The organism is Bacillus sp. 220_BSPC (assembly GCF_001054655.1).
GTDB classification, from domain to species: domain Bacteria; phylum Bacillota; class Bacilli; order Bacillales; family DSM-1321; genus Peribacillus; species Peribacillus frigoritolerans.
Genome location: NZ_JVPL01000201.1, coordinates 1 through 57671, shown reverse-complemented (window position 1 = coordinate 57671; position 57671 = coordinate 1). Strand labels below are relative to the sequence as shown.

Annotated in this window: 49 protein-coding genes, 1 tRNA gene and 1 pseudogene (1 of these 51 running past the window's edge); 11 read left to right on the top strand and 40 right to left on the bottom strand. The window is 42.7% G+C overall.

Annotated elements, in window-relative coordinates:
* From ADA55_RS15890 to ADA55_RS15850, 9 genes and pseudogenes are all read right to left on the bottom strand, one after another.
* Positions 1-180: pseudogene (locus ADA55_RS15890) on the bottom strand (STAS domain-containing protein); it reaches 670 nt to the left of the window's first position.
* A gap of 22 nt (positions 181-202) precedes the next feature.
* A complete protein-coding gene (msrB, locus tag ADA55_RS15885) occupies positions 203-1162 on the bottom strand; it encodes a peptide-methionine (R)-S-oxide reductase MsrB (protein WP_048685675.1) in 960 nt (319 codons plus the stop codon).
* Positions 1163-1312: 150 nt separating this feature from the next.
* Positions 1313-2497 (bottom strand): NupC/NupG family nucleoside CNT transporter, encoded by a 1185-nt coding sequence (locus tag ADA55_RS15880; protein ID WP_048685673.1) that lies wholly within the window; start codon positions 2495-2497, stop codon positions 1313-1315.
* Positions 2498-2762: 265 nt separating this feature from the next.
* Complete coding sequence (locus tag ADA55_RS15875) at positions 2763-3215, bottom strand: hypothetical protein (protein WP_048685671.1); 453 nt, start codon at positions 3213-3215, stop codon at positions 2763-2765.
* A 115-nt stretch (positions 3216-3330) separates the two neighbouring features.
* Entirely contained in the window at positions 3331-4569 is a 1239-nt protein-coding gene (locus ADA55_RS15870; protein WP_048685669.1) for a sensor histidine kinase, read from the bottom strand.
* A 10-nt stretch (positions 4570-4579) separates the two neighbouring features.
* Positions 4580-5251, bottom strand: coding sequence for a response regulator transcription factor (locus tag ADA55_RS15865; protein ID WP_048685667.1), 672 nt, complete (start codon positions 5249-5251; stop codon positions 4580-4582).
* Positions 5252-5359: 108 nt separating this feature from the next.
* Complete coding sequence (locus tag ADA55_RS15860) at positions 5360-6550, bottom strand: ABC transporter permease (protein WP_309247784.1); 1191 nt, start codon at positions 6548-6550, stop codon at positions 5360-5362.
* Positions 6477-7217 (bottom strand): ABC transporter ATP-binding protein, encoded by a 741-nt coding sequence (locus ADA55_RS15855; protein ID WP_048685665.1) that lies wholly within the window; start codon positions 7215-7217, stop codon positions 6477-6479. Before ADA55_RS15855 ends, ADA55_RS15860 begins: the two co-directional genes overlap by 74 nt.
* Position 7218: 1 nt before the next feature.
* Positions 7219-8187, bottom strand: coding sequence for an efflux RND transporter periplasmic adaptor subunit (locus tag ADA55_RS15850; protein ID WP_048685662.1), 969 nt, complete (start codon positions 8185-8187; stop codon positions 7219-7221).
* 243 nt (positions 8188-8430) lie between these two features.
* Between ADA55_RS15850 and ADA55_RS15845 the strand changes: the two genes are divergently transcribed.
* Positions 8431-8751 carry a DUF485 domain-containing protein gene (locus ADA55_RS15845; protein WP_373689814.1) on the top strand — a complete coding sequence of 107 codons (321 nt, stop codon included), beginning with the start codon at positions 8431-8433 and terminating at the stop codon, positions 8749-8751.
* Positions 8752-8765: 14 nt separating this feature from the next.
* Positions 8766-10304, top strand: coding sequence for a solute symporter family protein (locus ADA55_RS15840; protein WP_048685660.1), 1539 nt, complete (start codon positions 8766-8768; stop codon positions 10302-10304).
* Positions 10305-10409: 105 nt separating this feature from the next.
* On the opposite strand, the gene ADA55_RS15835 is transcribed toward ADA55_RS15840, so the two are convergent.
* From ADA55_RS15835 to ADA55_RS15825, 3 genes are all read right to left on the bottom strand, one after another.
* The gene (locus ADA55_RS15835) at positions 10410-10859 is read right to left on the bottom strand and encodes a threonine/serine exporter family protein (RefSeq protein WP_176702809.1); all 450 of its coding nucleotides are present in this window, start codon (positions 10857-10859) and stop codon (positions 10410-10412) included.
* Positions 10860-10875: 16 nt separating this feature from the next.
* Positions 10876-11631 (bottom strand): threonine/serine exporter family protein, encoded by a 756-nt coding sequence (locus ADA55_RS15830; protein WP_048685686.1) that lies wholly within the window; start codon positions 11629-11631, stop codon positions 10876-10878.
* Positions 11632-11916: 285 nt separating this feature from the next.
* Complete coding sequence (locus ADA55_RS15825) at positions 11917-12723, bottom strand: alpha/beta fold hydrolase (RefSeq protein WP_048685656.1); 807 nt, start codon at positions 12721-12723, stop codon at positions 11917-11919.
* A gap of 166 nt (positions 12724-12889) precedes the next feature.
* Between ADA55_RS15825 and ADA55_RS15820 the strand changes: the two genes are divergently transcribed.
* Together ADA55_RS15820 and ADA55_RS15815 are read left to right on the top strand one after the other, a co-directional pair.
* Positions 12890-14158, top strand: coding sequence for a dicarboxylate/amino acid:cation symporter (locus ADA55_RS15820; RefSeq protein WP_048685655.1), 1269 nt, complete (start codon positions 12890-12892; stop codon positions 14156-14158).
* Positions 14159-14293: 135 nt separating this feature from the next.
* Positions 14294-14965 (top strand): lysoplasmalogenase, encoded by a 672-nt coding sequence (locus ADA55_RS15815; RefSeq protein ID WP_048685653.1) that lies wholly within the window; start codon positions 14294-14296, stop codon positions 14963-14965.
* 84 nt (positions 14966-15049) lie between these two features.
* Here the strand turns inward: ADA55_RS15815 and ADA55_RS15810 are convergent, their stop codons facing one another.
* From ADA55_RS15810 to ADA55_RS15800, 3 genes are all read right to left on the bottom strand, one after another.
* The gene (locus ADA55_RS15810; protein ID WP_048685651.1) at positions 15050-16249 is read right to left on the bottom strand and encodes a class I SAM-dependent rRNA methyltransferase; all 1200 of its coding nucleotides are present in this window, start codon (positions 16247-16249) and stop codon (positions 15050-15052) included.
* A 110-nt stretch (positions 16250-16359) separates the two neighbouring features.
* Entirely contained in the window at positions 16360-17352 is a 993-nt protein-coding gene (locus tag ADA55_RS15805) for a PTS transporter subunit IIC (RefSeq protein ID WP_048685684.1), read from the bottom strand.
* A gap of 402 nt (positions 17353-17754) precedes the next feature.
* The gene (locus ADA55_RS15800) at positions 17755-18660 is read right to left on the bottom strand and encodes a LysR family transcriptional regulator (RefSeq protein WP_048685649.1); all 906 of its coding nucleotides are present in this window, start codon (positions 18658-18660) and stop codon (positions 17755-17757) included.
* A gap of 155 nt (positions 18661-18815) precedes the next feature.
* On the opposite strand from ADA55_RS15800, the gene gdhA reads away from it, so the two are divergent.
* Positions 18816-20198, top strand: a complete 1383-nt coding sequence (gene gdhA / locus ADA55_RS15795; protein ID WP_048685647.1) for an NADP-specific glutamate dehydrogenase — start codon at positions 18816-18818, stop codon at positions 20196-20198.
* 185 nt (positions 20199-20383) lie between these two features.
* On the opposite strand, the gene rbsB is transcribed toward gdhA, so the two are convergent.
* The 12 genes from rbsB to ADA55_RS15735 form a co-directional block, all read right to left on the bottom strand.
* Positions 20384-21304, bottom strand: a complete 921-nt coding sequence (rbsB, locus tag ADA55_RS15790; RefSeq protein ID WP_048685645.1) for a ribose ABC transporter substrate-binding protein RbsB — start codon at positions 21302-21304, stop codon at positions 20384-20386.
* A gap of 15 nt (positions 21305-21319) precedes the next feature.
* Positions 21320-22264 carry an ABC transporter permease gene (locus ADA55_RS15785; protein WP_034316083.1) on the bottom strand — a complete coding sequence of 315 codons (945 nt, stop codon included), beginning with the start codon at positions 22262-22264 and terminating at the stop codon, positions 21320-21322.
* 1 nt (position 22265) lies between these two features.
* A complete protein-coding gene (locus ADA55_RS15780; protein ID WP_048685643.1) occupies positions 22266-23747 on the bottom strand; it encodes a sugar ABC transporter ATP-binding protein in 1482 nt (493 codons plus the stop codon).
* Positions 23748-23765: 18 nt separating this feature from the next.
* Positions 23766-24158, bottom strand: coding sequence for a D-ribose pyranase (rbsD, locus tag ADA55_RS15775; protein WP_034316088.1), 393 nt, complete (start codon positions 24156-24158; stop codon positions 23766-23768).
* A complete protein-coding gene (gene rbsK / locus ADA55_RS15770) occupies positions 24155-25039 on the bottom strand; it encodes a ribokinase (protein WP_048685641.1) in 885 nt (294 codons plus the stop codon). The genes rbsD and rbsK overlap by 4 nt, the downstream gene beginning before the upstream one ends.
* Entirely contained in the window at positions 25036-26022 is a 987-nt protein-coding gene (locus ADA55_RS15765) for a LacI family DNA-binding transcriptional regulator (protein WP_048685640.1), read from the bottom strand. The genes rbsK and ADA55_RS15765 overlap by 4 nt, the downstream gene beginning before the upstream one ends.
* 335 nt (positions 26023-26357) lie before the next feature.
* Positions 26358-28169 (bottom strand): IucA/IucC family protein, encoded by a 1812-nt coding sequence (locus ADA55_RS15760; RefSeq protein WP_048685638.1) that lies wholly within the window; start codon positions 28167-28169, stop codon positions 26358-26360.
* A 21-nt stretch (positions 28170-28190) separates the two neighbouring features.
* Positions 28191-29519 carry a lysine N(6)-hydroxylase/L-ornithine N(5)-oxygenase family protein gene (locus tag ADA55_RS15755; protein ID WP_048685636.1) on the bottom strand — a complete coding sequence of 443 codons (1329 nt, stop codon included), beginning with the start codon at positions 29517-29519 and terminating at the stop codon, positions 28191-28193.
* Positions 29494-30078 carry a GNAT family N-acetyltransferase gene (locus ADA55_RS15750; protein WP_048685635.1) on the bottom strand — a complete coding sequence of 195 codons (585 nt, stop codon included), beginning with the start codon at positions 30076-30078 and terminating at the stop codon, positions 29494-29496. Before ADA55_RS15750 ends, ADA55_RS15755 begins: the two co-directional genes overlap by 26 nt.
* Positions 30068-31870 (bottom strand): IucA/IucC family protein, encoded by a 1803-nt coding sequence (locus ADA55_RS15745; RefSeq protein WP_048685633.1) that lies wholly within the window; start codon positions 31868-31870, stop codon positions 30068-30070. The genes ADA55_RS15750 and ADA55_RS15745 overlap by 11 nt, the downstream gene beginning before the upstream one ends.
* 2 nt (positions 31871-31872) lie before the next feature.
* On the bottom strand, positions 31873-33381 hold the full coding sequence (locus ADA55_RS15740; RefSeq protein ID WP_048685632.1) for a pyridoxal phosphate-dependent decarboxylase family protein: 1509 nt from the start codon (positions 33379-33381) through the stop codon (positions 31873-31875).
* Between the two features lie 7 nt (positions 33382-33388).
* Positions 33389-34741: an aspartate aminotransferase family protein gene (locus ADA55_RS15735; protein ID WP_048685631.1), complete on the bottom strand. Its 1353-nt coding sequence runs from the start codon at positions 34739-34741 to the stop codon at positions 33389-33391.
* A 256-nt stretch (positions 34742-34997) separates the two neighbouring features.
* On the opposite strand from ADA55_RS15735, the gene ADA55_RS15730 reads away from it, so the two are divergent.
* From ADA55_RS15730 to pepT, 5 genes are all read left to right on the top strand, one after another.
* Positions 34998-35681 carry a polyphosphate polymerase domain-containing protein gene (locus tag ADA55_RS15730; RefSeq protein WP_048685629.1) on the top strand — a complete coding sequence of 228 codons (684 nt, stop codon included), beginning with the start codon at positions 34998-35000 and terminating at the stop codon, positions 35679-35681.
* A 35-nt stretch (positions 35682-35716) separates the two neighbouring features.
* Positions 35717-36412 (top strand): DUF4956 domain-containing protein, encoded by a 696-nt coding sequence (locus ADA55_RS15725; RefSeq protein ID WP_048685627.1) that lies wholly within the window; start codon positions 35717-35719, stop codon positions 36410-36412.
* A 68-nt stretch (positions 36413-36480) separates the two neighbouring features.
* Positions 36481-38208 carry a CotH kinase family protein gene (locus tag ADA55_RS15720; RefSeq protein WP_048685625.1) on the top strand — a complete coding sequence of 576 codons (1728 nt, stop codon included), beginning with the start codon at positions 36481-36483 and terminating at the stop codon, positions 38206-38208.
* 292 nt (positions 38209-38500) lie between these two features.
* Positions 38501-39964 carry an alpha-amylase gene (locus tag ADA55_RS15715; RefSeq protein ID WP_048685623.1) on the top strand — a complete coding sequence of 488 codons (1464 nt, stop codon included), beginning with the start codon at positions 38501-38503 and terminating at the stop codon, positions 39962-39964.
* Between the two features lie 142 nt (positions 39965-40106).
* Positions 40107-41342 (top strand): peptidase T, encoded by a 1236-nt coding sequence (gene pepT, locus ADA55_RS15710; protein ID WP_048685622.1) that lies wholly within the window; start codon positions 40107-40109, stop codon positions 41340-41342.
* A gap of 63 nt (positions 41343-41405) precedes the next feature.
* On the opposite strand, the gene ADA55_RS15705 is transcribed toward pepT, so the two are convergent.
* Both ADA55_RS15705 and ADA55_RS15700 read right to left on the bottom strand, forming a co-directional pair.
* On the bottom strand, positions 41406-43475 hold the full coding sequence (locus ADA55_RS15705; RefSeq protein WP_048685619.1) for a catalase: 2070 nt from the start codon (positions 43473-43475) through the stop codon (positions 41406-41408).
* Positions 43476-43980: 505 nt separating this feature from the next.
* Positions 43981-45429, bottom strand: a complete 1449-nt coding sequence (locus ADA55_RS15700) for a DEAD/DEAH box helicase (protein WP_048685618.1) — start codon at positions 45427-45429, stop codon at positions 43981-43983.
* A gap of 294 nt (positions 45430-45723) precedes the next feature.
* Here ADA55_RS15700 and ADA55_RS15695 point away from each other — a divergent pair, with 294 nt between their 5' ends.
* Positions 45724-46056 carry a heme oxygenase gene (locus ADA55_RS15695; RefSeq protein WP_048685616.1) on the top strand — a complete coding sequence of 111 codons (333 nt, stop codon included), beginning with the start codon at positions 45724-45726 and terminating at the stop codon, positions 46054-46056.
* A 62-nt stretch (positions 46057-46118) separates the two neighbouring features.
* Here ADA55_RS15695 and rlmN read toward each other — a convergent pair whose 3' ends face one another.
* The 11 genes from rlmN to ADA55_RS15645 form a co-directional block, all read right to left on the bottom strand.
* Entirely contained in the window at positions 46119-47186 is a 1068-nt protein-coding gene (rlmN, locus tag ADA55_RS15690) for a 23S rRNA (adenine(2503)-C(2))-methyltransferase RlmN (RefSeq protein WP_048685615.1), read from the bottom strand.
* Positions 47187-47266: 80 nt separating this feature from the next.
* Complete coding sequence (rlmH, locus tag ADA55_RS15685) at positions 47267-47746, bottom strand: 23S rRNA (pseudouridine(1915)-N(3))-methyltransferase RlmH (protein ID WP_034316119.1); 480 nt, start codon at positions 47744-47746, stop codon at positions 47267-47269.
* Positions 47747-48117: 371 nt separating this feature from the next.
* Positions 48118-48279 (bottom strand): CxxH/CxxC protein, encoded by a 162-nt coding sequence (locus ADA55_RS27990; protein ID WP_065310847.1) that lies wholly within the window; start codon positions 48277-48279, stop codon positions 48118-48120.
* Positions 48280-48455: 176 nt separating this feature from the next.
* The gene (locus tag ADA55_RS15680) at positions 48456-49676 is read right to left on the bottom strand and encodes a S1C family serine protease (RefSeq protein ID WP_048685614.1); all 1221 of its coding nucleotides are present in this window, start codon (positions 49674-49676) and stop codon (positions 48456-48458) included.
* Between the two features lie 277 nt (positions 49677-49953).
* Complete coding sequence (locus ADA55_RS15675) at positions 49954-50748, bottom strand: MBL fold metallo-hydrolase (RefSeq protein ID WP_034316123.1); 795 nt, start codon at positions 50746-50748, stop codon at positions 49954-49956.
* Between the two features lie 6 nt (positions 50749-50754).
* Positions 50755-51549 (bottom strand): two-component system regulatory protein YycI, encoded by a 795-nt coding sequence (locus ADA55_RS15670; protein WP_048685613.1) that lies wholly within the window; start codon positions 51547-51549, stop codon positions 50755-50757.
* Entirely contained in the window at positions 51536-52873 is a 1338-nt protein-coding gene (locus tag ADA55_RS15665; RefSeq protein ID WP_048685612.1) for a YycH family regulatory protein, read from the bottom strand. Before ADA55_RS15665 ends, ADA55_RS15670 begins: the two co-directional genes overlap by 14 nt.
* A complete protein-coding gene (walK, locus tag ADA55_RS15660) occupies positions 52870-54702 on the bottom strand; it encodes a cell wall metabolism sensor histidine kinase WalK (RefSeq protein ID WP_048685611.1) in 1833 nt (610 codons plus the stop codon). The genes ADA55_RS15665 and walK overlap by 4 nt, the downstream gene beginning before the upstream one ends.
* Before the next feature lie 5 nt (positions 54703-54707).
* Positions 54708-55415: a response regulator YycF gene (gene yycF / locus ADA55_RS15655; protein ID WP_034316131.1), complete on the bottom strand. Its 708-nt coding sequence runs from the start codon at positions 55413-55415 to the stop codon at positions 54708-54710.
* 281 nt (positions 55416-55696) lie between these two features.
* Positions 55697-57115, bottom strand: coding sequence for a peptidoglycan DD-metalloendopeptidase family protein (locus ADA55_RS15650; RefSeq protein ID WP_048685610.1), 1419 nt, complete (start codon positions 57113-57115; stop codon positions 55697-55699).
* 408 nt (positions 57116-57523) lie between these two features.
* A tRNA-Phe gene (locus ADA55_RS15645) sits at positions 57524-57596 on the bottom strand.
* Between the last annotated feature and the right edge of the window lie 75 nt (positions 57597-57671).

Below are 57671 nucleotides of genomic sequence, written 5' to 3'. Positions count from 1 at the left end.
AGAGCACTTGTCACTGATAGTCAAAGTATTCTGTTCCCTAAGCAGCTTTTCGATTTCCTCATTAGAATCTATTGAATAGATGGACCCAGACTGCTTTTCCCTTAAAGCCAGCCAATTTTCCGTAATCTTCGGCGAGTTATCAAGAATATATCGATATAAATTTTCATCTATTTTATCCATTTGTGTTCCCCTATCTCCCTAGTTATTTCATTTTGAATAGTATTAATAAATCTCCATATCCCGCTTTCTCCATTTCATTTCTGGGGATGAATCGAAGGGCCGCAGAGTTTATGCAATATCTCGTGCCTTTAGGACTTGGGCCATCGGGAAAAACATGTCCAAGGTGTGAATCGGCATCCCTGCTGCGCACCTCGGTCCGGGTCATTCGGTGGCTGAGGTCCATTTTTTCATTGACGCTTGCCGACATGATGGGCTTCGTGAAGCTTGGCCACCCACAACCGCTATTATATTTATCCCGCGAACTGAATAGGGGCTCCCCGGAAACGACATCCACATAAATGCCTTCTTCAAAGTGATCCCAATAGGCATTATCGAAAGGCGGCTCCGTGCCATTTTCCTGGGTGACATGAAACTGGCTCTCCGTTAAGGTCTTTCTAAGGTGTGCATGATCCTTAGGCCAATTTTCTTTAATGAAAGCATCCCGGCCTGAGCCTTTACGGTACAATGCATAGCGAAATTGATTTTTCCGATAGAATTCTTGATGATACTCCTCAGCGGCGTAAAATTGCCCCGAGGGTAGAATACCCGTAACAATAGGTTTCTTAAACCGCCCGCTCATCATTAAATCTTCCTTCGATTGTTCTGCTTCCCGTTTCTGACGTTCATTAAGATAGAAAATGGCTGCCTTATATTGCTTTCCCCTATCCGAGAACTGTCCATCGTCATCCGTAGGATCGATTTGCTGCCAGAATATCTCTAATAACGTTTTATAGGAAATGATTGATGGGTCGAATACCACTTGAACCGCTTCGACATGATCAGTCGCACCGGTAATCACTTGTTTATAACTTGGAGCGGCAAATTCACCGCCTGTATAACCTGATGTCACTGAAATGATACCATCCATTTCATCAAAGGGAGCAACCATGCACCAAAAGCAGCCTCCTGCAAAGATAGCTGTTTCTTTTCCATCCATCGTCATCCTAAAACTCCCCTTTCACGCCTGTCATTTTATGTATTATATACCAGCAAGCCAAGCACCTTCAAATTCAAAAATTCTACCTTTGCGTAACAAACATAAAAGAGGCACTTAGGAGTAAACCCAAGTGCCCTTTTATGTTAAATCCGTTATTTAAAGTATCACACTTACAATGATCGCTGATAGGATGCTGACAAGAGTCGCACCATATAGCAGCTTCAAACCAAAACGGGCTACAACATTCCCCTGTTTTTCATGAAGTCCTTTGACTGCACCGGCAATGATACCAATTGATGAGAAATTGGCGAAGGAAACCAAGAAAACCGAAACGATCCCTATCGTCCTTTCGCTCAAGGCAGCTGATGCTTCCCCTAAGCTCAGCATGGCAACGAATTCATTGGTTACCAGTTTCGTCGCCATGATTCCGCCAGCAGTCACGGTTTCTGAAATCGGTATACCCATGATAAACGCAAACGGTGCAAAGATATACCCCATGATGTCTTGGAAGCTGATACCGAAAATCATGTCGAATATACTGTTGATCCCGGCGATTAAAGCAACGAAACCAATTAACATCGCCGCTACAGTGATGGCAACCTTGAACCCATCCATTATATATTCCCCAAGCATTTCGAAGAAAGACTGCTTCTCTGCCCCTTCTTCAACAGGGAGAATATCCTCTGCATCCGTTACTGTATAAGGGTTGATAATGGATGCGATGATAAATCCACCAAACATGTTAATAACAATGGCCGTCACAACGTACTTTGGTTCAATCATTGTCATATAAGCACCGACAATCGACATCGATACAGTTGACATGGCTGATGCACAAAGCGTATACATCCGAGATGGCGGAATGGCACCGAGTTGTTTTTTCAAGGTTATGAAAACCTCGGATTGGCCTACTATTGCTGATGCAACCGCATTGTAAGATTCCAATTTACCCATCCCATTCACCTTACTTAGAACGAATCCAATCCACTTCATGATGAACGGAAGGATCTTGAAGTGCTGTAAAATCCCGATTAATGCGGAGATGAATACGATAGGAAGAAGGACATTTAAAAAGAAGGGCGATGCTCCTTCGTTTACAATCCCGCCAAATACAAAGGTGATCCCTTCATTTGCCCATTCCAAAAGTTTTCCGAAACCATCGGCAATTGAATTGATGATCACTAAGCCAAACTTCGTGTTTAATAATAAATAAGTTAAAACAAGCTGAATGACCACCATGAGGATGATCGGTTTAATTTTAACTTTCTTCCGGTCACTGCTGACTAAGATAGCTAGTCCAAAAACGATAAGCAGTCCTAAAATTGCAATCAGAAATTTCATATATTCTGCCTCCACTAAGGGTGAATTTAAGGTTCGTGCATTAATAGTAGGATACCCTCAAATAATTTATGCAAACGTTTTCTCTTTCATCCAAAATACATGTACGTACCTCTCCAGAAGTCTATATTAAACTAATATTTTTTTTAGTGCAATTATTATTTCCCTTTTTAAAATAACAATTAGTGACAATAATGGGTTCCGTGAATAAAAAAAGAAGGCTCCCCTTCGAAAGGAACCTTCTCTTGCCTCAAATAATATCCACTATTCAGGCAGCTGTTTTTCTTGTAATCACCGTTGTCGCTAATCCTGCCCCTCCAATTACAAAGATGATGATGGATGCGGCCAAGCCACCTGCCCCTTGATAAAAGTCGATGAATTTCCCAGCAAAAGAGTCTCTGCCTTGGAAACCGCCGCCGCTTGGCATTTCTCCTGGAGTCCCGGAACCATTAGGCCCCCCTTGTGGAGTGCCCTGCGCATCATTAGTTGCCGTTTCCGTCGATGAATCATCTGTCGCCGTACTGCTATTAGCCGATTTTTCCGTATCATCCGAATCTGTTGTATTGCTGCGGTCGGCAGGCTGACCCATCACCGCCTGTCGATTCATTGGCTCATTGCCGCTGCCATCCACATACATCATGATCCCGATGACTGCTTGGACCATTAAGAGGACCGAAACCAATATTCCAACCAAAAAGTGTAACCTACCAAGTCTTTTCATCAATGATTCTCCTCCGAAAATAAATGTATTTATAAGATGATTATCTAAAAAGACCCTTAATTTTTCCTTAAGCAGCAAGGAAGAAAGTAAGGGTCTTTTTCATATTGGCTGGCAGCTAGTTTTTCCTTTGATTTCTCGGAAAAGTGATTTCAAAACGGGTCCGTTCATTCTGCTCACTTGTAACCTTGATGTTCCCTTGATGTGTGTTTACAATCCATTTGGCTATGGATAGTCCTAAGCCAGAGCCTTCATTTGCCGAACGGGATTGCTCCACTTGGTAAAAACGGTTAAAAATCAAGGGGAGTTCTTCCTGTGGAATGCCTATTCCATTATCTTCTACAGTAAGTATGATGGATGAAGCATTCTTGATGCAGGATAGGGAAATTTCCCCGCCTTCCTCGGTGAATTTCATGGCATTATCCACCAAGATCACCAATAGCTGATGAATTCTCTCTTTATCCCCATGAAACACTACCTGTCCGGGAGCATGGCTAATGATTGATTTCTCTTGAAAAGATGCTATATCCGTATACTGTTCCACGATATCCATAAGTAGGTCATCAAGGAAAAAGTTCGATTTCTTAACCTCCATTTGATTCGAATCGGTTCTGGTCAAGGTTAAAAGTCCGTTAACAAGCTTATTCAATCGGCGGACTTCTTTCGAAATGATGGATATATCAACGGCTTTTTCCTCGATTGTCGCGTTAGGTGATTGAAACAGCAAATCAGCCCGCGATTGAATAACAGCAAGCGGCGTTCGAATTTCATGCGAAGCATCCGAGACAAACTGCTGCTGCTGATCCCAGGATTTCTTGACCGGGATCAAGGCCCGTCCTGCCAGAAGATAGCCAGCGCCCACCGCCACGAGACTTCCAATTCCTCCACCAACAAACAATATGAGCAGCAAGCGATCGAGCATTTCCTTTTCTGTATCCACATTCCTGATGAATTGTACGGCCATCTGTCCATACCCCGTATCGACCTGGGTGGAAAGGGCCCGATACGTGTATCCATTCACTGATATTTCTTCAATGTCATCAAAAGTTTTAGGGAAAAATTTTTGTTCATTGACCTTAAAAAAATTATCTACACTCAGTCTTGGCTCAATGATCGTATCATCCGGTCCCCAAACGATGACGCTTGGCCCCGGTCCTAAGAGAAACTCACCTTGCGGACGTCCGCCTGGCATGCCGCCATTATTGAAATCCCGGTAATCCTTTATAAGTGAATCATTGACATCCTTATAGATCTGGTCTTCCGTATAGAAATAAATCGTTCTGCTTAATATGGCTATTAAGACAATAAAGACGATAGAATTCAATATTGTTAGTTGAAGCCTTGTTTTTTGGAACATAATGATCCCCTTATGGTTGTTTTAGCATATAACCAATACCCCGAACGGTTTGAATATCTTTATGATAATTGAAAGGTTCCAATTTTTTTCTAAGGTGATGGATGAACACTTCCACAATGGCAATCGTCGTATCTGAATCAAACCCCCAAATGCGGTCGAAAATCTGCTCACGGGTCAATATTTTCCCATTATTTTGAATCAGGTATTCCAGTAATTCAAACTGTTTCAAGGTCATTTTAATGACCTTTCCATCAACCAAAATATCCTTTTCTTTTTCCAACAGTTCAATATTACGGTATTTCACATGCTGTTCTAGCGAAATAATGCCACTCCTTCGAAGCAGGGCACGAATCCTGGCCTTAAGTTCCGGTGCCTGAAACGGCTTGACCAAATAATCATCGCCACCCATTTCCAACCCTTTGACACGATCCTCAAGTGCATCTTTTGCCGTCAAAAACAAGACACTTGTATCTATTTTTGCTTCCCTGATTTTCCGTACGATTTCAAATCCATCGATTCCCGGAAGCATTACATCCAAAATGATGATATCGTAAATACTTTGTTGAGCCATGAATAGCCCATCTTCCCCATTATCCGCTGTATCGACTTCATATTCATCCGTCAAAATCTGTCGGATCGACTCTAATAATGAAACATTATCTTCTACCACCAAAACCTTCATTCAGGGTACCTCCCAACCGCCTCAATTGTGATATATGTTGATTTTATCCTTTTTCATATGCAAAAGAAAGCGGGCTTTTAATGCCTGCTTTCTTTCAAAATGGTATGTTCATTCGTGACGCAGTGCCTGGATTGGATTTAATTTGGATGCCTTATTGGCAGGAAATACACCAAACATTATCCCGATTAAAATGGAGAATAAAAAGGCAAACAATGTCACCGTCCATGAATAACTAATCGTTAAACTTGAAAAAGCTGAAATCAATTTTGCGATTCCCAAGCCAATTCCAACTCCCAACAGTCCCCCAAAGCAGCTCAGGACCATCGCTTCAATTAAAAACTGAAGAAGAATCGATTTCCGATTTGCCCCAATTGCTTTTCTAATCCCGATTTCCTTTGTCCTCTCCGAGACGGAAACCAACATGATATTCATGATCCCGATTCCGCCTACCAGTAACGAAATACTGGCAATACCGCCAAGCATGAGTGTGAACGTGTCCGATACAGAGCTCATTGTATCCATCAGATCTTCTTGATTGGAAACCGAGTAGTTATCACTCTGTTCTGGGAATGATGTGGTCATCGCACCTTGTACCTGGTACATTGCCCTATCCATGATATTCTCGTTCTCCGCTTTTAAATAGACGGTTCCGATTGTCGTGCTGCCTGTAGCCCTTTCGACAGTGGTGATAGGTGCAATGATGACATCATCCCCGCTCGATCCCATTGAGGTGCCTACCGATTTCAGGACACCGATCACGCGATAGGAAACACCGCCGATAAGCACGTTCTGGTCCACGGCTTTTTGATTTTCAAAAAGCGTGGTGGCTGTATCCGACCCCAGGACAACGACCTTGGAGCGTAATTCCGTTTCCATATCCGTCAAAAACCGGCCTTGACTGAGCTCTAGATCCCTAACTGATAAGTAGGATGAAGTTGCACCGGTCATTGAAACCTGCACCGTAGCTTCTCCGTTCTTGGCATAAACGCGTCCAGTGACCACAGGCGCCACTTCCGATATCCCGCTCAGCTCTTTAAACTGTTCAATTGTATCATCCGTCAGCTCCACGGAGTCGGTATCCGTGACACTTACCGTTATCAGGTTCGTTCCCAGGCTATTGATCTCATCCTGAACGGACTGTGAGGAACCCTTCCCAATCGAAACCAGGACGATTACGGAGGCAACTCCAATTATGATCCCAAGCATGGTTAAAAATGCTCTGACTTTATTGGTTTTGATACTGCGTATAGCCATCTTCATTGATTCGCTCAGGTTCAATCCAATCACCTCCGTTTTCAAATAGCTGACCATCCTGTATCCGGACGACACGAGTCGCTTCCTTAGCCACTTCCAAGTCATGGGTTATAAGAATGATTGTTTGTCCCTTTCCGTTCAATTCTTTCAGCATCTGCAGCACTTCTTTACTCGTTTTACTATCAAGCGCCCCCGTCGGCTCATCCGCCAATAAAACGGGAGGATTACCGGCAAGTGCCCTTGCAATCGCAACTCTTTGCTGCTGTCCACCCGACAGTTGGGTAGGCAGATGATTCTTCCGGTCACCAAGGCCCACCATATCAAGGCACGCATTGGCCACTTCTCTTCTTTCCCTCACGCCTGCCCCTCTATAAACCAGGGGAAGTTCGACATTCTCCAATGCTGTCAGTTTTGCCAACAGGTTGAAATTTTGAAAGATGAATCCTATTTTAATATTACGGATGGCAGCTAACTCATTATCCTTCATCTTCTCCACTTCTTTACCATCAAGAAGATATTCACCTATGTCAGGCTTGTCAAGGCAGCCAATCATATTCATGAACGTCGATTTCCCTGACCCAGAAGGACCGATAATCGAAATGAAATCGCCTTTATCGATTGTAAGACAGACATCCTGAAGTGCCTTGACCGTTTCACCGCCTAATTCATAAGACTTGGACATGTTCTTAATTTTTATGATGGGTTTCGCCATTTTACTGACCTCCCTTTCCACTCGGCATTCCGCCACCGTTTGGCATCCCGCCGCTTGGCATTCCGCTGCCGCTCTGCATTCTTACCTCGCCTCCTTGGCCTCCCCTCATTCCTTCGACGCCGCTGCCAGTGGAGCTTTCATTGATGGTGATAGGCAAGGAAACAAACTGTCCCTCTTCAAGTCCTGAAGTTATTTCAATATACCTATCGTTGCTGATTCCAGTCTCAACCACTTTCTTTGTACTGGCAGCTCCTTCAGTTGTATCGGATTGTTGTATATTCACATATTTCTCTTCCCCGTCGATTTGGACTGCTTCAATCGGAACATATAAAGCATCCTTTACACTAGTCGTCAAAATGCTCACCTCAGTCGACATCCCAATTTTTATATCGCCGGGTTTGTCAATTTTGATAGTGACATCGAATGAAGAAACTCCATTCTCATATGTACCTTCCTTTGCTACACTGGTCACTTCCCCCGTAAACGTTTCATCTTCAAAAGCACTGGCTTTAATTTCAACCGTTTGTCCTTTTTTAACACTTGGAACATCCAATTCATCAACACTGATCGTGGTTTTCAATTTTTTATAATCCGTAACATGTGCCAACACTTCACTGCTTGATACACGATCACCTTCTTCAACATCCATTGTTGTAACGGTACCATCGAATGGGGCCGTTATCGGGTCACTTCCATCCGTGAAGGTAATAAGTTCATCACCTTTCTCAACCAATTCATTCTTCTCTACCAGAACTTCGTCCACTTCACCCGTTATGGAAGATGTAATGTCCTCACTATTGATTGCGGCGACCGATCCGGAACCGCTTATTTGAACTTCAAGATCTCCCTTTTCTACTGTAGCCGTCACCGATTTCGCAATGGCAGGCTCAGCATTGTCCTTCATGAAAAACCAAACGCTCCCCCCAATCGCCAGCACTAAAACGGTACCTATCGTTATCAACTTTTTCATCACTTTTCTCCTTTCAGGTTTCCTTCGTTGAAACCAGTATCGTGAAAGAAGCTTAACTTTTCCTTAATGGTTTTGCTTGTGCGTAAAAAGAAAAAACTATGTCGAACGAAAAAAACTTTAATTCCAGCATTTGAATTTACAATATATTCTGAAAAATATATACTGATACTGTTATCGGAAAATGGTAACGAAAACAAAATCAATAATGATGAAGGGGGAACCAACTTGGCATCAAACGATTCAATCGCTAAGGAAACCGAGGTAAGCGCTTCCACGGACTACACCAAGATCGTCCAATCACAATCTTTTCAAGAACTCTTAAGGAAAAAACGCAACTTCATCGTCCCGCTATCTATCTTTTTCATGGTCTTTTATTTCACCCTACCCATACTAACTTCCTATTCTAAAGTTCTTAACTCCTATGCTTTCGGGGCAATCAGCTGGGCCTGGATTTTTGCCTTCGCCCAATTTATCATGACCTGGACATTATGCATCCTCTATTCCAGAAAAGCGGCGACATTTGACAAATTAGTAGAAAAAATCGTTAAAGAAGCGAAAGGATAAAAGGTGAATTCACAATGAATATTCTTGCTTTTATATTATTTCTTATCATTGTCGGACTAACATTGGTCATTACCTATTTTGCTTCACGGCGCACCAAAACGACCGCGGACTTTTATACGGCTGACAGCAGCCTCACTGGCTGGCAGAATGGCTGGGCCATTGCGGGAGATTATATGTCCGCCGCCTCATTTTTGGGAATAGCCGGCATGGTCGCACTCTCTGGATTTGACGGTTTTTTCTATAGCATAGGTTTTCTGGTTGCGTATCTGGTCGTTCTTTATATTGTGGCCGAACCGCTTCGTAACCTTGGCAAGTATACATTGGCGGATATGATCGCTGCCCGTTTCAATGAAAAGAAAGTACGCGGGGTTGCTGCCCTTAACACCATTTCGATTTCAACCTTTTATATGATCGCCCAATTAGTCGGTGCAGGTGCCCTTATAAAGCTCTTACTTGGAATTGATTATCTTTACTCCGTCATCATTGTAGGTGTTTTAATGACCGTATACGTCGTTTTCGGCGGTATGACGGCCACCAGTTGGGTCCAAATCGTTAAAGCCGTTTTATTGATGGCAGGAACATTCATCATCTCCATCATCGTGTTGGCGAAATTTGACTTTAGCGTGATCGAGATGTTCAGGCAGATGAAAACAGCCACTCCTTTGGGCGGGGATTTCCTTAACCCCGGTAACAAATTTAAGGATCCTTTGGATACTTTATCCCTTAATTTAGCGCTTGTACTCGGTACGGCTGGACTACCTCACATTCTTATCCGTTTCTTTACGGTGAAAGACGCCATCACAGCCCGAAAGTCAGTAGTATATGCCACTTGGATCATTGGCATCTTTTATATAATGACCATTTTCCTCGGCTTTGGAGCGGCAGCCTTTGTCGGTTACGACAAAATAATAGCCGCGAATGCGGCCGGAAATATGGCTGCTCCGCTGCTTGCCGAAGCCATTGGGGGCGACTTCCTGTTCGCCTTTGTCTCTGCAGTTGCTTTCGCTACCATTTTAGCGGTTGTCGCAGGTCTCGTTCTATCGGCAGCATCTGCTTTTGCCCATGACTTCTATGGCCACATCATCCGGAAAGGTCAAGCCACCGACAAAGAACAAGTCGTTGCTGCCCGTTGGGCATCCATCGGAGTATCCATCCTTTCCATCATCCTGGCCTTATTTGCCCAAAACATGAATGTCGCCTTCCTTGTTTCACTTGCCTTTGCCGTCGCTGCCAGTGCCAATCTGCCCATCATTGTCTTCACGGTATTCTGGAAGCGTTTTAACACGGCTGGGGCTGTAACGGGCATGTTAGTTGGACTGGTCAGTTCTTTATTGCTTGTATTCCTAAGTCCCAATGTCTGGTCACCAGTGGAGGGAGCGGCAATATTCGTTGGGGAACCATTATTCCCACTTGCCAACCCAGGCATCATCTCCATCCCGATTGGTTTTATCGCAGCCATCGCCGGAACACTTCTGTCAAGCAAAAAAGCTGATGCCAAAAAATTCGACGAAATTTTGGTTACTGCCAACACTGGGATGAAAGATCCTATATAAACTAGATTCATTATTATTTTAAAATATTAAAAAGAGAAAGGAGAGCAGGCTTCGGCCTGCTCTCCTTTCTCTTTTTTCAGAACATATTCATCAGGAAGATTCCCGCTAACTTCTCAATCTTACCTTCCTTCTATTGTACTTAGTTACTAACTGGTTCATGACTTCGGCAAAGATCAGCCCCATCGCAATGGCACCAGCCAGCATGAAAACCTTGGCTGCCAGCTGAACGGCGACATAAAAATCATTTCCGACAAAATGCTTCATCGCATCATACGACAAACCTCCAGGCACGAGGGGGATGATTCCCGATACATTGAAAATCGTGATCGGCCTTTTATACCTTTTAGCAAAATACTGGCTGATGACCGCAACGATAAATGCAGACGCTAATGTTGCAATGATGCTGTTTATCTCATTTTCAACCAGAGCAAAGTATAAGATCCACCCCAACATCCCTACGAAACCACATTGAAACAATGAATTTTTTGGTACATTGAAGATGACTCCAAAGGCGGCTGAGGCAATGAAACTTGTAATAAGCTGTGCAACCATCATTCTTCCTCCCCTAAAATCATAAGAAAACAAACGCGGCCGATATTCCTGCCCCAATGGCTAAAGCAGTCAAACCTGCATCCGCACCCTTGGATAGACCCGAAACCAAATGCCCTGCAATTAAATCCCTGGCTGCATTCGTAATTAACAGCCCTGGCACAAGCGGCATCACCGCTCCAATGATTATCGTATCCAAATGACTTCCAACACCAATCTGGACAAAGAGCAAAGCTACTAATCCTACGACTAAAGAGGCGATGAACTCAGCAAAAAAACGGACTTCCAGTAACCAGTGCAAATAAAGCAGGCATGAGAACCCCATTGCTCCAGCTATACAGGACCAGATGAAATCACTCCACTGTCCTTGGAACATGATTAAAAAGCAGCCGCTCGCTATAAATGCAGCAAAGACCTGCACCCACATTGGATACCCCATCCCGGCCTTTTCGATTTGTTTTAACCGTAAATATGCTTCCTCCGGTGTCATTTCCTTGCTGGAAATGCTTCGGGATATACTATTAACCAGCGTCACCTTATGTAAATCTGTAGATCGTTGGGAAACCCGGATCAATTTTGACGCTGGGTGCATGCCATCCAGCGAAAAAATAATTCCAGTAGGGGTCGAAAAACTGTGTGATTCACCGCACCCAAACGCTGCAGCGATCCTAACCATCGTATCTTCCACCCTTGATGTTTCCGCTCCGTTCTGAAGCATGATTTTTCCCGCAAGTAAACATACATCTATAATTTCATTGTATGGTAAACGATCATCCATTTTATCCTCACCATCACTTCCTGCATGAGTTTCTCTCAATAACAGATAAACGATCACACCAATTTAAATCCACCTCATAATAGCCCAATTCCTGTGAAAAGGATATAAAAATATTACCCATTTAATTTAACAATTCCATTAACCCTGCACCAATGACGTCCTTAGTACCAGTATTCCCCTTATTTCTTGCCGAAACCGTTTAATTAACAGAAAAATTTGATTTATAACCATGAATAAAAGGAATGCGGGCACGAACCCTGCATCCCTTTTCCCTATCCTGTACGACTATACACCCTTTTGAATGAAGCCATTCACGGTTTCATTAAACAACTCGCTTTCTTCCATGAACGGACAATGGCAACTATCTTCAAAGATTACTAGTTTGGAATTCGGAATGTTTTCATGCAAATGTTCCCCAGCTGCTACAGGAATGACTTTTTCATGTCTTCCAAAACAGAGAAGTGTGGGTACATTGATTGCCGGCAAGAAGGAACGATAGTCCACAATCGATTGGTCAAATAGAATGCTGCCAGCAATGGATTCCGGCATTTTGGTCACTTCCCCAAGCATCCAGCCTGCATCCTCTGCAGATAATTCATTGTTGAACATGGAAGTAAGGAATTTTTGCAAAAATGGGGTACGATTCGTTTGAATTTCTGTCATGAAGGCAATCAACGTTTCCATATCAAATGCACCGATATGAAAATCGGGCCACTTAAAATCAGAGGCCAATTCATCCACGATCACAGTTGAATGAATATTTCCCTCACCGAATTGCTTAAGATAATCCCAAACGACAAATGCCCCCATCGACCAGCCTACAAGTATGACATCCTTTAATCCCAGTTCACCTATGAACGCATGAAGATCTTTTGCATAAACGGATACCGTATTTCCATAATGTACATGATTTGACTGGCCATGACTTCTTAAATCAAGCAATATCGTTCTATATTTTTCTGAAAAGTACGGCAGCTGCCTTTTAAAGAACCGGCTGCTCATCCACACACCATGGATAAAGATAATCGGTCTCCCCTGGCCCTTTTCCTCATAAAACAACCGAACGCCTTCTTCCACCTCAACAAATGCCATTCTATCCCTCCTTCTCGATATTTTCACCATCCATTCCCCATTATTATTTATTGCATTTATTCCTTTAACATTCCTTCCTATAAAAAAATATTGTCAAACCCGATTTTAGAGTTGATAATGAAGTATATTTTTATTGATATCTTCATCCTGAAAGGACTGAATTTAAATGAAGAGCTTTATCAAAAACTATCGATCCTCTTTAATACTGCTCACTGCCATCATTATCGGTGGGATAGCGGGCGTGGTTTTCGGGGAGAAAACCTCGATCATACAGCCGCTAGGGGACTTATTCTTAAATCTGATGTTCACGATCATCGTGCCATTGGTATTTTTCAGCATTGCTTCAGCGATTGCCAATATGAGCGGAATGAAGCGTCTCGGAAAAATTATGGGAAGTATCGTTCTCGTTTTCCTGACAACGGCTGCTTTAGCTGCCGTCATTGGATTTATTGGGACAACCATCGTCAATCCGTTGGAGGGTACAGATACGACAGCCATTAAAGAACTGATGGAAAACAGTTCCCCTGAAGAGACCATCGAAGAAGTTTCCTTCTTCAGTCAACTGGTCAGCACTGTAACCGTTTCCGACTTTCCAGAACTGTTTTCCAGAAGCAATATGCTTCAGCTTATCGTTTTCTCCGTATTAATTGGACTTTCCACTGCACTGGTCGGTGAGAAAGCAAGACCGATTACTGAGTTTTTGACAGCAGGTACAGCTGTCATGATGAAGGTCGTCAAAATCGTCATGTACTATGCGCCAATTGGACTTGGTGCTTATTTTGCGGCGATTATCGGGCAGCTTGGGCCGCAGATTTTAGAAGGATATGCTCGCACTTTCATTCTTTATCTAGTCTTGGCCTTGATTTATTATTTCGGCTTCTTCACTTTGTATGCCTTTATCGCCGGCGGGAAAGATGGAGTTAAACTATTTTGGAAAAATGCCCTGACACCATCCATTACAGCCATCGCAACTTGTTCAAGTGCAGCATCCATTCCAGTCAACCTGGAATCAGTCAAGAAAATGGGCGTGCCTAAGGATATAGCGGAGACTGTCATCCCACTCGGAGCCAACACTCATAAAGATGGTTCGGTATTCGGCGGTGTATTGAAAATCGTTTTCCTATTCAGCTTATTTGGAAAGGATATGACAAGCATTTCAAGCATTTTAAGTATACTAGCTGTTGCCTTTTTGGTAGGAGCTGTTATGGGTGCCATTCCTGGGGGCGGCATGATTGGGGAAATGTTGATTCTTAGCGTATTCGGCTTCCCTGTGGAAGTCCTGCCTATCATTGCCGTTATCTCCACGATCATCGATGCTCCCGCTACATTGCTTAACTCAACAGGAAACACGGTTTGTGCCATGCTTGTCACAAGGCTTGTTGAGGGAAAAAACTGGTTAAAACAAGCTTTCGTTAAAGAAAAATCAGCCGTATGATTCTTATGACTGACTGGCTCCTGGTTAAAACAGGGGTCAGTTTTTTCATTTTCACGACTTTCTTTCAAACAGTTCTTTCATTGACAAGGGGTCCCATCCCCTTGCATAGAATTAAAGATTGAAGGAGGGAATGGAATGTTAATGAAATGCTTACCTGGGGCAATCCTTATCACGGGACTATCCTATATTTTTCTTATACCGGAGGAGCCTTTGATCATCAAAATACTGTTCAAGGTACTCCCCATGTTATTGATTTTGCTCTACGCCCGCACTAATGTGGGAAGACGGGGTCGTTACCAATCCTTAATCCTTCTTGGTTTATTCTTTTGCATGCTTGGAGATGGTTTGTTGATTTGGTTCGTCATCGGGCTTTCCGCCTTCTTGATCGGCCACCTTTTCTATATTTCGGCATTCTTTGGACAATGGAACTTTTCATGGCTCCGATTTGCGACGATTGTTCCGATTAGCATTTACTCCACTTGGATTAGCCGTGAAATTGTACATTCATTAATCGAAAAAGGTGAACATAACCTAATCATCCCTGTGATCTGCTATGTAACGGTCATCTCCCTTATGGGCTGGGCAGCATTTATGACCGGAAATGCCGCCGCAATCATCGGCGGGGTCCTCTTCATGATTTCAGACTCCATTTTATCTTGGAACAAATTTATCGATGATGTTGCCTTTTCAGGTCCACTGATCATGCTTACCTACTATACAGCCCAGTTTTGCATCGCTAACAGCATTCTCAGGAAACCTACCTTTCATGTATCGAAAGGTTTGAAAAGTGAACGGCCTATCCAGTGAATCTAATGTCCAATCGTTCCACATGAAACTTTTTCATTATAAAAAAGGCATTCACAGTTCTGCTTGAACTGTGGACGCCTTTTCTTATCCTTTAATTTTCTTAATGAAGACTACTTTTAAATAATTCCCTTCCTTATACTCAGGAATTGTTTTAAAATCAGCCGGCAATGAGAATTGTTCCATGATCTCGTACTTTCCATTCATTTCCTTGAAAGCAACATCAATGAAGTTCTTGAATTTTTTCATGTCGAACGTACTGCAATTAGTTGAGGCGATAATGACCCCATTGTCTTCCGTAATGGAAATGGTATCCTTCAGTAGATTCGTATAGTCTTTTCCGGCACTGAAAGTAAACTTCTTCGATTTGGCAAAGCTAGGCGGATCAAGGATGACCATTTCAAATTTCAAGGCTTTCTTCACCGCATATTTAAAATACTTGAAAACATCCATCACCACGATATTGTGAGCTTCAGGATCTATGCCATTCACACTGAACTGCTCGATCGTCTTTGGTAAACTTCTATTCGCCAGGTCGACACTCGTTGTTTTAACAGCACCGCCTAAAGCGGCAAACACGGAGAATGCCCCCGTATAGGAGAACATATTCAACACCGTTTTCCCTTTTGCGTATTCATCGCGGATTTTCCTTCTGACATCGCGTTGATCAAGGAAGACACCGACCATTGCCCCATCATTCAGATAAACAGCAAAATGGACTCCATTTTCCTTTACAAGAAGCGGAAATTCCGGCTGTTCGCCCATGACAAAATCGTCTTCTTCCACGTACTGCCCCTTTGTATCAAAGCGTTTCTTCTGATAAATCGATTTGACCTCGACCGTTTCCTGCAATGCCTTAAGGATGTAGTCCTTAAAGAAATATATTCCTTTGCTATACCAGCTAATGACATAGTGACCATCATAATGATCAATGATTAAACCGCCAATTCCATCACCTTCCCCATTAAACAAGCGGAAAGCTGTAGTCTCCCCATCTTCAAAAAAAGACTTTCGGAATTCATATGCAGCCTGGATTTTTCCGTTAAAGAAGGATTGATCGATCTTTTCATTCTCTCTCCGGGTCAATATCCAGCCATAGCCCTTATTCTGTATGCCATAATATCCTTTTGCCAGAAAGCGGTTGTTCTCATCCACCAAGCGCACCAAGGATCCCTCTTCCTGAAGGTCATTAAGATTGGCTATCGACTCTTTAACAATCAAGGGAAAACCCTTGCTGATTTTACTCACGAACTTAGCTTTCACTTTTATATCGATTTCTTTTCCCATCTATATCATCCTATCTTTGCAAATGCTTTCCTCCCCATTTTACCCTAATCCCCTTATAAATAAAAACCAGCCCGGTTCCTTAACCTGGCTGGTTTCCAAGAAAACTTTGATTATGAAACTTCTAAATGAAGATCGCCTGGCTTAACTTTACCCATCATCTTCAATACGCGATGTAAGGCAAGCGTGATCACAGCTGGCAATACCATCCCCACTGCCACATAAACCAAGAACGTGTATAGCCCCTGACCGGTTATGATCGCAATCGGGGCAATCATTGAACTTAACCCCATGCCTCCAAGCTCATACGGCACTTGAAAATCGAATGCCAAGGTAGCGATAGGCGCACAGATGATTGCCGCCACAAAAGGCGGAACTACATATAATGGTTTTTTGATCAGGTTAGGAAATTGAACTTTTGGCGTAACGACCATCTGTGCCAGAAACCCGCCCATATCATTATCTTTATAAGACATGACAGTGAACCCGACAAACTGAACCGTACATCCGATTAGGGCCGCAGCACTGGAAACGGGATCTAATTGCAGGGCGATCGCCAATGCGGCGGAAGACGCCGGTGTCATCAATAAAATGCTCCATACCAAGGCTATGACCATGGAACCGATTAATGGGGAACCCTCGACCGCAGCGGTAGTTTGACTGCTTATCCATGTTAGGAGCGGAGTGGTGACAAGAGCTAGGCCATATCCCGAAACTCCACCGACAAGAACGGCACCCATTGGGATGGCCATGATGTCCAACTTCGTTTTGCCGATTATGCGCTTACCTATATATGTTGCAATCACCGCTGCCAAGACAGCACTTAGCGGCTGGCCCGTAACAATCGTGAAGGCACCCTCAGCCGTTTTGTGAATGGCAGCACCTCCAACAGCACTTGAAGCCATGGCGCTAAAGATAATTAATGAATTTCCTCCTAGCTGATAGGCGATTCCTGCTCCTAAAGCTGGTGCCAGCAAGACCTTCGCGGCCCCGCCTATTGCCAGAAAGACCTCCCAACCTAAATATCCCCCTATGGATTCAAACAATAACCCGATCCCTAATGTAACCAAAACAGCGTTGGCTATCCCTGTTGATGCCTTGTACATTCGATCGCTGATGTATTCTTTCCTGCTCACTTTATCTCCACTCCTCGTTAATTATCTGAATATTCAATTTAGGAAAATCAAAAAAAAAATAAAGGTCTTCATTTAAAAAGCCTATTAAGTATATCGTACCACTACCTGAATGTCTGTTAATGTCTGTTCGTATAATAACATGAATTTTCTGATAATGTAAGTGATATTTTTATTCTAAAAAAATAAAAGCGCTTTCAAAAATAAAGGTTTAACACATTACTGTTCAATAAAAATCAATAACTCATTATCTCAAAATAAGTTATCCCCTTTTAAGGATGCCTACATGGAATACTTAGGTACATTTGCGACAAAAAAAAGAACCCGATTAAGGATTCTCTCATTGTATTTATGCCTTTTCTAATAGATATCATCCTATTTTTGAAATCCTTCCAATTTGGCAAAAGTGTCCTTCAAGTATTGGTAAAACAATTTCTCCGTTGGCATCAGTTCCCTATCAGTCGGAACGATGACCCCTACAGCCCTGGTTACAGATGGATTCTCCAGCGGCAGTTTAACCGTAAAACGCGGCAAGCTATCAATCAAGGAAATCTCAGGTATCAAAGTTATACCCAGACCTGCCGCCACCAGGCCTTTTATGGCATCAGTATCTTTCCCTTCAAATGCCACCTCCGGTTCAAAACCATGCAATTTGCAAGCTTTCATAACGAGATCCCTTAAAACATAACCCTTTGGAGATAAGATGAACGGATTTCCTTGAAGCTCATTCAAGGATAGTGATTTCTTCAGGGCCAAAGGATGGCTTTCTGGCAGAAGGGCAACTAAGTTCTCAATAAACAGCGTTTCCCCTTTGATTTTCTTTTCATTCACCGGCAGGGGGCCAATCAAGGCCATGTTAATGTTTCCTTTAATCACAGAATCTATCAGGTAGCGATAGGAACCTTGTTTCAATGTAAATTTCGCCTGGGGGTAACTTTCCCTGAAGTCGGAAATGACCCTTGGCAATACATAAGAAGCCAAACTGCTGGGAAAGCCAATGCGGATTGTCCCTTTTTCCGGATCCAGACTTTCGGCCATCTCACGCTTGGCACGATTGATTATATCCATAGCTTGTTCCATATGAGATAAAAATGTATGGCCTATAGGCGTCAATCTAATCTTTCGGCCTTCCCTGATAAATAAGGGCACACCCAGCTCTTCTTCTAAATTGTATATTTGGCGACTGACAGCAGACTGGGCAACATGCAAATCCACTGCTGCTTCCGTCATATGTTCACGCTTTGCCACTTCAATGAAATATTCAATTTGCCTTAATTCCAATCTAAGCTCCCTCTTTCATATCAAAACAGCATGTTATTTATCTAATATTCAGATTGTTCGTTTCATTTTTAAATTATATCATGAAAGTATCATATAAAAACCGATAGACTTACCCTATTTAATATTTTATGACTTTAACTAAAGGAGAGAAAACAATGACCACTTCACAGGAAGTCGAACATGAGGAATTGCAGGTTGCCAGAGAGTTCGTAAGTCAAGTATACGCACAGGTAAAGGAACGTAATCCTCACGAAAGTGAATTCCATCAAGCCGTAAAGGAGATATTCCTTTCGTTGGTCCCGGTTTTTGCAAAACATCCAGAATATATGAAAAGCGGGATATTGGAGAGGCTGGTAGAACCCGAAAGAATGATCACCTTCCGTGTCTCTTGGGTTGATGACCTGGGAAATGTTCAAGTCAACCGTGGTTTTCGTGTGCAATTCAACAGTGCAATCGGACCATTCAAAGGCGGTCTCCGTTTCCACCCCACTGTCAATTCCAGCATCATAAAGTTTCTTGGTTTCGAGCAAATCTTTAAAAACTCGCTTACTGGCCAGCCGATCGGTGGGGGTAAAGGCGGGTCGGACTTCGATCCAAAAGGAAAATCGGATGCGGAAATCATGCGTTTTTGCCAAAGCTTCATGTCGGAACTATCTCGTTATATCGGCCCTGATACAGACGTACCGGCTGGTGATATCGGAGTCGGTGCAAGGGAGATCGGTTACTTGTTCGGTCAGTATAAAAAGATGCAAGGCAGCTACCATGCCGGTGTTTTAACCGGTAAAGGCATAAGTTACGGCGGAAGTTTGGCCCGTACAGAGGCGACTGGATATGGAACGGTTTACTTTGTCGAAGAAATGCTAAAAGACAAAGGGTTACAATTCCATGGCAGCACTGTCGTTATCTCAGGGTCTGGCAATGTATCCATTTATGCCATTGAAAAAGCTACACAGCTAGGCGCTAAAGTTGTTGCATGCAGCGACTCCAATGGCTACATATATGATGAAAATGGCCTGAATCTTAATACAGTTAGACGTCTAAAAGAAGTGGAACGAAAACGTTTAAGCGAGTATGTCGATGCGCACCCGGAGGCTATATACCATGAAGGAAGCTACGGCATCTGGTCTGTACCATGCGACATCGCCCTGCCTTGTGCCACACAAAATGAAATCGATGAAGAAGCAGCAAAATTACTGGTCAAAAATAATGTGAAGGCAGTCGGTGAGGGCGCTAATATGCCTTCAACCCTTGAGGCCATTGATGTATTCCTTAATAACGGCATCCTTTTTGGACCAGCAAAAGCAGTCAATGCAGGCGGCGTAGCCGTGTCTGCACTCGAAATGGCCCAAAACAGTGCCAGGATGCCTTGGACTTTCGAAGAAGTCGATGCCAAGCTGCATGAGATCATGAAAAATATCTATAAAAACAGCATAGAGGCCGCCGAAGCATATGGTGCGCCTGGCAATTTAGTTGTCGGGGCCAATATTGCCGGATTCCTTAAAGTGGCGGATGCGATGCTGACTCAAGGTGTACTCTAGCAATCAATAGATGTAATGGGCGGTTCCGACACGGGGCCGCCTAAAAAAATGAACTCACTTTTCTATCTCCCTCTTATTGATATCATTTCAAGCTGAATATCCACACTAAAATCACATCAATGAGATCAAAACACTACAAAAAGAGTGCCGGAAGATTTCCGGCACTCTTTTTGTTTGGGAGACAATCACTCTTTGGTGACCAATTTCAATGGAACGGATATTGTGTCATCCACTTTGTCGCCTTTTAAGATCTTTTCAGCCGCATTAACCGCTTCTTCACCGATAAGTGCCGGTTGTTGGGCGATTGTTGCTTTTAGTTCACCGTTTTCAACTGCTTTCAAAGCATCATCATTTCCGTCAAAGCCAACGACGATGATGTCTTTGCCTGCCGCCTTGATTGCTTCAATGGCTCCTAGTGCCATTTCATCATTATGGGCGAATACCGCTTGGATGTCTTTATTGCCTTGCAGGATATTTTCCATTACGTTAAGCCCTTTTGTCCGGTCGAATTCCGCCGTTTGACTTGTCAGGACCTCTAACTGCTTGTCCGCAATATTATGGAAACCTTTCCCGCGTTCACGAGTTGCTGATGCTCCGGATACCCCTTCAAGTTCCACTACTTTCGCTTTTTCGCCAAGCTCTTTAACTAGATATTCTGCAGCCATTTCCCCGCCAGCCACATTATCGGAAGCGATGAACGTTTCAATGTCGCCTTCGTCTGAAGAGCGGTCAATCGTGATAACGGGAATGCCCGCATCATTTGCATCTTTAACGGCTGAAGATATTGCCGCAGAGTCAGTTGGATTCACAAGAAGGACATCAACCTTTTGAAGGATTAAATCTTCAATTCCGCTGATTTGCTTTGCCGTATCATCCTGGGCGTCAACAACTGTGACTTTCATGCCCTTTTCTTTTGCTTCTTTTTCAATACCATCTTTTAAGGAAACGAAGAATGGGTTGTTTAAAGTAGAGATGCTGACCCCGACTTTCACGTCTTTCATCGAGTCTTTCTTTTCCTTTTTATCATCTGTTAGACCAGAATCCATTGAACAGGCAGCCAAGACCATTAAAGAAAGAACCATGATGATCGTTACTATTTTTTTCATTGATTACACCTCTTCTTATGATTTTTTACGGTCAAGTAAGACCGCGATTAATATAACTGCACCTTTTACCACTTGCTGGTAGAAGGAGGATACACCAAGTAAGTTCATGCCGTTATTCAAGGTACCGATGATCAGGACACCCACCAGCGTACCGAACAACCGCCCTTTACCGCCTGAAAGGCTCGTTCCGCCCAGCACCACGGCTGCGATGGCATCCATTTCATAGGATTGTCCTGCCGTCGGCTGTGCCGAATTCAGACGCGATGTTAAAATGGCACCGGCGATTGCCGCCATCGTACCAGCCAGACCATATATGGCCACCTTGACCCGGTCAACTTTAATCCCCGAAATCCGGGAAGCCCTTTCATTTCCGCCGATGGCATATGTTTTACGGCCAAAGGATGTTTTATGAAGCAGGAACCATAGGATCATGAAAGCGATGATCATCACAACGGCCGGTACCGGCACGCCCAGGAAGTAACCTCTCCCAAGCATCTGAAACATAACGGAATCGCCAATTCCAGTAATCGGCTTTCCATCCGTGTACACAAGCGTTAATCCCCGGAAAATCGTCATGGTGGCCAGTGTCACGATGAAAGGGGCCATCTTACCCTTTGAAACGAGAATCCCATTGATTACACCCATTATTGCACCTAGTAGAATGCCCACCAATATGGCCAAGATCGGATCTAATCCCGAGACCATCATACCAGCCATGAGTGCGCTGGATAGAGCTAAAATGGAACCGACGGACAAGTCGATGCCGCCTGTCAATATGATAAAGGTCATTCCAAATGCAATAAGTGCATTGATGGAGGTTTGACGCAATAAATTCAAAATATTATTCGGTTCCATGAATGATGGATTTAAAACGGTTATTACGATAAATAAAAGTACCAGGGCGAGTAACGGACCAAATTTTTGCCAAATCCCGCTTTTCCCTGTAGCCTCAAGTTTCATCCTAGTTCCCTCCTGTCGCCAATGCCATTATTTTTTCTTGCGTCGCTTCCTGCTTTAACAATTCCCCAGCAATCCCACCTTCGTGAACCACAAGGATTCTATCGCTCATTCCAATGATTTCCGGAAGTTCCGAGGAAACCATGATGATGGCGATGCCTCGTTCCGTCAATTCATTCATCAATTCGTAAATTTCACGTTTTGCACCAACATCTATGCCCCGGGTCGGTTCATCCATAATTAAAACTTTAGGGGAAGTGCCGATCCATTTGGCGATTACCACCTTCTGTTGATTTCCTCCGGATAGGTTGCCGATGATCGTTTCAGTAGAAGATGTCTTCACGTGAAGGCGCTTAATCATCATTTCGGCAAAGTTCATCTCATCTTCCGTTTTCACGATACCGCTAGGAGCAAAACTCTTGAGATTCGGCAAGCCGATATTTTCCCTTACAGAAAAGTCGAGGATCAATCCCTCTTCTTTACGATTTTCCGTAATGAAAGCCAGGCCGTGTCGAACTGCATCCGTTGGTTTTCGTATGGAAACTTTCTTGCCTTCAATGGTGATTTCACCGCTGTCTATTTGGTCGACACCAAAAAGGGCGCGCATTATTTCCGTTCTGCCTGCTCCCATTAATCCGGCTACACCGACAATCTCACCTTGCCGAACCGCGAAATGGATATCTTCAAAAAGCCCCTTTCTGGTTAAACCTTTCACATCAAGGACTATGTCGCCAGGATTCGCTTCACGATGAGGAAAACGGTCCTCCAGCTCCCGCCCGACCATTTTCTGAACGACTTCATCGAAATTTGTATCTGCAATTCTTTTCGTATCGACTGTCTTTCCGTCACGCATTACGGTGATCCTGTCACAAATGGCGAATATTTCTTCCATTCGGTGAGAAATATAAACAAGCGATACACCCTTTTTGGTAAGCCCCCTCATCACTTCAAAGAGCTTCTCTATTTCCCTATCAGTCAAAGCGGCCGTTGGCTCGTCCATGATGATGACTTCGGCATCCGTCATGAGCGCCTTGGCAATTTCAATCATTTGCTGTTCACCGACAGAACAGAATCCGGCTTCCTTATCAAAAGGAAGGGAAATATTAAGTGTTTTAAAAATCTCTTTTGCACGCGCTTTCATTTGTTTCGTCTTCAGGACACCGAAGGCATTCACCATTTCCCTGCCGATAAATAGATTCTCCAGCACGGTCATTTCGGGCCAAATATTCAATTCCTGACGGATAAAGGCCATTCCCGCCTCTTCGGCTTCCTTTGAATCCTTGAAGGAGGTTTCTTTACCGTTAATCTCGATCGTTCCTTGATCTTGTTTATGCAGCCCGGTCAAAATGTTCATCAAGGTTGATTTCCCCGCTCCATTTTCCCCCATTAGTGCATGCACTTCCCCAGCCTCTAAAGAAAAATGAACACCTTCCAATACCTTGTTTTGACCAAATGCTTTATAAATATTGTGCATTTCGATTTGCATGCTCATCATCTCATTTCTTTAAAAGAATACTCCAGACTGCAATATGCAATTTGAATATGGCGTCGTCTCCCCGGTCCGGATAATGGCTTTCGCGTTACTTGTCAGCCTTTTAAAATCCTCATGGGAAACATATTCAATCGCTGCTCCGAATTGCTGCTCCATGTATTGATGTTGTTCCGGGTTTTTAACCTTCACTTCTGTGGCAGCGATAACTTTTTCAACAACCATATCTTCGTGAACCGCCCGGACGACATCTTGAAATGATGGCGTCCCAGGGGTCAATGCCAAATCTATCTTGCAAACTCCGGGCGGCACCGGCAGCCCGGCATCACCTACGACAATATAATCGGTATGACCAAGGTCAACCAGGACCTTGGCTATTGAACTATTGATGATTCCTTGACGTTTCATGCTTCAAAGCCCCTCTCGACCTCTACCCTTTGCGGCATGCCGCCTTGAGCGCCTAATTTCGTCACGGAAATGGAAGCTGCCCGGTTCGCGAACAACAAACTTTCGCCAAAACTTTTTCCTTCTGCAACAGCCACCGCAAAGGCAGCATTGAATGTATCCCCTGCACCTGTTGTATCCACCGCTTCCACTTCAAAGCTTGGAACAATCTTTTCTTCATGTCCATCAAAGTAACGGACGCCATTTTTTCCTTCGGTAATGAATAATTTATTTGGATACTCAGTCAAGACTTCCGTTCTTTCTCTCCCATCGAATAGTATCTCAAATTCATGTTCATTCGGAGTAAGGAAGGATGCCTGTTGAATGACAGCCTCGCTTAGCTTGCGGGCGGGAGCTGGATTCAATAGTAATCTCTTTTGAAGCATGTTGCACAAGTCAGCCAGATACTCCACAGTTTCCTCAGGTATTTCCTGCTGAACCATCACGATATCCGATTCCTCTATCACCTTTTTCGCCTTTTCTACATATTCAGGAGTAATGAAATCATTTGCACCTTTTACGACTATAATGCTGTTATCACCTTCCGAAAGGGTAATGTGTGCTGTCCCGGAAGCAGAACCTGTAACCGGTTCCACATACTGCGTGTTTACATGATTCTTTTTCAGATTTTCTAAGATGATCTCTCCATAGACATCATCTCCCACACATCCAACCATTGACACTTCTGCACCAAGACGTGCCGCTGCAACAGCCTGATTGGCTCCCTTTCCTCCAGGAACCGTGATAAAGGACTCTCCTAAAACCGTTTCCCCCGCCATTGGCCGTTTAGCTGATGTCACCACTAAGTCCATTGACGAGCTTCCCACTACTGCAATTCTAATCATGTCTTCTCCGCCTTCCTTCTCGTTGTTTGTCTCTCCACAAAAGAAACAGGGAGCTTTTTATGTGTTACTTCCATTTTTTCTTGATTGATCCTTTTAATTAGCATTTCCGCCGCATGTGCCCCCATCTCATAGGCTGGCTGCCGAATGGTCGATAACGGTGGGTGCAATAACGCTGTGAAGGAGATATCATCATAGCCGATCAATTGTATGTCTTCCGGTATCCGTATTCCCCGTTTTAAAATCTCTTGAAGTGCGGCGGCTGCAACAATATCATTACAAGCAATGATTCCATCCGTTTCCGGATATTGCTCGAAAAGCTGCTTGACGCATGTTTGGCCGCCCTGAAGAGTCAGGGATGAATCCATGACTTGCACGTTCACTTTTGCTTGTTTCAATTCTTCCAATGCTGCCATATACCGTTCATATACAGGCTTTATTTCCACTGGCCCCCTAATGAGGACGATATTCGTACTGCCTCTATCCAGCAATACGCGTGCTGCCAGCTTACCGCCTGTCCTTTGATCGGAATAAACAGCTGGTAATTTCTCTGCTGTACGGTCGAGAAGGACAACTGGAATATCCAGATTATCGAAATTCTCATTGGCTTCTTCACTAGTTGAAGCAATCATGCCCACTACATTGTTTTGCAGGAAAGTGTCAATATATTCTATTTCTTTATCTCGCTTTTCATCACTATTTCCAAAAATCAACCGATAACCAAACTGCTGCAGATAATCCTCGACACCTCTTGCCATTTCTGGGAAGAAGGGATTCGTAATGTCCGGCAAAATCAAACCAACCAATTTGGATTTACGATTGTAGAGGGATCTTGCCACTTCATTCGGTTTATAATTCAATTTTTCAACAGCTGCCATGACCACCTTTTTTGTGTCCTCATGTGCATAACCACTGCCATTCATAACTCTGGAAACCGTTGCCACAGAAACTCCAGCTTCCTTTGCCACATCCCGAATAGTTGCCAAAATATCACCCTCTACGCTTTTGTGTAACCGTTTACACATAGCTTATCACCAATTTAAATGAACGGCAAGCCCTATCTCAAAGATAATTTTTAGTGAATTTGACCCAAAGAGGATAACACAATCCGTCTTTTATGCGTACATTTCGTCTCTTTGATTTTCCCTTTTATAGGTTTAACACCCACATTACCTCAAGATTTAATCTATTTAAATCATAAAAGACTGTAGACAACATCAGTTCTACCTTACCGTTAAAACTAAGTTGATTGGAGCGGAAATCAACGGTCAAATTGTAAAACCATAAGAAAACTGGCTCAAAAGTCTGAGCCAGTTTAACTTTATAGCGTTTTTGCAGATAACTTTTCATAAAGGTCATTATTCACATGCCCAAACTCAGATGCATGCGGACGGTCTTCACCATCGCTATACCCATATTGAAGCATCCGATTTCTATTCAGGCAGAGCTTTGTTAATTTTGGCGCAAAGAAATTGAACGTATCGAAACGATCCTGTAACATAGGGAATTTTTTCTGATGTGTAAGGATTGTTCGAGCGACGCCTTCCCAAAAAGCATTCTCATCCAAAAGGGACCTCTTCATCAGAAGTGTTGACAAGTATCGGAAATGACAGATGAATAGTCCCGTGAAAATGAATTGAACCAGCCCCTCCGGAGTCTCACTTCTTAGTACTTTCCTTAAATCATCAGGCAGGCTGCTTAATTCAGGAAGCGGCTGATCACTTACGTTTACATCATCTACAAAATCCTTGATGGCCAAACGGTGAGGTTTGTAATCTTTCAAAACTAAAATGGTATTTTGACCATGCGGCGAGAAGACCAATCCATATTGATAGATGAAATGCAGTAATGGTGATAGGATGACGTCAAATAATTGAGCTGTCCAGGCTTCTGCAGTCAATCCCGATTTTTCAATAAGACTTTCCACATATGGTTTACCTTTGCTGTCGGCATGTAAAAGGGACGCAAGCGTAATGGGCTTTTCTCCTTCTTCCATATAACTGTAAATGCTTTCTCTCCAAATCCCCCCCAGCATCTCCAAATATTGATACGGTACATTCTCTAGCTTGGAATAATACGGGTGATCAACATTTAAACTGGCCACTTCACCAGGAAGCACTACTTTGCATTGTTCTTTCAAGAATGAATCATTTTCATAAATATTCTTTATATACGTTGTGATTTTTGGGGCAATGACCGTGCGTTCAGCTGGCAATCCACGGTATACTAGCGTATTTAAAATGCTCATCGGCAGCTTGACGTGGTGTTTATCCTTATTCGATACATTAACAAATGTCCGGATGGATTGTTGCGGCAAATATTTATCAGGACCATTTCCCAAAGCTACGATCAGCCCTTTAGCCAAGTCATCGGTAAAGTTCTGGATGATTACATTCTTCCACTGCCATTCATGAACTGGGAGGTAGTAATAGTTTTCTGCGTTCAGCCCTTTTTCTGTCAATGTCTTTGCAAATGATTTTTGGGTTTCCCCATCCAGTTCATTCTCCATCAATTGCTTATAGGATAACGTTTCGACTGAATTGAACTCACCCCTGGTTTTATGGACGGCAATCCAGGATAACTGAACTTCCTTCTGGTTTTCTGGGGCGAACTTCAAATAATCATCATAACCGAAACCGATTCTTCCCTTGTTATAAGCAATCCAAGGGTGACCGCTCATTTCGCCTTCAAGTAATGCATAATCCAGTTCGACTAAATCATCCGCATCTTGTTCAGGTTTTGATAGCAGTTGGAGATCCGCAAGCAGCGTATGATGGAATTCTTTGATTAAATGTCCTGTTGTTTCTGCAGTCATCCCAATTAATGGCTGGATGTCCAAAATGAATTGAATAGCATCTTTAGCCTGTGTAAAACCTTCCGTTTCACATACCTGGATCGACTCGGCCTGTACTTCATAGCTGTCAAAAAGACGGGGCGACGCTAAAAATCGATAAGATTTCCCCTCATTTATCTTTAACTCATATAGATTTCCTGCTGCGTTTTCGTTCAGGACAGCTGGATGGATCATATCTTCATACATATACTCAGAAATCATCTTGGCCAGCAGGTTTTGGTTTACTATCGACCAATTTTTTTCTGAAACTGCCTGTTCCACTTCATTTATGAACTGCATATAATTCTCCCTTCCCTTTTCTTAGTAAGCCATGACGGGTGTTTTTACACGGAATGACTGAAATGCACCCTTTGGCTTCGATGGATAAACTTCTTTACCTGCCAATTGATTGATGATAATCGAGTTTCGGAATGCCCCCAGGCCTAGATCCGGAGCACCCACACCATGTGTATGTATCTCGCCATTTTGAATAAATAGGTGATTCGGTGTAGAGATGGCCGTCCCTACCTTATAGTCTTTCGTTATTGCAAGACGCCCCAAGTCATCGCGGACTAAATGGTCTTCCATCGTTTCAAGGAATGCCGGAAGGGTTGATTTATATCCCGTCCCAAACACAATCGCCTCTGTGTCCACATCAAATTCGCTATCTTCAACCCACTGTCGGCATTTCAATTGCCAGCCATTTTCGGCGGGTGTAACTGCCGCAACTTCCGTCATGGCCCGAAGTTCAATGGCAAGTTCGGCATTTCCAATCGATTTCTCATACATCTTGTCAAAAATTGCTGCAATGGTGGTAGCGCTAATCCCTTTATACAATAAATCCTGTTTCGGCAGGATTTCATCCTTCTTTTCCTGCGGCAGCCGATAAAAGAAATCAAGGTAATCTGGAGTGAAGTATTCCAACCCGAGTTTTGAATATTCCATAGGGAAAAATCCCTTGGATCTTGTATACCAGTTTAGCTGGTAGCCATATTCCTCCTGCTCATTAAGCAAATCCAGAAAGACCTCGGCTGCACTCTGTCCAGATCCGACTACCGTTACGGATTTTTTCTTTAAGACGTTTTCTTTATTCCGTAAATAATCGGCCGAATGCAGGATGCTCTCTCCCATATAGGGCTGAAAGGCCGATGGAACAGTCGGGGAACTGCCAATTCCCATGACTACATGGCGGCTATAATAGACTTCGATCTTTTGTGTTTGTACATCCCTTACACTGATTTGATAGCAGGGTTCACCTTGATCTCCTATATATTCAACCGCCTCCACCGCTTTGCCGAAACGGCAGCTATCAAGTTGATGGGCAGCCCAGCGGCAATAGTCGTTATATTCTTTTCGTGGAATCAGGAATTTTTCCAGGAAGTAGAAATGATAAAGCCGATCATGCTGCTGTAAATAATTCAGGTAGCTATATGGGCTTGTCACATCTGCCATGCTAACCAGATCGGCAAAGAACGGCACTTGCAGCGTTGTCCCTTCCAGCAGCATCCCTTCATGCCAATTAAATTCCCCCTTTTTCTCAAAAAAGACGGCATTCAACTCCGGGGTTTTCTCCAAAAGGGCCGCAAGTCCAAGGTTAAATGGACCAATCCCTATCCCTACCAGGTCATAGATAGATTGTTGCTTCTCCATAGTTCCACTTCCTCTCGAAATTCCCCCGTGTGCATGACATAAGCAATGCTGTTTTGTCAGGGAGTTCTATCTCTTTAATTGGGGTAAACCCGCATTTTTCGAATAAATGAATCATCTTTGCATTCCTGATATCCGGTTCAGCCATCACTTTGTTTGTGGTTGAAGTCAGTAGTTGGAATTTCACCATTGCCCGTAAAAACGGCAAAGCCAGTCCTTTTCCCAGGTAATCCGGATCACCAATGAGTAAGTGAATGCCTTGATCTCCCTCTTCGGATTCATAATAATCTTCGATGATATCGCCTTTTACCCAATACGATTCCCAATAGCTCATGGGAATGGAGTCCAGACAGCCTAAATAGAGTGTTTGGTGTGTATCAGCCAATGCCTTTTTTAAATGAACAGCGAATTTTTCTTTTGTGAAATTCAAATTCCAGTAGGGTATCACATGATCTTCATGCATCCATTCATGCAGTGTATCCAAATCCCTCTCAAATTCAACTTTGACAAATGAAAGCTGTTTATTGCAGTCCTTGAGCATTTCTTCATAACTATTTTTCATGGACGGCCATAACCCCCTGCGCGAACGGATTATCAATCGTTGTATAAACGGATTGTGTCTCAAGTGAACCGACAAGCTCATCCATATCATGGAATCGTGTCAGTAAATTAGCCTTACAAGATAATTCCCCGGCATGAAGCAACTTTGAGACAACTCGATTCACCCCTTCATCTTCGCTATCCCTGCTGCATGTTTCCAGTTGTTCCTGAACGAGCTGTAAAAGTTTGTTCTCTGATACTAATCCTTCTGTTCCAAAATTATTGATTAAGCCTAATAAGTGATTAAAAAAGAAATAGTATTGCAGTCTTTCTTCAGCGACTTCATCAGAACAAATCGTGAAGCTTTTTTCACTTAGTTCCGGCATGATTTTCTGCAGCCTGTCCACTTTGGACTCACAATAGTAATACCCTTGATTATCACGATAATAAAAAGCGGCTGGATACCCATCTTGAAGTTGAATGATGGAATTTTGTTGATGGGCTTCCAAAACGATTCCATACTCTTCAAATAGCCAAAGCATCGGTTTCAATGTCATGGACAGATAGGTTTTGAACCAATCCTTACTTACTTCTTCGGTACTGCGTTCTTCTTCAGCTGATAATTTGCGGATGATCGCTCCAAGCCTTGATGGTGCACCATAAGCATTATCCTGACATAAGCCGGCAATCAGGCTTGCTTGTTTATCTTTTTCATAAAAAGGATTTTCCCGGATATCAACATCGAATCCCGATTCTTGCTCGGTCGTTTTGATCGTTAAGTAAGCAGGATCCTTGATGATACGGAAGGAGGGGTGCCGTTCTTTTAGATCGTCTCCCACTTTAGAATCCATTAATTTTGCAATTTCGACACCGCGATCTAATTCTTTTTGCAGATTAGCACGTAAGGAATTCGTGATTTTAACCGGAACGGAAAATTTGTACATATATCTTGATGTGGGACTATATACCGTTCTAAATGAAGAAGTGGCCGTGAATTTTTTCCCGAGCGGCCCTGCATAAACTAGTGTCCCTTGCTCGATTAGCTTTTTGAACTCTTCTTTTTCGATAAGGGCTTTTGCCTGGAGCGGGTGTGCCGGGATGATGGTATATCGGCTTTCCTCTTGGCAATACGTTCGACGGAATTCACTGGATATCTCCAAGTCACCGGCTAATTCCTGTTTGATGATCTCACTTGCCGATCGGTCTTCACTGGAATCCTGGATGACAATCGAAGGATCTGCCAGGAAGTAGTGGAGCTGAAACTGGCCTTTTAATTCGGGTGAATAGATCCATTCATCTTTTTCCGAAATGCCTTGCTTGCTTTTCGGTGTCGGATGGAACAGGTGCCCGAATAAAAGCGACTGTTCTGCTTCGATATAGGTGAAATCGGGACTTTGAAGGGCATCAGCGTCTTCGGTCCTGGCTTCGACATACCGTTGAATATTTTGGCTGCTTAGGATGACACGCAGCATCAATTCATCTTCACTATCCGTCCGGCCCTGCTCATTCAATAATTCTTTAGAAACAATCGAGACCATTGTCACGTAATCTAATTCATGCACTTGTTTGGATCCCGTTTGATAGTAAACCGGGAAGTGGAAAATATGACGCCCCGTTTCCGACCAATATTTAAGCGGAACAAGCAATGCAATGTCTTGGGATGTGAGCTTACTGACCATTAATGAATCCGGAATGGACCCCTCCAAATTCGGCCAGTTTTTCGTTTCTTCTAACCTGCAATTTCCGGTTTCCCGGAAATAGCAATTCAGAAAGCTTTGCATCGTCGCCCTTTCAGCTATTTGCTTACCATTCATCTTCATTCCTCCATCATCTTGAACATTTCACCTAATACTCGTATTTCGTCTAAAATGTCCTCTATGTGTTCAAGCCTTGTCATTGGGTTCAATAGTGTCATTTTTAAATATACCTGTCCTTCAAAACGTGTTTTTGCTAAAAATGCCCGTCCGCTTTTCAGTAATTCCTGCTGAATCTGTTTATTTAATAGATTGACTAACTGATCGCTTTCTCCTTCGGGATTATAACGGAATACAACCGCATTCAATTCAGGGGCTTTATTCAATACTGTGAATCCTTCCTCTTTATCGATCTTCACAGCCACCTCACGTGCAAGGTGACAAGTATAATCGATCATTTCGGCAAAGGTATCCAGTCCAACGACCTTCAATGACATCCAGAGCTTCAGTGCGTCGAACCTTCTCGTCGTTTGAACCGATTTATTGACTAAGTGAACCATGCCCTCCGCTTCATCTTCCTGTGGATTCAAGTAATCTGCGTGATGCTGGATATATTGAAATGAGTTGCTGTCAGAGACAAGAAAAGCACCACAGCTGATGGGTTGATAGAATAATTTGTGAAAATCAACCGTAATCGAGTCGGCCCGTTCAATACCGCTGATTAAGTCTTTGTAATCCTTACTTAAAATCATCGCGCCTCCATATGCAGCGTCCACATGCAGCCATATCCCATTCTTCCTTGCAGCTTCGGACAACTCATGTAATGGATCGATTGAACCAAAATCCGTTGTTCCGCAAGTTGCAACGATGGCAAATGGCAGTAATCCCTGTTTCTCCAAAAGCAGCAATTGATGATTTAATTCGTCTATGGACAAACGGTGATTTGCATCCGTTTTGATCGTGATTACAGCCTGTTCTCCAAGCCCCAGCTGTGCCGCTGACTTCCGAACCGTAAAGTGGGCAGCCTCTGAGCATAAGATCCGCAATTTACTCGCCTCGACCGGCAAGCCATGCTGTTGAACGTCAACACCCCAGAATTTCTTACAATATGCGTCCCTAGCCAATAGCAGGCCCATATAATTAGATTGGGTTCCACCGCTTGTGAAAATCCCATCCGCTTGTTCCGGTAACCCTACCTGGCTGCAAAGCCAATCTATTAAACGCTCTTCAACGAAGGTTGCCGACGAGCTTTGGTCCCATGAATCCATGGATTGATTCAACGTACCGATAACCATTTCGGCAGCAACGGCAGGTATTAATGTCGGGCAATGCAAATGTCCGATACAAGCAGGGCTGTGTACATTGATGCTGTCGTTAATAACAAACTCTGCCAGCTCATCCGCCACTGCTTCCAGTGTCTCCCCTTTTAGGGAAGCGGGGGACCGCCCGCTTAATCTTGCTTCGATTTCATACGGTTTTTTCCCAGAGTATGGTGAATGATTCCCTTTTAAAAAGTTGGTCAGCTTTTTTTCAATGATTTTCAATGACTGGCTGTAGTTATTGAAGCCTTCTTCGTTATTCAAGAACATCCGGGAATAAGCAAAGTCCGTTTTATTTATCGTTTCGATCATTGATCATTCACCCTCTTGCAACAGCTGCACGAACAGCTTGTTCAAAAATTGCAGTGGCCTCGCGAAGCTGGGATTCCGTTACGATCAATGGAGGCAAGAACCTCACTACACTTCCATGTCTGCCGCCAACTTCCAGAATCAACCCTCTTTGAAAACATTCCTGTTGAATGGCACTGGCAAGTTGCGAATCAGCAGGATGGCTTCCATTCGCATTTTGCGGTTCTTCATGATTGATCATTTCTACTCCGACCATTAATCCCCGGCCCCTGACATCGCCGATCTGCTTAATATCTTTTTGCAAATCTTTAAGAATATCCTTTAAGAGTTCTCCCATTTTAGCGGCATGCTCCACAAGATTCGTCTCTTTCATGAATTTTAAAGTCGCTGTTCCTGCTGCCATCGCCATTTGATTTCCGCGGAACGTACCGATATGTGCACCTGGTGACCATAGGTCCAGCTCTTTGTTATAAATCACCACCGATAATGGAAGACTTCCGCCTATTGCTTTGGATAGGACAAGAACGTCCGGGACGATTCCTGCATGTTCAAAGGCAAACATCTTCCCTGTACGGCCGATACCTGATTGAACTTCGTCGATAATAAGTGGAATGCCCTTCTCTTTCGTTATTCTTCTGATTTCCTTAAGCCATGGAATTGGAGCTGGTATGGAACCTCCCTCGCCTTGTACTGCCTCCAAAATCATCCCTGCAGGTGCCAATAATCCTGATTCGGGATCATTCAATAGATTTTCGATATACTGGCTGCTGATTTTATGGCTTTCTTCTCCCCCTACTCCGAAGGGACAGCGATATTGATAGGGATACGGAAGGAATTGCACATCTGGCATTAACCCTTGGATTTTTTCCTTTGGTTTTGTATTGCCGCTGATTGACATCGTTGCATGCGTTGCCCCATGGTAAGCTCCCTGGAAAGATAAAATGCTTCTGTTGCCTGTCGCTGTCTTAACCAGTTTAAGTGCTGCCTCGATGGCATCTCCGCCAGTAGGGCCGCAGAATTGAATTTTTGCATTTTTTCTGAATTCCTCTGGCAGGCATTCAAAAATTTCATCGACGAATTGTTCTTTGATCGGCGTCGTAAAGTCCAATGTATGTAAAGGACGTTTATCCTTAATAACTTTTTCCATCGCTTCAAGCACTGCCGGATGATTGTGTCCGAGTGCTAATGTTCCAGCCCCGGCAAGAAAATCAATATATCGTTTTCCATCCATGTCTGTCAGGTAAATTCCCTCCGCCTGATCGATCGCCATGGGTAATCTTCTAGGATAAGATCGGGCATTTGATTCCCTTGTATTTTGTTGTTCCAGTAGTTGGTCATTTTTCGTAAGCGTGTTCGTTATCATAGTGAACCTCCATGTATTGAATTAATTGAGAATAATTATCATTATCGTGTAACCTATTCTAATGATAATGATAATTATTCTCAATGAGTAAATTCACTCATTTTTCTTCTAGTAAATTCCAATAAAATTAAGAAAAGGTTAAAACTGGGGCCTACTCTCTATTAATCTATTGAACATAAAATTGTTGTTAAGGTTTTATTAAGATTCTGTTTATAAGCTGAATGCAGTCAAAAATCAAGGAAAAGGAGGAACAACAATGAATGGTTTAAAGGGAAGGCGGGAACTCAAACATGCAATCACCAAAGCTGATTGTCATTTATTAAGAAAAAACCTGCAAAACTTCATGAGGCTTGATCCGCATGGGCTGGATGGGAAATATTTAATTCGAAGTGTCTATTTCGATAACTTTGACAATAAAATCCTGCGGCAAAAAACAGAGGGATTTTATCACAGGGATAAGTTCCGGGCTAGACTTTATGATCTTGATACCGATTTCATCAATCTAGAAAAGAAGAGTAAGCGGAATAACCTTACCTATAAACAGAAGTGCAGGCTTTCTGCTAGAGAATACGAACGGATTCGTTCAGGGGATATACATTGGATGTCCGGGGATTCAAGGGATATCCTTAGGGACTTATATGTTCAAATGACCCTTTTCCAAATCAAGCCGACAACCGTCGTTGACTATGAAAGGGAGGTATTCATCTATGAATATGGAAATGTGCGGGTCACCTTTGACAGTAATGTGAAAACGAGCTATAGGGATACGGACTTCCTGAATCCCGAATTAATCATGGTTGATGCTTTAGACCCAGATTGTGTCATCCTGGAAATAAAGTTCGACGAATTTCTTCCGGATATCATCAAACAATTGTTATCCATCATCGATACTAGAAAAACAGCTTTTTCAAAATACCAATTAAGCAGAAGATACGGCTGATTGCAGCAAACACATAATATTTGGAGGAATAGTAAATGGATACGACGACAACTAGCACCACTTTTAATGATATTTTCAAATCAAGCTTTTTGGACAAGACCGAGAGCTTTTCAATCATTGACTCCCTAATTGGATTACTGTTGGCATTTGCCATCGGATTGTTCATTTACGTCATTTATAAGAAGACCTTTTCCGGCGTGATGTACTCACATAACTTCAATATTTCCCTGATCATCATGACAATGGCCACTGCTTTGATCATCATGGGCATATCAACTAATATCGTTATCTCCCTTGGTATGGTCGGTGCCCTCTCCATCGTACGGTTCAGAACGCCTATCAAAGATCCCATGGACTTGGTCTTCCTATTCTGGGCAGCAGCCTCCGGGATTTTATGCGGGGCAGGCTTAATTCCACTGGTTATCATCGGTGCCATTTTAATAGGTATTGTGATGCTCATATTTGCCAACCGGATCACAGTTGAAAATCCATTTTTATTAATCGTTAAATATTCAGATGCATCCATTGAAAAAACGTTGGAAGAAATGATATCCAATAGGGTGAAAAGGCATTCCGTCAAATCGAAATCAGTCATGGCCGATAATAACCTCGAAGTGACATATGAAATTCGGTTAAAGGATAATGATGCGGAATTCATTAATCAAGTCAAGGACATGAACAGCGTTCACTCAGCCATCATGTTAAGTTATGATGGCAACTTCACAGCTTAAGAGAGATGGCGGACATGAATATCCATGCCCACCCCTCTATATAGACTACCTGAGGAAGGAGCCCTGGCATGTTAAAAACAAGATATGTTGCAGCGACCATTGGATTATTGATAATGATTTTTATAGCAGTGCTGTTCTTCCTTCCCAATCTTCAAGTTGAAAAAGCCACTAAAGGGAACACTTATACAGAATCTGTATTTGACCAAAGTAAGGTGACAACCGTTGATATAACATTGGCTGATGAGGATTTGGATTCCATCCTGGATAACCCCTCTGAAAAGGAAATCGTTAATGCCGATGTGACGATAGATGGGGAGACGGTTAAAAATGTGGGATTTCGCACCAAGGGAAACCTTTCCTTGAATTCCGTTGTTCAAATGGGAGATTCCGATCGTTACAGCTGGAAGATAGACTTTGATTATTATCAGGAAGATCAAGATTTACACGGCCTGAAAAAGTTGGCCCTTAACAATAATTACAGTGACCCAACTTATATGAGAGAATACCTTTCCTATGAATTAATGGACAAGATGGGCATAGCGACTCCCGGACATTCCTATATGTACGTGACCATCAACGGAAAGGAATGGGGCCTTTATCTAGGGGTGGAAGCTATAGAAGAAACCTTTCTAAACACCAACTTCACTGATGGCACAGGCGATCTCTATTATCCGGATGGTACGGGAAGCGATTTAAAGTGGATCAGCGAAGACATTGGTGACTACACGGGATTAAACTTGAAAACAAACGATAATTCGGACCAATCCGCCATGATCAAATTGCTTGATAGCATCAATAATGGTGGAAATCTGGAGGAAGTCCTGGATGTCGATGAAATGCTGCGCTATTTCGCAGCCAATACTGCCCTTGTCAACCTCGATCACTATCAGGGAGATAAAAAGCACAACTACTACCTATATGAAGAGAACGGAGTCTTTTCGATATTGCCTTGGGACTATAATATGTCATTTGGCGGTTATTCCGGAGGCGGCGGGCGACGGGCCGGCGCATCTGACCAAGAAACCGCTGACCAAAATGATGGAACGGCGGTTGAGGGTAACGACGATGACACTAAGCAGGATGACAAGGAAGTCCTTGGAGGGGCACCGAATATGAACGGTGGCGGAATGATGGATATGAGTTCAAATTTCATGAATGAAAGTAATATCAACTTCAGCATTACCGAGCCTGTTTCAGGTACGGCCCTTGAAGAGCGCCCTTTATTGAATGCCCTGCTTTCCAACGACGAGTACCGTGAAAAATATTATGATTATCTAAATGACATTGCCACAGATTTTTTCGCTGAAGAAAATATGACAGCAATGACCACTGAAATTTCAACATTAATCACACCTTATGTGAAAAAGGACCCGACCAAGTTTTATACAATGGACGAGTATACAGAAGCAACGTCAGGCAAGGAAACTTTGGTTGACTTCGCTGTCCAACGTGCTGAATCGATCTTGGCGCAGCTTTCTGGAGACCTGGTTGTGGAGGCCGAGACAGAAAGCAGTATGGGCGGCGGGGCTCCTACTATCGGCGATGATGCAAATGCAGGCCATGAGCAGCAACCAAACATGGGCGGCGGCGAAAATGGGGCTGCCATGCAGCCCCCTGACATGGACCGCGGCGGGAATGGTGCACCTCCTGGTATAGACGGGAACATGAGCCAAAAGGGGGCAGGCAACAGCAGCTCCTCCAAAGATACGATCATTCTATCTTCCGTGCTCCTACTCTTATTAATCGGTGCAATGGCTTTCGCCCACTTCTTTAAACGAAGAGGTAAAAAAGGATAGTAGACTTACGAAAAATTGAGGTATCCCAAAATTCGGGATGCCTTTTTTGAATTGGCGTATAGCCTTTTTCGGGTTATTCCTCCACATTTGATTAATTTTTAACTGCTAATCAATATAAAATACCCTTATTTGGTATAAAATAGTAAAATAGAGAGGTAAATGAACCTCAATCAAGAGGGTTATTCACTTGTTTATCATTTGATTTTAGTGGGTAAAGAATTCCATTATTACTTTATCCGATTGCATTAGTTTCACTTTTTTTAAAATCGGGTCGGTGTCAGGGGGGAAACGGATGAAAAGAAATCATACGATGATGCAATTTTTTGAGTGGCATCTTGAGGCAGATGGTTCTCATTGGGACAGATTGAAATACGCAGCCTCCAAGTTAAAGGATATAGGAATTGACTGCGTTTGGCTTCCGCCAGTTACCAAAGGGCAATCCGTTGGGGATAATGGATATGGAATATATGACGGTTACGATTTGGGCGAATTTGACCAAAAAGGAACAGTTCGTACCAAATACGGGACCAAAGATGAATTGCTGCAAGCAATAGCCACTTGCCATAACTACGGACTTTGCGTTTATATTGATTTAGTCATGAACCATAAAGCAGGAGCTGATGGAACCGAAAAATTTGAAGTGATTGAAGTCAATCCAAACAACCGGATGGAAGATATCTCAGAACCATTTGAAATGGAAGGCTGGACAAAATTCGATTTTCCGGGCCGTAAAAATAAATACTCTGACTTTAAGTGGAACCATACTCATTTTAATGGTACAGACTATGATGCCGAAAACGACAAAATGGGTGTATTTCGAATCACAGGCGAAAATAAGCACTGGAATCCGCATGTCATCGATGAATTCGGAAACTATGATTATTTAATGTTTGCCAACATCGATTACAGCCTGCCGGAAGTTCGTCAGGAAATGATTAGCTGGGGAAAATGGATGGTTGATACGTTAAAGTGTGATGGTTTTCGTTTGGACGCCGTTAAGCATATCGATTATGAATTCATCAATGAATTTCTCCAAGAACTCATTCCATATACAAAGGAACATTTCTTCATGGTCGGCGAATTTTGGAAGGCGGATGTTAAAGCTTGTCAAACTTACTTGGAGCAAACCAATCATGACCTCAACTTGTTCGATGTTTCCCTGCATTATAAATTTCATGAGGCCTCAAAAGCAGGAGCAGACTTCGACCTCTCAACCATCTTTGATGATACCCTCGTCCAAACCAATCCGGCACAGGCCGTCACTTTTGTCGACAACCATGACTCCCAGCCTCATGAATCACTGGAATCTTGGGTAAAGGACTGGTTCAAACCATCGGCATATGCACTTACCCTGCTTAGACTTTGCGGTTATCCGTGTGTCTTTTACGGGGACTATTATGGAATCGGCGGACCTTCTCCCGTGCCTGGGAAAAAGGATATCCTGGATCGCCTACTATATGCCAGGTATGAAAAAGCTTACGGAGAACAGACCGACTACTTTGATGATCCAAATACGATAGGATGGGTCCGGCACGGAGTTGAAGAACTAGAAGGCTCGGGGTGTGCCGTCATTATCTCCAATGGAGATCACAACAGTGAAAAAAGGATGTTCGTCGGTGAACATCGTGCTGGTGAAATCTGGATTGATTTAACTTGTCATAAAGATGACCACATTACCATTGAAGATGATGGTTTCGCTACCTTCCCCGTTCATGGGAAAAGCGTTTCCGTATGGGCCTTGAATAATCCACTCTAAAAAGGGATGGCAAAGAACGGCATGTCGCTTTCAGATATGCCGTTCTTTGCTGGTGACACCGCCCTTGAAGATTTGAAATAAAGATAATTTTTCCATTTTAATTAATCATGGTAAGATAAGGGAGAAAGGAGTTGAAGGAAAAGTGAAAAATGAAATCATTGAAAGATTCACTTCTTATGTGAAAGTGGATACCCAATCAAATGAGGAAAATCCCTCATGCCCCTCTACACCCGGACAGCTGACATTGGCAAATGCATTGGTCAAGGAACTTCAATCCATTGGGATGAAGGAAGTGACAATGGATCAGAACGGCTATGTCATGGCAACCTTGCCAGCCAATTCAAATAAGGATGTCCCGACAATCGGTTTCTTGGCCCATGTCGATACAGCAACGGATTTCACCGGAAAAGATGTAAAACCGCAAATCGTTGACAACTATGATGGTAAAGATCTTACTTTACATGAAAAATTGGATGTCATTCTTTCACCTGATGATTTTCCTTCGCTTAAGAACTATATAGGGCATACCTTGATTACAACGGATGGGACAACCCTGTTGGGTGCAGATAATAAGGCTGGAATTGCCGAAATCATGACTGCCATGGATTATTTGATCCAGCATCCGGAAATCAAGCATGGAAAAATCCGTGTTGCCTTTACTCCCGATGAGGAAATCGGCAGGGGACCCCATAAGTTTGATGTAGATGCCTTTGATGCCCAATTTGCCTACACCATGGACGGTGGCCCGCTTGGAGAACTTGAATATGAGAGCTTCAATGCAGCATCGGCCAAAATCCTGATCAAAGGGACGAATATTCATCCTGGAACGGCTAAAGGAAAAATGGTAAATTCAGCAAAAATCGCCATGGAATTCCATAATGAGCTCCCAGCGGCAGAAGCACCGGAATATACGGAGGGTTACGAAGGATTTTATCATCTGCTTTCCTTTCATGGTGATGTGGAAGAGACCAAACTTTCTTACATCATCAGGGATTTCGACCGCCAAAAATTCAATGAACGCAAGGAATATATAACAAAAGTAATCGAGGATTTAAAAGAAAAATATGGGCAAAACCGAATCCAGCTCGAATTACACGACCAATACTTCAACATGAAGGAAAAAATTGAGCCCGTGAAGGAAATCGTGGATATCGCCCATGAAGCAATGGAAAAACTCGATATAAAACCGCAAATCTCGCCAATACGCGGTGGTACGGACGGATCTCAATTATCGTATATGGGCCTGCCAACACCCAACATCTTTACGGGCGGGGAGAACTTTCATGGAAAATATGAATTTATTTCCGTTGATAATATGATATTGGCCACTAAGGTGATCGTTGGCATTGCATCACTTTTTGAAGAAAAAGCAATATAGCTTGATACGAAATATCTATTGAATAAACCCCCAGACTTCAAGTCTGGGGGTTTTCAATAGATATTAAGCGCGTTTCCAGTGACGGTGCTTGGCAATTGCCTCGATAAAGGCAGAACCGCTATTTTTATCCGTAACAGCTACAATGCCTGAAGCTGGATCATTGGAAATGATACCTGCCTTCGATAAGATCTCGGCCCCTTCTTTTCCCACACCAATCGCTTTGAAATGATTGTAGGCTTCATCAACAAAGTAAATGGGTTCCTTGGATGCCATTAAAGCATCGACACTCCCCTGCCCCCCTGCCACATATACAGCATCGAAAAGTACCGAATCGGCTGTCAGGAATGTCTGGTTCACCTCGACCTGCTGCCCTTCAGAACTTGTAACCACTCCACGATTATGACTGATGAATTCAGCCGTTATACCTGCCGATTTAAATGATTCCAAGACTTGATTAACCTCTGAACCGTTGAAACCATCTGCAGCCAAGATAGCCACTTTTCTTGTTGCGGCCGTGTTCACTTTCATTTGCTCCTGGCTTAAAGCCGGAGAAGCCAAGTCCATTTGAACCTCACTTTTGTTGGCTGGAGGATTCACGCCCACTCCCATGGCGATCGTTTTGGCCAGTTCAACATCCACATTGCTGAACATCTCGACAATTTGCTGCTGAACATCCTTACTTTTCACTTTTCCCACTTCAAAGTGGAAAGCCTGAATAATATGCTCCTTCTCCACTTCCGTCATGCTATTCCAAAATAGTTTAGCCTGGCTGTAATGATCCTTGAAGCTTTCACTGCGCTGCCGGACCTTCCTGCCATCGACCTTCTCCTGATAATGTGCATAGCCGCCTTCCCCTTCCGCAGCAGGTTCAGGAGAGTTGCCTGCAAGGGAATTTTTGTGGTAGCTGACCGGCCCTGGATTTATTGACATCCGGTGCATGCCATCGCGCTGATTATTATGAACGGGGGCAACCGTCCTATTAATCGGTAGCTCATGGAAGTTCGGTCCTCCCAATCTGGATAGCTGGGTATCGGTGTATGAGAATAAACGTCCCTGAAGCAGCGGATCATTTGAAAAATCAATACCCGGTACAACATGCCCCGGATGGAAAGCTATCTGTTCCGTCTCTGCAAAAAAGTTATCCGTATTTTGGTTCAAAACCATTTTTCCGATTATTTTAACCGGGATTTGTTCTTCCGGCCATAGTTTAGTAGGATCAAGGATATCAAAGTCGAATTTGAATTCATCTTCCTCCTTAATCATTTGGACGCCAAATTCAAATTCAGGATAATTCCCGGTATCTATCGCTTCCCATAGATCTTGGCGGTGAAAATCGGGATTCTTCCCTGCAATTTTCTGTGCCTCATCCCAGACAAGGGATTTTACTCCCAGTACAGGCTTCCAATGGAATTTAACGAAGTGGGCCACGCCTTGTTCATTTACAAAACGGAATGTATGGACACCAAACCCTTCCATCATCCGGAAGCTTCTAGGTATGGCCCTATCAGATAGGTGCCACATGACCATATGTGCCGTTTCTTCATTGTTGGCGACGAAATCCCAAAACGTATCATGGGCAGATGCCGCCTGAGGTATTTCGTTATGAGGCTCCGGTTTAACCGCATGAATTAAATCAGGGAACTTAATGGCATCCTGGATAAAAAATACCGGAATATTATTTCCGACCAAATCATAGTTTCCTTCCTCCGTATAAAACTTTGTGGAAAATCCCCTTACATCTCGGACTGAGTCTGCCGACCCGCGGGAACCCGCCACAGTGGAGTAACGAACGAATACTGGTGTCTTCACTGAAGGGTCTTGAAGAAACTTGGCTTTTGTATATTCGGTCATCGGTTCATATACCTGAAAATATCCATGTGCCCCTGATCCACGCGCATGGACAATCCGCTCAGGAATACGCTCATGGTCAAAATGAGTCATTTTTTCACGAAAATGAAAATCCTCCATCAAAGTTGGACCACGGGTTCCCGCTTTCAAAGAATGCTCATCCTCAGAAACTCGCAAACCCTGGTTAGTCGTCATCTTTTTCCCATTATCGTCCACTCGATATTGATCCAGCTGCCGCTGCTTACTTTGCTCATCGATTCTTCCGCTTTCATTTGCTTTCGTCATCCCACTCAATCCCTCCATGTCTAAGAATTCAGATTAAATCGTGTTGTTTATTGTCTACAGGATCGTTGACTTCCACTTCAGGCACTCGCTTTCCGCGGGCGGTCCGTGTGCCTCCTCGGCGCCTTTGCGCCTGCGGGCTCTCCCCTGGACTCGCTTTTCCCGCAGGAGTCCCGCACCTTACGTTCCAATCAACTTTGTTTTAAAATTGGATAAATCCCTTTTTTCTACAAACAGATGTATTTATTGTTTCGAAATAATTGCATTATCCTTCCTCATATACCACTCTGTTTTGACGGTTAAACAGAATTTGGAGAAAGAATCTTAACCTCCTCATAAACAAAAAAACTACTATTTCAGTGAGGACGGATCATCTGTGAATAGGTCGAATTTTCCCTAGTTGGGTCGAATCATCTGTGTATGGGTCGAAAAGTTCCTGTCCCAAGTCATATAAAAAAGAAGCGGGAAGACCGATTTTCGGTCTTCCCGCTTCTTTCATTCGACATCTTTAGTTCTTAAAGGCCTCTGAAACCTTCAAAAGCTTGCCTTTCACTTTCGTATTTTTCATCACTTTCAAGACAAGCGGTCCCTTTTCATTCAATATTTCGACATAAGAAACATTATCCTGGATCGTAATGATCCCGATGTCCTCGGCATTCACTCCATCAATCTTTGCGATGGTTCCGACAAAATCCACGGCCCTGAGTTTCTTTTTCTTGCCGCCATTAAAATACAGCTTCATGATTTGTTTATTCAATTGTTCACTTTTATCTTTTTTGATTTTTGGACGGGCTTCCAGTTTGGCTTCGAATTCCATTTTTATATCGGAAACTTCCTCTTTAGATGGAGCAGTCATCTTAGGGATTTCAAAACCGATATATTCTTGGATCTCGGTAAGGAATTTGTCTTCGTACGGCGTCACAAAAGTAATGGCTTTTCCTTTTTTACCGGCACGGCCCGTTCTTCCCGTTCGATGTACGTAACTTTCCTTTTCCAATGGCAGGTCATAGTTAATTACATGGGTTATATTGTCGATGTCAATTCCACGGGCAGCAACATCTGTTGCAACCAAATAGCGGAATTCACCTCTTCTGAATTCATTCATCACTGCAAGGCGATCCTCCTGAAGCATGCCGCCGTGAATCATATCACACGGATATTCCAGTTCCAGCAGCTGTTCACATACTTGATCCACCCTATCTTTCGTCCGGCAAAAAATGATGCAGCTATCGGGGTTTTCCGTGATGGTTACGTCTCTAAGCAGGGAAAACTTATCATCTTCTTTCACTTCTATAAGGGCATGTTCAATTTTCTCCGTCGTTAAACCCTTTGCTTTGATTTCAATATCCAAAGGATCTTTCATATATTGCTTGCATAGTTTTTTTATACTCTCAGGTAATGTGGCAGAGAACAGCATGGTTACTCTATCTTTCGGAAGCTCCTTAATAATGGCTTCCACTTGTTCGATGAAGCCCATATTCAGCATTTCATCCGCTTCATCAATAACTAAATGAGTTAAGCGTTCCAAGGCGAATGTCCCTTTCTCGATATGATCCAGAACACGCCCCGGGGTTCCGACGACTACATGGCTTTTTTGTTTCAATTCCGCTTTTTGCAGTGCGAATGGATGCTTTCCATAAACGGCAGTAGCCTTTATCCTCTTAAATCTGCCAATATTCGTAATATCCTCTTTTACCTGCACGGCGAGCTCACGTGTCGGTGTTAAAATAAGCGCCTGAGGCTTATTCTCTTCCCAATCGACCATTTCGCAGATCGGTATGCCGAATGAAGCGGTCTTGCCGCTTCCTGTTTGCGATTTAACGACAAGATCCCGCTTTTTCAGCGCCACTGGAATCACTTCACGCTGTACTTCGGTTGGACGTTGATATCCCAAGCTTTCTAATGCCCTAACAATTTCATCGCTTAATGTATAATCAGTAAAATTCAATTCATTCATATAACAGCCTCTTTTGTTGTTTAGTATGTTGCTTTATTGTTCCCATAATCGTAATTTCCTTATACAGAGTTCTATTATACGCGATATGCATCGATAAACCTTGTAATATCCAAATTCAATTGTTCTATTTCTATATAATGAAACGTCCGTCTTCATTGAAACAATGTCTTCAGGGCCCCATGATTGAAGTTAATCAAAATGGACCCTGCTTCTTCCAATATGCTAAAATATGTATGAAATTGCGGAAATAAAGGGCGTATATTCCAAACCGATGGCCAAAAGGAGGACTCATTTATGATAATCGTAACGAATAGAATCAGAGTCAAAAAAGGGATGGGTGCAGTCATGGCCCCAGGATTTACTGCACCAGGACCACTTGATACGATGGAAGGCTTCGTAAAAGTTGAAGTATTATTAACGCAGAATTTGACGGATCACGATGAACTGAGCGTTAATATGTACTGGGAAAACCTTGATAACTTTACGGCTTGGAGAAATAGCGATGCATTCAAAGCTGCACATAAACGGCCTGAATCAGGTTCCGGCGAAGCAAAAAAAGAATCTCCAATTCTAGGCAGCGAGCTTACAACGTATGAAGTCGCCTCGGTAAAGGAAATAGCTAAATAATGAAATCACACAAAAAAGAGGCCGCAAAATATGCGTCCTCTTTTTGTTTTTTCTTAATGAATTTACTTAGCTTCGGCTTTTTTGATTTGTTTACTTCTAAGCTGACCGCAAGCCGCATCAATATCCGTTCCATGTTCTTGGCGGATTTTACAATTGATGCCTCTCTTTTTCAGCGTATCATAAAACGAGAGAACGGACTCTTTATCACTTCTTTGGTATTGGCTATGCTCATCTACTGGATTATATGGGATCAGGTTGACATAGAGACGATGTTTTTTGTCATCAAGAAGATCGGCAAGTTGCTCGGCTTCTTCTTGATGGTCATTGACATCTTTCAATAGGATATATTCGATCGTAATTCTCCTATTCGTTTTCTCTAAATAATAATCAAGAGATTTCATCAATTTTTCTATGGGGATGCCTCGGTTTATCTTCATGATTTGTGTCCTGAGCTCATTATTCGGCGCATGCAATGAGATGGCCAGATTCACCTGTAATTGAGTATCGGTGAATTCATAGATCTTATGGGCAAGGCCGCTTGTCGAAACAGTAATGCGCCTGCCCGCGATAGCAAGACCCTTATGGTCCATAAGCACTTTCAAAAAGTCTAACATATTTTCAAAGTTATCGAACGGTTCGCCAATGCCCATTACAACAACATGGCTTACAACCTCACCTTGTTCCAATTTATCCAGATGCAGTTGAACGTTCATGATTTGTTCCACTATCTCCCCGCTGGATAAATCACGGCTTTTGGCCAATAATCCACTGGCACAGAAACTGCAGCCAATATTACAGCCCACTTGGGTGGTGACACAGACCGAAATTCCGTATTTATGTCTCATCATAACCGTTTCGATAAGGTTGCCATCCTGTAATTTAAACAGAAACTTGATCGTACCATCCGCTGCTTCTTGCTTTACGTGCTCAGTCAAAGTCTGGATGACAAAGTGCTCTTCAAGTAATTTTATGCACTCTTTATTAACATCCGTCATTTCAGAGAAACTCGTCACACGTGTTCTATAAAGCCACTCCCAGACTTGGGAAGCTCTGAATTTTTTATGGCCATGGTCCGTAAGCCACGCTGTCAATTGTTCGAATGTTAAACCATAAATGGACTCTTTATTCATTCGTTACCCTCTTTTCATTACAGTAAGATTTAATACTTTAACCCATTACATTAAGGGGACTCCCCCGGAATCAGTCTCTATCATTTATGATATGGTTCATTTCTATTTATCCGAAAAGCCCGATATATTTGCTCCACAAGAACCAATTTCATTAATTGATGCGGAAAGGTCATTTTCGAGAAGGAAAGGGCATAATCGCTTCTTGATAACACCTCTGTGCCAAGTCCAAGCGACCCGCCAATAATAAAGGCAATTTTGCTCTTTCCATAGGTGGCGAGCTGATCCATATGAGTGGCCAGCTGTTCTGAAGTAAGCTGTTTTCCATTGATCTCAAGCGTTATTACGTAGGTGTCCGGGCTGACTTTGGCCAGGATTCGTTCACCCTCCTTTTGCTTTACAATGTCCATGTCCGCTGTACTCAGGTTCTCCGGAGCCTTTTCATCCGGTACTTCCACAAGTTCTATATTAGCATAGGCGCTTAACCTTTTTGTATATTCAGCAATTCCTTGCTTTAAGTATTTTTCCTTTAGCTTGCCAACAGTAATAATCGTTATTTTCATATATATCCTCTAGCTTTCATTATGTTTTTACTATCAATTGTTGGATTTGCCTACCTATTATCATACCTTACAGTGACCTATAAGCAAAACAAGCATATCCTTTCCAATTTTTAATGCTTTTATAATAAAAACCGCTGCCCCTGAAAGCGGCAACGGTAACTTTCATTATTGAAGAATTCGGCTGGACTTAGTTCCAATCCGAACAATTATCTTGATTATTCGTACTACCAAATGCTTGGATCTAAACCATTCCACCCGCCGCTTTAATCTTCGGAAAATGTTAAGAACAGGTTAAGAACAGGTTACAAACATGTTATCCACAAAAGTTATCCACATATCCACAAAATCTATCCACATCTTGTATGGGAATATTAGTTCCCTACTAGATATATTGCCACGTTTCGACAATATTCACAGGTTGTTGATAACTGATTTTCTTCAGGAACAAGCGTTAAAACAGGATAGGTTTCACATTCGTATACCACTTCATCCAGCGCCATGTCCACATGTTCCTGACAGCAATATAATTTCATCTTTCATATCTCCTTTCCCATTCATTATTCCCAGTACTTCCATTCCCAATTATCCACAAGTCACTTGAGATCTTTAATTTCAGTATATATCCACAGGTAATCGTAACAAAAAATAAGAAAAGCGCAAGGAAATAGAAAGGACAGGAGGCATTTTCTGCCCCCTGTCCTTTTGTGCTTTAAATTTCGCTGCTTGAAAGCGTGACTTCCGTTGTTTCTTTCTTTCCGTCACGGTAATAAATGATTTTTACTTTATCACCGACTTGTTTTTCATTGTAAAGGTATTTTCTTAATTCCACGACATCATGGATTTTTTCGTTATCCATTCCAACTACGACGTCAAATTCCTTCAATCCTGCTTTGGATGCTGGAGAATTGCTTTGAACGCCTGTTATCGCAACGCCAGAAGTAACTTTCCTTGGCAGCTTTAATGTATTTTGTTGATGATATTGGGAAATTTCTTCTACAGATGCCAGGTTAACACCCAAGAAAGCACGTTTCACTTCACCAAATTCCTCTATATCATTAATAATCGGGATCACTGAATCGATCGGAATGGAAAGACCGATTCCTTCCACTGCATTTTCTGCAATCTTCATCGAATTTATTCCGATGACCTGCCCTGACATATTAACGAGTGCCCCTCCGCTGTTACCTGGATTAATCGCCGCATCGGTCTGGATGACCTCTGCATTCCAATCCACTTGTCCGTCCTCATTGATATCCACCTCTATCGTGCGCTCCAAACCGGAGATGATCCCTTGTGTGATCGACCCGGAGAATTGAAGGCCTAATGGATTACCAATGGCAATGACGGGCTCACCAGGTTTCAATTTGCCGGAGTTTCCGAATTCAGCTATGGTTTTGATTTTTTCACCATTAACGACAATGACGGCTAAATCTGTCCATGGGTCACTGCCTTGTAGTTCAGCTGGCAATTTAGTGCCATCACTTAATGTCACTTCAAGTTCATTAGCTCCTTCAATGACGTGATTATTCGTGACGATATAGGCCTTGCCCCCATCTTTCTTGTAGACGACTCCAGATCCTGTGCCGGCTTCTGCCGAACTGTCCTCGGCGTTGCTCCCTTTACCCCAGAAGTTCGTTTCCTGAATGTTAGTGATGCCGACCACTGCGTCGCTGGCTTTATCAACGGCATTGGTGACGGCACTTGTTACATCAAGAGTAAGGTTTTGCTGGGACTGCTCCGTGGTCTTTCTCTCCGTTGATTTTTCCGTTGTTATTTCGTTTTCATCGTTATTTAACAGTCCGCTTCCCGGAAAGGCTAATAAAATAAGTAAGGCCCCGATGATGGCGCCCCCCAAGCCTGCTAGAAAATAGCTCGTATGGCTTTTTTTTCGTTTATTTTGGTTCTCATCATTCTGATCATAATAACCCAAGACCGCCTCATCCTCTCATTTTAGGAATGTATTATAGCAATTCTATTGTTTGGTATCCTCCCTCAATTATACTCAATTACCGAATTTTTTCTAAAAAAATGCATGCTTAATTTAATTTAAGGGGCAACATAAAATTGACTAGTATCAGCCATTTTCCTTTTACCTATACAGTTCTAACCAAACGATACCCCTTTTAATCCGATTCGTAACTTACGAATCGAAATTTTTAAAAATAAAAAAAGGAATGAACAAGGTATCCCTCATCCATTCCTTTCATTTATAATGTAACAAGTTCCGTTGGTCTTTTCGGATCAGTATCATATAAGGAAAATTGTTCACCCACGATGATCCCCTTTGTCTTTAACGTCTGTTCCACCGACATTCTTGCTAGATCCTTCATATTGTTATCAAGGCTTAAGTGGGCCAAGTAAATCCGCTTGGTCTTATCACCGGCCACTTCGCTCATTGCAAGGGCAGCGTCTTCATTACAAACATGTCCGACATCACTTAAAATCCGGCGCTTGATGCTCCATGGATATTTCCCCATCCTCAGCATGGACACATCATGGTTACTTTCGAATACATAAGCATCGGCATTTGAGATGATTCCTTTCATCCGATCGCTTACGTACCCTGTATCGGTAATGACCACAAGTTTCTTATCTTCATGATGAAAGACGTAAAACATTGGCTCTGCCGCATCATGTGAAACGCCGAAAGATTCTATATCAAGGCTGCCGAACGTTTTGACCTGTTCCATTTCAAATGTGAATTTTTGTTCGGTTGCAATTTCACCGATCGATCGCTCCATGGCATTCCATGTTTTTGCATTCGCATATATCGGGAGTTTATGTTTTCTGGCAACCACGCCAAGACCTTTAATATGGTCGCTGTGTTCATGGGTAACAAGGATACCGGATAGCTTCGACATATCACGGCCTATATCCTGAAACAATGCTTCCAGGGCTTTACCGCTTAAGCCGGCATCGACGAGGAATGATTGATCCTCCGTTTCCACGAAAAAGGCATTTCCTGTACTCCCGCTTGCGAGAACACTAAAATGCATTGTCATCTATACTCACTCCAGTATTTTTTCTTCTGTATTCAATTCAATGACCTCTCCATCAAAAGCATTCACGAAGAGATCCGTTTCGTCATCAATGACCACCCACCATGTTGGCACAAGTAAATGTGACACAGATGTCGTCTGCAGCGAATTGTAATATCCCAATTTTACATTCGTGACGTCGCTTTTGGGATCAATATCACCATTCTGATACAATGCTCCGATAGCATTTAAAGCAGATGTCAATACTTTAGGTTTATTGAATTTTTTGATCCCCTCTAAATACATCTGTTCATAGGAAACGATTTCACCCTTCTTGTTCAGATATAAAGTGACCTTCCCTTTACTATTATTATAAAACATCTTTTTATCTGCCACTTGATAGCAGGTGATGGTCTGGCTTATTTCATCATAGCTCCAAAAATGATACTCATTTCCTTTTAATATATACTCCTTCAGGAATATATCAAGGTCTGCAGCATTAATTTCCGCTTTCATGCCAACCGGTATCTTAAATGTACCCACAAGCTTCTTATCATCGATGATTTTTGCTTTTTGATTTTTCAGGTACTGTATATCTTTCTTCTCGAAAGTCTTGCTTTGGGCAATCAGGAATTGATCCGACTTTTGTTTCGGAAGTGGGGTTTCTATTGAAATCTCATCTTCTTTCAACAGTTCTTCCGTTGATGACTCCGTGAAACTTTCATATTGGGAGTCATTAATCTTTTCCAGGAATTGATAAAGAAGAAAAATATTCAAAACGAAGAAAACCATGATGAAAATCGACTTTGTATTATTCCAATCCACTTTGATCGCCTCCCGTATCTTCATCAAAAGGCACAATAAACCATTTATCGCCGATACAATAATACCAAGTGGGCTCGAGTGTAACTAGAGTTACAAGTTTGGAATCCAGGGATTTATTCAGTTTATAGCCAATCGAGATGTCCTCCACGCTTTTGAAATCGATATTACCTTTCGATTTCAGCTGATTAATTACTTCTTTGCCGCTTTGTAAAGTCTTTGGCGATCCTTCTGACGGGAGGACTGAGTCAAGTGAAAAGTATGGGCGGTCATAGCTATAAATTTCTTCTTTCCCCCAAATTTGCTCGATTTCTGTCATTCCAGATTCATTGAAGGTCGGATAACCATTTACGAATAAGCGGAATACCACTCGTTGTTCATTCTCCGACATATAGGCAAAGCGGTAATTGTTATTTTCCCAACCGGCATGATCATTGATGAAATCGATGCTTTTTTGCAAAAGGTCACTGGAACTGTCAAATAACTTTCTCTTTTGTGCCGGATTGATATAAGAAATTAAGTAATTCTCTTTATTGACCGTCATAAGTCTTGTTCCATCCGTATATTCCTCACCGACCGAAACCGATTCCTGGCGAACGAACTTCGGAAAACTAAATAACGCATTTTTCAAGTTTCCAATATCCAAATAGTCAATATAATATTCAAGTTTGTTGATTTCCACTGGGTTTTCCGGGACGAACAGCGTCCTTTTGCTGTTTATCGTTTCGGCAATGTATTCAGGATGCTTATCATAGGAACCCCTATAAAATGAATCCATGAAATTCCTTAGCTTTTTAGAATCGACCAAACCTTGATAAATCTCCTCTTGATCGTAGGAAACAAAATAAACGGCAGATTCATTACCGCTGATATCCTTTTGTTTAATGATGATTCGATCAAACGAAAATTCAGGCACTTCCTTATCCCTTATATTCAATACCGTTTTATAAAGAGAGATGGGGATATCATCGGAGAATACGATTTCAATCGACCCATCTTCATGGACAAAATCGTCAAATTTCCTTTGCAGCCTTTTTACGGATACCTCTTTTAAACCTCTGAAACGCCATTGTAAAAATTCATTTTCCATTTCATTGATTTCTGCCGGGCTGGAACTCTGGAAATGCTGCCCATTGCCATGGAAAAGGATACTGACTGGTTTAATGACATCACTGACAATCTGGACATCGCTTTTAATCTTTATAAATTCCGATGATTGTTCAAATGGATCATACTCAGGCTCGTACGTCCAAATGCTCCATGTCAAAAATATGCTTGTCCCAACCAAAATAATCAGTATGATACTTTTTGCACGTTCAAAATTCATGACCAATCATCCTCTTCTTCCTGTTCGTAAGGAAGTGTAAAGAACACGGTAGTTCCTTTTCCATCCACACTTTCCGCCCATATTTTCCCGCCATGCGCCACGACCATCTCTTTTGCAATCGCTAAACCAAGCCCTGTCCCGCCTAAGTTACGGGCCCTTGCTTTATCCACACGGTAGAAGCGGTCGAATATTTTATCAATGACGTTTTTCGGGATACCCACGCCTTGATCTGTAATGCTCACAATGATAAAGCCATCAGATGCCCTGACGCGGAAAGTCACTTGACCCCCTTCAGGTGAGTACTTTAATGAGTTGGAGATTACATTATAGAGAACTTGGGTGATTTTATCTTCATCAATATCCACAAAATAAGCTTCCTTCGGCAAATCACGCTTAAACGTGATGTCATCATTTTTCGACATTTCAAAACGATCGATGATGTGGTCGTAGAATTTATTAAAATTCACCCAGCCGGTTTTAAGCCTGTAATCTTTACTGTCCATTTTCGAAAGCTGTAACAGATCATTAACAAGCCTGATCATTCGCTCCGTTTCATTTTGGGTCACACTTAAAAACGATGGAGCGATTTCCTCGTCCTTCCATGCACCTTCAGCCAATGCCTCCAGGTAACTTCTCATCGTCGTTAGCGGAGTTCGCAGTTCATGTGATACATTGGCAACGAATTCCCTGCGTTCGCTCTCGATTTTTTCCTGCTCTGTTATATCATGCAAAACAGTGATCAAACCATTAACGAATCCCGTTTCCTTTTGAATGACCGAAAAATTCCCCCTCAAAATGAAAGGCCGATTTTTTTTGCTGTAATCAAGGATAATGGACTCTCGCTCTTCCAGTAAATCCTCAAATTTATATTCTTCTTCAAGACCCAAAACCTCAATGATCGGTTGGTTCATGACGGTTTCACTCGAAACATTCAATAATTGTGCCGCCGGTTCATTAATCAAGTTCACCCGACCGCGCCTGTCCGTTGAAATTACGCCATCCGTCATATTGGCAAGGACAGATGAAAGCTTACGCCGCTCTCCTTCTGTGCTTGATTGCGACTCTTGGAGTTTTTTGGTCAAATTATTGAAAGTGACGGCAAGCTGGCCAATTTCATCATCGCCATATACCCTGACTTTTCTGGAAAAATTCCCTTTTGCCATCACCAGGGCCTGTTTTCTCATATCAGACATGGGTCTGGTGATCGTTCGTGCGAGCAGGATCCCCAAGATGGCCGTAATGACCAAAGCGATGGCCGTACCCGTCATGAAGATGCTATTGATTTCATCCATCTGCTCAAAGACATTCTCCATCTCGGCTATTACATAGACGGCGCCAATGACCTCCCCATTTGCTTCAACGGGTGTCGAAAGGACCCAGAGCCGCCTGCCTGTTTTCTTATCGCGAAATACATCACTATCTTCTTTTCCAAAAGTGAGCGTATTCTTAATGAGGACCTCTGTCGTCTTCTTCCCTACAATATCCTGGTTACCTGGGGCTGAAGTTCCGATCACGCGTCTGCTGCGGGTGTCAATGACACGTACTTCCGAAATATCATTCGATGAATTATCCCGGTCTTTCAATATCGCATCAATCGCTTCTTCGAGGGTTGGATCTTCCTCTCCCCTCTCTTTTTCCATTTCTTCACCAATACTGTAGGTAAGCAGGTTAACGTGACCTTTTATTGATTTCGTAAAGTTCCCGACAAGATTTTCTTCCAATTCCCCAACAAAATATACCCCGATTATTTGCATCGCCACGAAAATGAGCAATACATAAATCAGAACAAATTTAAAATGAATTGAGCGGAAAAAACCAACCTTTTTCATAGAAACTACTCCTGTTCAGGGTTACGCAGGTAATAACCGACCCCTCTTCTAGTTACAATCCAGCCAGGATGGCTTGGATTGTCTTCAATCTTCTCACGAAGACGTCTGACCGTTACATCGACCGTCCGCACATCACCAAAATAATCATAGCCCCACACGGTTTGTAATAAGTGCTCCCTTGTCATGACCTGACCGATGTGCTTCGCTAAGTAATGAAGCAACTCAAATTCACGATGCGTCAATTCTATCGTATCGCCACGCTTGGATACCACATAGGCATCCGGATGGATAGTGAGCGTGCCTATCGTAATTTCCTTCGGTTCATTTTCTTGATCGGGAACCGGAACAGCTTGCTGACGTCTAAGGTTCGCCTTAACGCGGGCAATTATTTCCCGGGTACTAAATGGCTTTGTCACATAGTCATCTGCACCAAGCTCCAATCCTAACACCTTATCTATCTCCGAGTCTTTTGCCGTTAGCATGATGATCGGCGTCTCATACTTCTTCCTTACTTCCCTGCATACTTCCATCCCATCGCGCTGCGGCAGCATGATATCAAGTAAAATCAAATCAGGTTGCCGTTCTTCCACCATTTTGAGGGCTTCATTGCCATCATAAGCACAAAAAACCTCGTAGCCTTCTTTTTTTAGATTGAATTGTAATATATCAGCAATTGGCTTTTCGTCATCCACTACCAGAATCTTTTTATCCATGTACTTATCTCCTTTTTAATAACTGAACTGAATCTATTAAAAACCGTGTCCTTATCCGGGACCTTATTCACTTTTCCTTCTGCTTGCACAAAGCTTCGCAACCTAGTTTCAGCAAAGTTACATATATATACCCAATAAAAGGGGCTGAACACCGGAATGAAAGCAAATTGTCTCTATTCTACTTTATCATTTTATAGGCATTAAATCACCTTTTTCCTATTATTCTCATCTATTAATGAAGCAGAAGAAGTCTTCGAATAATTTTCGAAGACTTCCAGCGATTACTGACTTATATAGTTTAGCGGATTAACGAGAGACCCGTTTTTATATATTTCAAAATGGAGGTGGACACCGGTCGAGTGACCTGTTGAACCCATCATGCCAATTTTCATGCCTTTTTCAATCTTTTGTCCCGCTATTACATCTATTGAATCCAAATGGGCATACACTGTCTTATACCCATTATTATGATTGATCGTTATCTTATTTCCATATCCTCCGGAATTCCCGGCAGTTTCGATTATCCCATGATCTGCTGCCTTTATGGTCCTGGTGGCTGGCCGTGCAATATCGATACCTTTATGAAGTTTCCCCCAGCGCTGGCCCTGCTTACTGGAAATATAGCCCCCATCTGCAGGCCATGAATATGTACCGCTGCCCTGTGAAGGTATGACCTTGGTGCCTTTTCTGGTGATTTCCGTTTTAGCTTCTTCCGTGACTTCTTTTTTTACGATCGATTCACTGATTTTCTTTCCATTTGTTTCAGATACATTATAGGTGAACGCAAGAATCCCCTCATTCCCCATTTGTTCAGTAATGAGTTCGCCCTTTGGAAGTTCGTCATCCTCCTTCACTTCCTTTTCAAAAGGAATTCTCTCTTCCTTTAATACTTCTCTTTCTACCATTACGTTCACATAGGGGGTACGCTGGGTCACATAGAGACGCTCGCCCTCTTTAACACCTTTATCCTCATCCTGTCCCGGATTCAGCTCCAGCAGTTGATCCAGGTCCATATCATGGCTAGTGGCAATGGCTTCAAGATCTTCTTCTTCCTTAGCCTCATAGATCGTCGTTTCTTCCTTTCCTTCTTCTATCATGGAAAGGGTTTTATCGACACTCTTGATTTCGTCTGGATATACAATTGTCTCTTTAAACGTAACGGGAAGTGAAAATTCGATGTCCAGAATTCTGCTTCCTGGCTCTTTTAACGAATCGGCATCTTTTTCACTTTCTTTTTTACCTGATTCGTATTCAGCGTATTCCTCTTCATTTACATATAATAAAGTGATTTTCTCCAGAACGTCCTCTGCATCTTCCTTTGACGCAACATAAGCGACCGCCTGGTTATCTATGTCGATTTCATACGCCTCGGCCTTCACATTCAACTGATCCTGAATTCCCTTAACAGCCTGATCCTCTTTAACATCCTCATCGAATACCTCTTCAGGTACGAACTTCAGCTGTGTCTCCTTATCGAATGTAAAGTCAGGATAATCTTCCTGTGCTTCTTCTACCTTATCGGCTACGATGTTTTCGATTTCCGTTTCATCCGTCACACTGCCTACGAACTCATCATTAAGATAAACATGCTGTATGGTTGTAGTTTCCGGTATCCCAGCAGCAGTTACCCGATTGCCCGCAAGCACCAAAATGACGGAAACCATCAACAGGATGATTCCCTTTCCTTTTGAGCTAAACATATATTTTCCTCCTTAACGGCTCAGTCACCAATTAAGAAACTAATCAAATTTATTTGAGATTTATTAGTCCAATTTAAATATCCTGATACTTATGACTGATTTCTATAATGATTTTTATCACTCATAACTCTACCATATTAAGAAAAAAAACAAGAAACCGACTTCATAATGTAATAGAACTGTATAAATGGTGACAACTTGTACCAATAGATATGGTAATGGGGACAGTTCAATAAACTGCGGAAAAAGGAGTGGGCCTAAGCCCAGCAAGGGTAAAAGAGGGTTATATCCCGAATTGGCCGAAAATGGTATGTTACAAAACGTTAACAATCTATTACAAGATTTCATTCAGAATCCTCTGGGCACATAACAAAAAAACGCCCTAAAGGAAAGGCGTTTATACAAGGATGGCTCAGGACGGAATCGAACCGCCGACACAAGGATTTTCAGTCCTTTGCTCTACCGACTGAGCTACTGAGCCAAATATTCTATTTTAGAATAAAAATAAAATGGCGGTCCCGACGGGAATCGAACCCGCGATCTCCTGCGTGACAGG

Excerpts from the sequence above, each read along its gene's own strand:
- ADA55_RS15870 (WP_048685669.1), bottom strand. The coding sequence starts at position 4,569 with ATGTTCCAAAAAACAAGGCTTCAACTAACAATATTGAATTCTATCGTC.
- ADA55_RS15840 (WP_048685660.1), top strand. The coding sequence starts at position 8,766 with ATGAATATTCTTGCTTTTATATTATTTCTTATCATTGTCGGACTAACA.
- ADA55_RS15715 (WP_048685623.1), top strand. The coding sequence starts at position 38,501 with ATGAAAAGAAATCATACGATGATGCAATTTTTTGAGTGGCATCTTGAG.
- ADA55_RS15780 (WP_048685643.1), bottom strand. The coding sequence starts at position 23,747 with ATGCAAATCGAAATGCACAATATTTATAAAGCATTTGGTCAAAACAAG.
- ADA55_RS15750 (WP_048685635.1), bottom strand. The coding sequence starts at position 30,078 with ATGAAAAATAGTTATGAAGAAATGCTCAAGGACTGCAATAAACAGCTT.
- ADA55_RS15720 (WP_048685625.1), top strand. The coding sequence starts at position 36,481 with ATGTTAAAAACAAGATATGTTGCAGCGACCATTGGATTATTGATAATG.
- ADA55_RS15875 (WP_048685671.1), bottom strand. The coding sequence starts at position 3,215 with ATGAAAAGACTTGGTAGGTTACACTTTTTGGTTGGAATATTGGTTTCG.
- ADA55_RS15695 (WP_048685616.1), top strand. The coding sequence starts at position 45,724 with ATGATAATCGTAACGAATAGAATCAGAGTCAAAAAAGGGATGGGTGCA.
- ADA55_RS15835 (WP_176702809.1), bottom strand. The coding sequence starts at position 10,859 with ATGATGGTTGCACAGCTTATTACAAGTTTCATTGCCTCAGCCGCCTTT.
- ADA55_RS15880 (WP_048685673.1), bottom strand. The coding sequence starts at position 2,497 with ATGAAATTTCTGATTGCAATTTTAGGACTGCTTATCGTTTTTGGACTA.
- ADA55_RS15675 (WP_034316123.1), bottom strand. The coding sequence starts at position 50,748 with ATGACAATGCATTTTAGTGTTCTCGCAAGCGGGAGTACAGGAAATGCC.
- gdhA (WP_048685647.1), top strand. The coding sequence starts at position 18,816 with ATGACCACTTCACAGGAAGTCGAACATGAGGAATTGCAGGTTGCCAGA.
- ADA55_RS15755 (WP_048685636.1), bottom strand. The coding sequence starts at position 29,519 with ATGGAGAAGCAACAATCTATCTATGACCTGGTAGGGATAGGGATTGGT.
- ADA55_RS15785 (WP_034316083.1), bottom strand. The coding sequence starts at position 22,264 with ATGAAACTTGAGGCTACAGGGAAAAGCGGGATTTGGCAAAAATTTGGT.
- rlmN (WP_048685615.1), bottom strand. The coding sequence starts at position 47,186 with ATGAATAAAGAGTCCATTTATGGTTTAACATTCGAACAATTGACAGCG.
- rbsK (WP_048685641.1), bottom strand. The coding sequence starts at position 25,039 with ATGATTAGAATTGCAGTAGTGGGAAGCTCGTCAATGGACTTAGTGGTG.
- ADA55_RS15760 (WP_048685638.1), bottom strand. The coding sequence starts at position 28,169 with ATGCAGTTCATAAATGAAGTGGAACAGGCAGTTTCAGAAAAAAATTGG.
- ADA55_RS15745 (WP_048685633.1), bottom strand. The coding sequence starts at position 31,870 with ATGAATGGTAAGCAAATAGCTGAAAGGGCGACGATGCAAAGCTTTCTG.
- walK (WP_048685611.1), bottom strand. The coding sequence starts at position 54,702 with ATGAAAAAGGTTGGTTTTTTCCGCTCAATTCATTTTAAATTTGTTCTG.
- ADA55_RS15730 (WP_048685629.1), top strand. The coding sequence starts at position 34,998 with ATGAATGGTTTAAAGGGAAGGCGGGAACTCAAACATGCAATCACCAAA.
- ADA55_RS15830 (WP_048685686.1), bottom strand. The coding sequence starts at position 11,631 with ATGGATGATCGTTTACCATACAATGAAATTATAGATGTATGTTTACTT.
- ADA55_RS15740 (WP_048685632.1), bottom strand. The coding sequence starts at position 33,381 with ATGATCGAAACGATAAATAAAACGGACTTTGCTTATTCCCGGATGTTC.
- ADA55_RS15855 (WP_048685665.1), bottom strand. The coding sequence starts at position 7,217 with ATGGCGAAACCCATCATAAAAATTAAGAACATGTCCAAGTCTTATGAA.
- ADA55_RS15865 (WP_048685667.1), bottom strand. The coding sequence starts at position 5,251 with ATGAAGGTTTTGGTGGTAGAAGATAATGTTTCATTATTAGAGTCGATC.
- ADA55_RS15825 (WP_048685656.1), bottom strand. The coding sequence starts at position 12,723 with ATGGCATTTGTTGAGGTGGAAGAAGGCGTTCGGTTGTTTTATGAGGAA.
- ADA55_RS15705 (WP_048685619.1), bottom strand. The coding sequence starts at position 43,475 with ATGACGAAAGCAAATGAAAGCGGAAGAATCGATGAGCAAAGTAAGCAG.
- ADA55_RS15650 (WP_048685610.1), bottom strand. The coding sequence starts at position 57,115 with ATGTTTAGCTCAAAAGGAAAGGGAATCATCCTGTTGATGGTTTCCGTC.
- ADA55_RS15735 (WP_048685631.1), bottom strand. The coding sequence starts at position 34,741 with ATGATAACGAACACGCTTACGAAAAATGACCAACTACTGGAACAACAA.
- ADA55_RS15805 (WP_048685684.1), bottom strand. The coding sequence starts at position 17,352 with ATGTACAAGGCATCAACAGGGATAGCCAACGCTGTTTTGGTTACATTA.
- msrB (WP_048685675.1), bottom strand. The coding sequence starts at position 1,162 with ATGACGATGGATGGAAAAGAAACAGCTATCTTTGCAGGAGGCTGCTTT.
- ADA55_RS15810 (WP_048685651.1), bottom strand. The coding sequence starts at position 16,249 with ATGGGAAAAGAAATCGATATAAAAGTGAAAGCTAAGTTCGTGAGTAAA.
- ADA55_RS15850 (WP_048685662.1), bottom strand. The coding sequence starts at position 8,187 with ATGAAAAAGTTGATAACGATAGGTACCGTTTTAGTGCTGGCGATTGGG.
- ADA55_RS15725 (WP_048685627.1), top strand. The coding sequence starts at position 35,717 with ATGGATACGACGACAACTAGCACCACTTTTAATGATATTTTCAAATCA.
- rbsB (WP_048685645.1), bottom strand. The coding sequence starts at position 21,304 with ATGAAAAAAATAGTAACGATCATCATGGTTCTTTCTTTAATGGTCTTG.
- ADA55_RS15815 (WP_048685653.1), top strand. The coding sequence starts at position 14,294 with ATGTTAATGAAATGCTTACCTGGGGCAATCCTTATCACGGGACTATCC.
- ADA55_RS27990 (WP_065310847.1), bottom strand. The coding sequence starts at position 48,279 with ATGAAATTATATTGCTGTCAGGAACATGTGGACATGGCGCTGGATGAA.
- rbsD (WP_034316088.1), bottom strand. The coding sequence starts at position 24,158 with ATGAAACGTCAAGGAATCATCAATAGTTCAATAGCCAAGGTCCTGGTT.
- ADA55_RS15665 (WP_048685612.1), bottom strand. The coding sequence starts at position 52,873 with ATGAATTTTGAACGTGCAAAAAGTATCATACTGATTATTTTGGTTGGG.
- ADA55_RS15700 (WP_048685618.1), bottom strand. The coding sequence starts at position 45,429 with ATGAATGAATTGAATTTTACTGATTATACATTAAGCGATGAAATTGTT.
- ADA55_RS15820 (WP_048685655.1), top strand. The coding sequence starts at position 12,890 with ATGAAGAGCTTTATCAAAAACTATCGATCCTCTTTAATACTGCTCACT.
- rlmH (WP_034316119.1), bottom strand. The coding sequence starts at position 47,746 with ATGAAAATAACGATTATTACTGTTGGCAAGCTAAAGGAAAAATACTTA.
- yycF (WP_034316131.1), bottom strand. The coding sequence starts at position 55,415 with ATGGATAAAAAGATTCTGGTAGTGGATGACGAAAAGCCAATTGCTGAT.